The organism is Pseudoalteromonas sp. UG3-2 (assembly GCF_037120705.1).
Lineage (GTDB): Bacteria > Pseudomonadota > Gammaproteobacteria > Enterobacterales > Alteromonadaceae > Pseudoalteromonas.
Genome location: NZ_JAWLJU010000002.1, coordinates 3,122,820 through 3,180,490 on the forward strand (window position 1 = coordinate 3,122,820; position 57,671 = coordinate 3,180,490).

Genomic DNA, 57,671 nt, shown 5'->3' on the forward strand with positions numbered 1-57,671 from the left:
TAACTTGTTGAACCCAGGATTTGAAGCTGGGGGTGGATGAGTGAGGGATCAAAACCTCTCTCTTCTCTGCCTTACCGCTTCCACTTCGTGGCGAGGCGATACTCCAACGAAAATAAAATCTGTTTTAATTCTGATTTAAAAGAATATGGTGCGGAAGGAGAGACTTGAACTCTCACATCCGAAGATACTGGAACCTAAATCCAGCGCGTCTACCAATTCCGCCACTTCCGCATGGCTGGAGTACCAGGATTTGAACCTGGGAATGGCGGGATCAAAACCCGCTGCCTTACCGCTTGGCGATACTCCAACGAAAATAAAATCTGTTTTAATTCTGATTTAAAAGAATATGGTGCGGAAGGAGAGACTTGAACTCTCACATCCGAAGATACTGGAACCTAAATCCAGCGCGTCTACCAATTCCGCCACTTCCGCATGGCTGGAGTACCAGGATTTGAACCTGGGAATGGCGGGATCAAAACCCGCTGCCTTACCGCTTGGCGATACTCCAACGAAAATTTCAAATCAATAATTTGTTGAACCCAGGATTTGAATCTGGGGGTGGATGATTGAGGGATCAAAACCTCTCTCTTCTCTGCCTTACCGCTTGGCGATACTCCAACGAAAATAAAATCTGTTTTAATTCTGATTTAAAAGAATATGGTGCGGAAGGAGAGACTTGAACTCTCACATCCGAAGATACTGGAACCTAAATCCAGCGCGTCTACCAATTCCGCCACTTCCGCACAACTTTTTGCATCTGTGTAAGGGAACCTAAATCCAGCGTTTATTTCAAAACGTCTGGCCAATTCCGCCACTTCCGCATTTTTGAATCAACTAAATTGATGAGTTTTGGTAGTAATTAAAGCATGGTGGCTATGCCCTGATTTGAACAGGGGACCCCATCATTATGAGTGATGTGCTCTAACCAGCTGAGCTACATAGCCATCTCTTTAATTTCTCATCATTGCTGATGCGGGGCGTATTATGCGTATATGCCCCGAAGCCGTCAACACCTTTTTTGCAAAATTTCCGCTAACATAGTTTGTTTGCAGATAAATTAAGCGAAACGGCCTGTTTTTATATCAAACCCACATACCTACTTGCAACTATTTCACATCAGTTTAGCAAATCCAGTCTTGATTTGATGAAAACAAAAAAGGAGCTGGCGCTCCTTTTTTAATTAAATGGTGTGTTATGCTTTGCGCTTACTGCTAGCAATACTTACACATTAAATAAGAAGTTCATGACATCGCCGTCTTTAACGATGTAGTCTTTGCCTTCTTGGCGCATCTTGCCAGCATCTTTAGCGCCAGCTTCACCACGGTATTCAATGTAGTCTGCAAAGCCAATGGTTTGAGCACGAATAAAGCCACGTTCAAAATCGGTGTGGATTTTACCAGCGGCCTGTGGTGCTGTAGCACCAATTGGAATAGTCCAAGCACGTACTTCTTTTACGCCAGCCGTAAAGTAAGTTTGTAACTTAAGTAGCTCATAGCCGCCGCGAATAACAAGGTTTAAGCCAGGCTCTTCTAAGCCTAAGTCATCCATAAACTCTTTTTTGTCTTCGTCTTCAAGTTCTGAAAGCTCAGCTTCAATTGCAGCACAAACAGGAATCACCACGGCATCTTCTGCAGCCGCAATTTCACGCACTTTGTCTAGGTAAGGGTTATTTTCAAAACCATCTTCATTGACATTAGCAATGTACATGGTTGGTTTAATCGTTAAGAAGTTAATGTAGTCAATGGCTGCTTTTTCTTCTTTGCTCAGCTCTAACGAGCGTAGCGTCAACCCTTCATCTAAATGCGCTTTTACTTTATCCAATACTGTCAGTTCAAATTTGGCATCTTTGTCGCCACCTTTGGCTTTTTTGGCATTACGCTGCATAGCACGATCCGCGCTGTCCATATCCGCTAGCACTAGCTCAGTGTTAATAACATCAATGTCTTCTGCAGGGTCTATTTGACCAGCTACGTGAACAATATTTTCATTTTCAAAGCAGCGAACTACGTGGCCGATGGCGTCGGTTTCACGAATATTAGCAAGGAATTGGTTACCCAGTCCTTCACCTTTTGATGCGCCTTTTACTAAGCCTGCAATATCTACAAACTCCATAGACGTTGGAATAACGCGCTGTGGATTGACGATCTCAGCAAGCTGATCAAGACGTGCATCTGGTACAGGGACGACACCAGTGTTTGGTTCGATAGTACAAAAAGGAAAGTTTGCGGCTTCAATACCCGCCTTCGTCAATGCATTAAATAATGTAGATTTACCAACATTTGGTAAACCAACAATGCCACATTTAAAACCCATAGTGTTTATTCCTAAATTTTACCCAGCCGATATTAAGTCGTTTAACTGCCATGCAAGGCAATCGCTGGGTTAACTCAATCAATCGCAGCAGTGAACCTGTTACGGTTTAAAAGAATGTAGTCTATTTTGCGCTTTTAACACGCCATCTTTAGCCAAAATTTCCATACAACGAACTGCTTCGTCAATGGCATCTTCAATTTTCTGCTGATCTACTTGCGGTGCCTTACCTAGCACCCAACCTGTGACCTTATCGCGATGTCCTGGGTGGCCAATGCCGATCCTAAGGCGCATAAACTCTTTGTTATTAGCCATTTTAGCGATGATGTCTTTTAAGCCATTGTGGCCGCCGTGACCACCGCCTTTTTTTAGTTTAGCGATACCGGGATCTAGATCCATTTCATCATGCGCAACCAGAATATTCTCCACAGGGATCTTATAGAAGTTGGCAAGACTAGCCACTGCTTTACCACTTAAATTCATATAAGTTGTGGGGATTAATAATTTGAATTCTTGATTGTTAATAAGCACTTTGCCAGTGAGGCCGTGATGCTTAGAGTCCGGTTTGAGAAGGCAGTTGTAACGTTTGGCGAGTTCTTCGATGAACCACGCACCAGCATTATGACGGGTGTTTGCGTATTCGGGGCCTGGATTAGCCAGGCCCACAAGCATTTGAATAGTACTCAAGGTGCTAACACCTTAACTATTACTCAGCTTCGTCTTCAGCAGACTCTTCTTCAGCAGGAGCTGCTTTAGGAGGGTTTACTGTAACAACAGCTTGGTCGTGGTCTGCACCTTTAGCAAGCTCAACTGATGCAACACCAGCTGGGAATGTGATATCTGTTAGGTGAAGTGTTTGACCAACTAGTAGTGAAGACACGTCAACTTCGATGAACTCAGGAAGTCTTGCAGGAAGACAAGTGATTTCAATTTCAGTTAGTTGGTGAACAATAGTGTTACCCGCTTTAGTGATAGCTTCTTCGTTGATGAAGTGTACTGGCACCTTAGTGTGGATCTTCTGACTAGCATCAACACGTTGGAAGTCTAAGTGAGTGATCTTAGGCTTGAACGGGTGGCGTTGAATGTCTTTAAGGATAGCTTCAACAGCATCATCACCAATGTTTAGTGTAAGAATGTGAGTGTAGAAACCCTCATCTTCTTGCATCTTAAGTACTTTGTTGTGATCAAGTGTTAGAGAAACTGCATCTTTACCTGCACCGTATAGGATAGCAGGAACTTTATCAGCGCGACGTAGGCGGCGGCTCGCACCAGTACCTAGGTCATTACGTACTTCAGCGTCTAGTTTGTATACAGACATGGATTGTCTCCAAATAATTTAAGTTAATGTGTCAGAGAGTTCGCGACCAAACTCCCTGCCTAAAAAAGGCGCGCTAATATAACACTAACCCACCACTAATGAAACCTTATAAACAAAAAAAGCACCATAACAGGTGCTTTTCCACATCGGCTTACTGGTCAACGCTTAGTGTTGAAACATCGCCGAGATAGATTCTTCATTACTGATGCGACGGATTGTTTCAGCCATCATATCGGCAAGCGTTAATACTTTGATGTTATCAAGCGCTTTAAGCTCATCAGAAAGTGGAATAGAGTCAGTGACGATCACTTCGTCGATAACTGAATTGCGTAGATTCTCTGCCGCATTTCCTGATAACACTGGGTGGGTAGCATAAGCAAATACGCGTTTTGCACCATGTTCTTTCAGTGCTTCAGCTGCTTTACATAAGGTACCGCCAGTATCAATCATGTCGTCAACAATAATACAGTCACGACCGGCTACATCACCGATAATATGCATTACTTGCGAGACATTCGCTTGTGGGCGACGCTTATCAATAATTGCCAGGTCTTTGTCGTCGAGTAGCTTAGCGATTGCACGAGCGCGCACCACACCACCAATATCAGGTGATACCACCACAACGTCTTCGAACTGACGTTCTTTCATGTCTTCAATCAGCACAGGGCTGCCGAAAACATTATCAACTGGCACATCGAAGAAACCTTGGATTTGTTCAGCATGTAGGTCGACAGTTAGAACACGGTCAACGCCCACGCTAGAAAGGAAGTCCGCCACTACTTTTGCAGTAATTGGCACACGCGCAGAGCGTACACGGCGGTCTTGGCGAGCATAGCCGAAGTATGGAATAACGGCTGTAATACGGCCAGCAGATGCACGACGTAGCGCATCAACCATGACGATTAGCTCCATTAGGTTATCATTAGTCGGGGCACAGGTTGATTGGATGATAAAGACATCTGAGCCACGTACGTTTTCGTTGATTTGTACGCTAATTTCACCGTCGCTAAAACGGCCAACAACGGCATCACCTAACTCAATAAACAGACGTTTTGCAACTTTTTGAGCTAACTCGGGTGTTGCGTTACCAGCGAAGAGCTTCATGTCGGGCACGGTAGGGTTCCTCAGGCACTGAATTTTTTGGACTAACATGCAATGACAATGAACTGACAAAGTCAAAACAAGCTAACTTAAACAATCTACTTCTAGTTTTTCCAAGCGCGTAACTGTCGATGACAGATTGACTCACTTGTATTTTGGGCAACAAAGCCTCGCCAAGATGATGGTAGTAATTCGAGCACACGCAGCGCTGCCTCGCGCGTTTCAAATTCCGCGAAACAACAAGCTCCAGTACCAGTCATTTTGGTTGGTGCATATTTTAGCAACCACGAGAGGGTCTTTTCAACCTCGGGGTAAAGCTTTTTGACAAGAGTTTGACAGTCGTTACCAGTCTCCTCGAGGCGCCAAGTACTGGAAAGTTTAGGCGTATTGCGAGGAAGATCTGGGTGTGTAAACACCGCCGCGGTGCTGACATGCACCGCTGGAGCCACCACCAAATACCACTTCTGTGGTATTTCAACCGCTTCAAGTTGTTCGCCAACACCATGGGCAATGGCCGTTTTACCGGCAATGAAAACCGGCACGTCGGCACCGAGTTTAAGGCCTAACTTTGCTAGATCAGTAAGCGATAAATTACATTGCCAGAGCTGATTCAATGCTAATAACGTGGTGGCTGCATCCGAAGAGCCTCCGCCGACGCCACCTCCCATAGGCAGGTTTTTGGTCAGCTGGATGGCAACACCGGCGCTGGTTTGCTTGAAAGGCTCCAGCGTTTTAGCCGCCTTGTAAATAAGGTTATCGGCAGTGGCAATACCTGCAACATCCCCGCTTAGTTGAATATCCTCTGACGCTTCTGTGCGCGTAAAGGTGAGTTCATCGCCATAGTCTAAAAACGTAAAAAGCGTCTCCAGTTCATGGTAGCCATCAGCACGGCGACCGTTAATGTGTAAAAATAAATTCAGCTTAGCAGGGGCGTTGAGTGTTACTGTGGTCATGAAAACTGCCATGAAGTGATTAATACTTTGACCTTAATACTGGCCGATGAAAGCACCATGCGACTGGGAAGCCACATGCCGTCTTGCATTTTATATTGTTGGTATTGGATTTGCCAAATTCGACCCTGCGGACTTTGCCATTGGGCCTGTTTAAGTCGGCCTTGCTCGTCTACTTCGCTGGTTTCGCTCGCCATTAAGCCTGTTAACCATTGTGGCGCCTGGTTTACTGGTAACGATAAGCCACTTAAGCGTCTGACTAAGTCGCTGCTATCCATGCCTTTGTGGGTTTTATCTTCAAACGTCAGTTGCGAATGACTGGAAAGCTCCTTTAATTCAAAAATACGCGTGCCAACAAAACTAGTTAAAATTAAATTTTGTTTATTATCATTGAAATACCAATTAAAGTTAGTGGACTGGCGGTTGTCTGGGGCGATAAAGGCAAGTTTTCCCCTTGCTTGCCAGTTTTGCTGTTGTTGTAACTTAGTTTGCCACTGTGAGGTAGGCTTTTGCTCCGCTAAACGTTGAGCACAACCCCCTAAAACAAATAAAAATATGAGTAAAATCAAATGAAGTTGTTTCAAAGGCTTTTCCTTACTTTCCATATTCGATTGATTTTTGGTAAAATTGCCGGCTTTAAAGCAGGGCTCGAGCAACACTGGCATCTATGACCATCATCGCACTTGGTATTAATCACAAAACCGCGTCTGTAGAATTACGTGAAAAAGTCGCGTTTTCTCCAGAGCAGCTTACTGAAGCATTGCATCAACTCCAACATGCGCCGCAGTTTAACGAGTCTGTGATCGTATCGACCTGTAATCGCACCGAAATCTATTGTAGCCTTGAGACTGCAGATCCCCAAGCCTTACTAAACTGGTTATCTGAATTTCATCACGTTGCTGAGCAAGATTTGGCCGAAAACGTGTATGTACATATGAATCAAGACGCGGTCAATCATTTAATGCGGGTGGCCTGTGGCTTGGATTCTCTGGTATTAGGTGAGCCGCAAATTTTAGGGCAAATTAAGCAAGCCTTTAATACCGCTAAACAACATCATGCCATTCAGCCGACCTTTGAGCGCTTGTTTCAAAAAACCTTTTCAGTTGCCAAGCAAGTCAGAACAGAGACCGATATTGGCGCCAGTGCGGTATCGGTTGCCTATGCGGCGGTGAATTTGGCCAAGCACATTTACGGCCAGTTAGATAAAACCCAAGTATTATTGATAGGCGCCGGTGAAACCATTGAGTTGGTGGCCAAGCATTTGTCTCAGCACAACCCAAAATCGATCACGGTGGCCAACCGTACCATTGAGCGCGCACAAAATCTGGCGCAAGAGGTAGGAGGCTGCGTTATTTCGTTAGCGCAGTTACCCGATGCACTGCCCAATGCTGATATTGTCATTAGTTCTACCGCCAGTACTCTGCCCATTATCGGCAAAGGGGTGGTGGAGCAAGCACTTAAAAAACGTCGTCATAAGCCGATGTTATTTATCGATATTGCGGTGCCCCGAGATATAGAAAACCAAGTCAATGAGCTCGACGCCGCTTACTTGTACTCGGTGGACGACTTGCAAGCCATCGTTAATGAAAACCTGGCCAGCCGAGAACAAGCAGCCAAAGACGCACAGCAAATTATTGACTTACGCACCCAAGAATTTTCTCAGTGGCAGCGCTCACTGCATTCTGTTGATGTGATTAGGCAATACCGCCAAAGTGCGCAAGAAATAAAAAATGAACTCGTGGAAAAAGCCCTTAATCAGCTACAATCGGGCAAAGATGCAGAAAAAGTAATAAACGAATTAGCAAATAAGTTGAGTAATCGCTTAACTCATGCACCGACTCGCGCCATTCAAGAAGCCGCCAAAGAAGGTGATGTCGATAAGTTAGCACAACTCAAACAAACATTAGGAATTGAGCAGGAATAAATATTAGATGAAAGAGTCTATATATCGTAAGTTAGAAACCTTGGTAGAGCGCTACGAAGAAGTGCAAGCCATGCTAAGCGATCCCGAGGTGATTGGCGATCAGAACCGCTTTCGCGCCTTATCAAAAGAGTTTTCAGAGCTAGAAGATGTGGTAAAGGCCTTTACCGCGTATCAGCAAGCACAAGAAGATGTAGCTACATCGGAAGAGATGCTAAAAGACTCAGATCCTGATATGCGTGAAATGGCGCAAGAAGAATACAAAGAGGCGAAAGCGGCAATCACTGCCCTTGAAGACGACCTTCAAGTGTTGATGCTGCCAAAAGACCCTAAAGACGACAACAATGTGTTTTTAGAAGTGCGTGCTGGTACGGGTGGTGATGAAGCGGCTATTTTTGCCGGAGATTTATTCCGCATGTACAGCCGCTATGCTGAAACGCAAAAGTGGCGCGTAGAAGTTGTCAGCGCCAATGAAGGTGAACATGGCGGCTACAAAGAAGTGATTGCCCATATTAGTGGTGACGGCGTTTACGGTAAGTTGAAGTTTGAGTCTGGTGCGCACCGGGTTCAGCGTGTGCCAGAGACGGAATCGCAAGGTCGGGTTCACACCTCAGCATGTACCGTCGCGGTGATGGCGGAAATTCCAGAAGCCGAAGCCATTGATATCAATCCGTCTGATTTGAAAATTGATACCTTCCGCGCCTCGGGTGCCGGTGGTCAGCACGTTAACAAAACGGACTCTGCTATTCGTATTACCCACATTCCAACCGGTGTAGTGGTGGAGTGTCAAGATGAGCGTTCGCAGCATAAAAACAAGGCAAAGGCTTTGTCAGTGTTGGGCGCGCGATTACAGCAAGCCGAAGATGAAAAGCGCGCTGCAGCAGAGGCTTCAGAGCGTCGTAACTTGGTGGGCAGTGGTGACCGCTCAGAGCGTATCCGCACCTATAACTTCCCACAAGGGCGGATCACTGATCACCGTATTAACTTGACCTTATATCGTCTAAATGAAGTGATTGCCGGAGAGCTGGGGGCGGTCATCGATCCCTTGGTGATTGAATACCAGGCTGACTTGCTTGCGGCCATGAGTGAAGACGAGTAATGTCCGTATTAACCGTTGCTCAAGCGCTTGCTTGGGCAACTACACAGATAACCCCCCACTCAGACTCTGCCAAGCTGGATGCCGAAGTACTGCTATTAAAGGTATTAGATAAAACCCGCACTTATCTGTTTACTTGGCCTGAAGCTGAACTCACCAGCGCACAACAACAGCAATTTGAGCAAGCTGTTGCAAGGCGTATCACGGGCGAGCCGGTGGCACACATTACCGGTGAAAGAGAATTTTGGAGCCTGCCTTTAGAAGTCAATGCCAGCACCCTAATTCCAAGGCCAGACACCGAAACACTGGTTGAGCATGTACTGAGTATGACACTGCCTGATACTGCTGCAGTGTTAGACTTAGGCACCGGAACCGGCGCGATTGCGCTGGCACTGGCCAGCGAGTACCCAAGGTGGCAAGTTACCGCTGTGGACGCATCTACAGAGGCGGTGGCACTTGCCAAGCGCAACCAAGCTCGGCTGGGGTTCAGCAACGTCACCATTTTACACAGTGACTGGTTTAGTGCCGTTGGCGAGCAACAGTTTGATCTTATTGTCAGTAACCCGCCGTATATTGATCCCACTGATGAGCATCTTTCTCAGGGTGATGTAAGATTTGAACCGCAAAGCGCCTTAGTGGCAAACCAGCAAGGGTACGCTGACATCTATCATATTATTGAAAGTGCAAAGCCCTATTTGCGTTCGGGCGGTTATTTATTATTGGAGCATGGCTTTGAGCAAGCCGATAAGATCCGTCAGTTTTTTGCACAAATGGCGTATATTAATATACTTACCATAAAAGATATGGCAGGGTGTGATAGGGTAACCTTGGCAATGATGCCGTAAAAGGTATCCTCCACACACAGGTTTAGCGCTTCAATAGGATCCTAAATATGGATGATTTTTTGTTTTCAGATGAACTCACCGACGTAACTGAGCCCGATAAAATCGGGACTTGGAAAGTCATCATTGTTGACGATGAGCCTGAGGTTCATGCCGTTACTAAGTTGGCACTCAGTGATTTTGAATTTCAAAAAATGCGCTTAGAGTTCCTCAGTGCTTACTCGGGTGAAGAAGCGAAAAAAGTCATCGATGCCAATCCCGATGCCGCGGTGGTATTACTTGATGTCGTCATGGAGACCGACGACGCTGGTTTGCAAGTGGCAAAATACATTCGTGAGACGGCAAAAAATAATCACATACGTATCATCTTACGTACCGGTCAGCCTGGTCAGGCACCTGAGCGTCAAGTAATTGTTAATTATGATATTAATGATTACAAATCGAAAACGGAACTGACCGCTCAAAAGCTCTTTACTGTGGTGATGTCAAGTTTACGTTCTTATCGCGATATTTTGGCAATTGAGCAATCTCGCCAAGGTTTAGAAAAAATCATCACGGCATCACGCGACATTTTCGCCACGCACTCCATTGAAAGCTTCATCGAAGGCGTATTACAACAGCTCACATCCCTCATTGGCACCGTTGATCAAGCGATATACGCCACCTCGTTGGCTGCTGGTAAAGAGCCCGGTCAAGAAACAGACCAGCTGGTTGTGTTTGCTGGCCGGGGAGACTTCGAGAAGAGTGAGGGTAAGCCCATTTCCGAGGTCCTAGACCCGGATCAAATGTCAGCTTGCACCAAGGCATTGGAAGACAAAGACATTGTTTATAAAGACAATTACCTTTTTGCTTACTGCTCTAGCGATTACAACCACGCGTCTATGTTGTTTGTCTCGGGGATCCCGGATTTCTTAACCGACACTCAACGTCATCTGATTGATATTTTCGCTCAGAATATGCAGCTAGCTTACGAAAATGTACAGCTTCAGGCTGAAATTGAAGACACTCAGCAGGAGCTAGTGATACGGCTAAGTGAAGCACTGGAACTGCATTCGACCAACACCGGGAATCACGTCAAACGCGTTGCCCACTTGTGTCATTTATTGGCCAGAGAAATGGGGCTTTCAGAGCGCGAGGCTGAGCTTATCAAAATGGCTTCACCACTTCATGATGTCGGTAAAGTGGGGATCCCTGACGCCATTCTTAACAAGCCGAGCAAACTCGATGATGACGAGTGGCAGGTGATGCAAACCCATGCTGATAAAGGCTTTGAGTTATTAAAAGACTCACGTCGTGAAATCGTTAATGCTGGGGCGTTAATCGCTCGTGATCACCACGAAAAATGGGATGGTACAGGTTATCCTAAAGGCAAAAAAGGCCAAGAAATTCATTTATATGGTCGTATTGTCGCGTTGGCTGATGTTTATGATGCACTGCGCCACAAACGCTGTTATAAAGAAGCCTGGAGCAAAGAAGACGCGCAACAAGAAATTGTTGCCCAAAAGGGCAAGCACTTTGATCCTGAACTCGTTGATGTGTTCAACCAATGCATTGATGAATTAGAATTAATTTTACAACGTTTCCCAGACTAGATAGAGAAGTATATGGATTACATGGCTTTAAAGCACACACATTTGCTGTTTGTGGTACTTAGTATTGTTTTATTTTATACCCGTGCTGTGTCGCGCTTAAATAGTGGCAAATTGGCTAAACACAAAGGAGTTTTTATTTCCAGCCACAGTGTCGATACCTTGTTGCTGGTTACTGCGGTAATACTCGCCGTTTCGGCCGGGCTTAAGCCATCTGAGCAACCTTGGCTAATGCAAAAAATCGTCTTGGTGTTTGGCTACATTGGCTTAGGGTTTGTGATTGCTAAATCCACTGCCAAGAAAACTAAAATTGCAGCACTGGCAGTGGCCACCACGGTGCTTTTAGCAATTGGTCATTTAGCCGTGAGTAAACAAGCCTTTTTTAGTTAGACACCTCAACATTGGCACTCTTACTCTGAGTGCCACAGTCTATTTTTATCCGGTCGATTTTCGCCCTAACTTCAGCCACTTTGCCCCGAACTTGTTTTCCCCTCTTGGGAATATGACAAAAAGTGGTAAACTAGTCGTTCTATGACCGAAGCAACTCAAGAGAAATCAAGTCCTATGAATGATATCTGGTTAGATGAGAAAGACGTATCTCTCGATGACAATACAGATGCATTTTCCTATCCGCCTTTATTGAGATGCATAAAGGCAGAGCAATATTGGGATGCCCAAGCCGACACCAACAAAACCTTGTGTCAGCTTGCAGAGCTCGAGTTTGCGGTGGACGAGATTTATCACGCAAACCGTGATCGCCACGAGCGTTTAGATAAAATTCTAGACACGTTTTATACCGACTGGCTGTTCAGTGGCAGTAGCCAAGATGTCTCTGAGCACAAGCTCAATAGCGTGTGTTATGCCCTAGCAATGCGCAGCGGCACCAACACAGCGTTAGGGTTAATCTTGGTGCACTTACTTGAGCGCGCTAAACTCGATGCCAGTTTGGCGTTAAACCAAGGTGACATTGCTGTGCACGTTGCTTTTAGTGATGACGAAGGCTACTTAATTGAGCCAAGCTCAGGTCACCAAAGCTGGTACTTGATACCGGAAAATGAAACTAAAGAAGAAAGCAAAGAGGCCGAGCCGCTGGAGCTTATTTTCAATGAAGAGTCATTAAAACTGTATTTATCACAACAAAAGTGGGCCTTTATTGCGGCAGAAAAGTTTGGTCATGCACTCAGTTGTGTAGAACAGTTAATGGATATCCTAGGTGATGATCCCTACGAACGTCGCGACAGAGGGTATCTGCTAAATCAATTAAACTGCCCAAAAATGGCAAAAGACGATTTGCAGTTTTTTGTGGATGAATGTCCAGACGATCCCACCATTGAAATGATCCAGCATCAGATCAAAGAACTGGCTGACCATAACAACATATTACACTGATAATAATAATAGCGAGGACATATGGAGCAAAGTGCTGCGCTCGTTACCAATAATGCGGTAATCATGGGCCTGTTGGCCGTTATTTTGGGGTTTGTTTTTTATACCTCTAATTTGAAAACAGGGTTTTGGGCGAAATTTTACAAATACGTTCCAGCCTTGTTGATGTGTTATTTCCTACCATCCTTACTCAATACCTTCGGCATTGTTGATGGTAATAATAATGACGTATACAGCGTCGCTAAATATTTCTTACTGCCAGCATGTTTAGTCTTGCTGACCTTGAGTATCGACTTAAAATCCATCGCTGGTTTGGGTAAAAAAGCCGTGATCATGTTCCTTACTGGCACTGTTGGCGTGGTGCTCGGCGGACCCATTGCCCTGTTACTTACCGCTACCTTTATGCCGGAGCTAATTGGTGTCGCTGGACCTGAAGCCGTATGGCGAGGTATGGCAGCATTGGCTGGAAGCTGGATTGGCGGCGGCGCTAACATGGTGGCGATGAAGGAAATTTATGGTGCCGGTGGCGAGATATTTACCATTATGGTCACCGTCGATATTGTGGTCGCGAACTTGTGGATGGCTTGCCTATTGTACATGGCTGCGCGAAATAAAGAGATTGACGCCAAAACGGGCGCCGACACTTCGTCGATTAAGCGCCTAATCGACAGAGTTCAAGCATTTGAAGCCGAACATGCTCGAAAACCTGAGTTAAAAGACCTAATGATACTGGTTGGGTTTGCGTTTGGCGCAACGGGCTTGGCACACTTTGCGGCGGATTTGTTAGTGCCCTTCTTTAGTGCCAACTACCCTGAGCTGAAAAAGTTTTCTCTGCACAGTAAATTATTTTGGATTATCGTGTTAGTCACCACCATAGGCCTGGCCTTGTCTTTTACCAAGGCTCGCCAATACGAAGCCGTGGGCGCTTCTAAAATTGGTTCTAGCTTCTTGTATATCCTGGTTGCCACCATAGGTCTACACATGGACATTACCAAGATAGTCGAAGCGCCTAAATACGTCATTATTGGACTTATTTGGATGGCCGTACACGTTAGTCTGTTATTTATTATGGCAAAACTCATCAAAGCACCTGTTTTCTATGTGGCGGTAGGCAGTAAAGCCAATATTGGTGGCGCAGCCTCTGCACCTGTGGTGGCTTCCGCTTTTCACCCCGCGCTGGCACCTGTCGGCGTGCTGTTGGCCGTTTTAGGTTATGCGTTGGGGACTTATATGGCATGGTTCTGCGGACAATTACTCCGTGTGATCGGCAGTTAAAGGATACAAAATGAACACAGATATTATTACTATTGCAGGCCGTGAAGTGGCAAATGACAAGCCATTTGTGCTTTTCGGCGGCATGAACGTACTGGAGTCCCGTGATCTGGCGATGAGCATTGCCGAGCACTATGTGACCATTACGGAAAAACTCAATATACCTTATGTATTTAAGGCTTCATTCGACAAAGCCAATCGCTCATCGATCAACTCCTACCGTGGCCCAGGCATGGATGAGGGGTTAAAGATTTTTGAAGAAATTAAGCGCACTTTTAACGTGCCGGTGATCACCGATGTGCACGAACCTTTCCAAGCTGAGCCTGTGGCTGAGGTGGCTGATGTTATCCAGCTACCGGCATTTCTGGCACGACAAACGGATTTAGTCGTGGCCATGGCTAAAACGGGTGCGGTGATCAATGTTAAGAAGCCGCAATTTTTAGCCCCTCACGAAATGCGCCACATCATTAAAAAGATCAATGAAGCAGGCAACGATAAGGTGATTTTATGCGAGCGTGGCAGTAGCTTTGGTTACAACAACCTAGTGGTAGATATGCTGGGTATGGACGATATGAAGCAGATGGCCCCGGTGATTTTTGACGCCACTCATGCCTTGCAGCGCCCTGGTGGTCGCAGTGACTCGGCCGATGGTCGCCGTGCTCAAGCCGCAGAGTTGGCTCGCAGTGGTATGGCATTAGGGTTAGCTGGACTGTTTATAGAAGCACACCCAAATCCCAACGAAGCCAAATGCGATGGCCCATGTGCCTTACCATTAGCGAAACTAGAAAGTTACTTGCAGCAGATGAAAGCGGTCGATGAGCTGATAAAAAGTTTTGCACCGCTAGACACCAGCGCCGCGGACTTATAATCTTATCGAGTAACTTGATACATTCTGCCCGCATACAGCGGGCTTTTTATAGGCATGAATGAATGTCACGAAGACTACCACCATTAAATGCATTAAAAGCCTTTGAGGCAGCAGCACGACATTTGAGCTTTACCAAAGCAGCAGAAGAGTTGTATGTTACTCAGGCCGCGGTGAGTCATCAAATAAAAACCCTCGAAGAGCACTTGGGTCTAAAGCTTTTTTTACGTAAAAACCGCTCCTTGCTTCTAACCGAAGAAGGCCAGGGTTACTTTTTAGATATTAAAGACATCTTCTCGCAGTTAGTGGATGCCACTGAAAAGTTGTTAGCGCGAGGCGCGAAAGGGTCATTAACGGTAAGTCTCACACCAAGCTTCGCAATTCAATGGTTAGTGCCTAGGCTCAGTAAATTTAACGAGCTTCACCCAGAAATAGATGTCCGAATTAAAGCACAAGACTACGATGATAACTCGCTGACTGACGACGTTGATGTTGCCATTTATTATGGCCGTGGTAACTGGAATGGGGTGCAAAAACATAAGCTACATACCGAGTATCTGGTGCCTTTATGTAGTCCATTTTTGCTGACCGGTCCGAAACCGCTTAACCAACCAAGCGACCTAGCTCAGCACACGTTATTGCACGATACCACTCGGCGTGCTTGGAAAGCTTGGATGAAAACGGCGGGGGTGCGCAACGTTGCGGTCAATACCGGGCCTATATTCAGCCACTATTCGATGGTGTTACAAGCGGCCATTCATGGTCAAGGTGTGGCCTTGGGTAATAGTGTGTTAGCCAAGCCCGATATTGATGCTGGGCGCTTAGTGATCCCATTTAGTCATCATTTAGAAAGTAAAAATGCCTATTACTTGGTGTTTCGAGAAGCGCAAGCTGAGTTAGGTAAAATTGTGTCCTTTAAAGATTGGATGCTCGATATGGTAGAACAGGAACAAGAGTTAAATAGTTTATGAGCACAGTAAGTATTGAATGGCACAAGTGCACTAATCCCATCGCCCAGTTTATTTTTGCCCATGGTGCTGGCGCAGGCAGTGACAGTGATTTTATGCAAGACATGGCAAAAAAGCTGGCAGCTTGCGATATTCAGGTGGGACTGTTCGACTTTGAATATATGCAACAAGCGAAGCGCGAAGGCAAAAAGCGCCCACCTGAACGGGCACCTAAGTTGTTAGCCTATTATGATGCCGTGCTAGCGCAAGCCGACCCTAAGCTGCCTTTGTTTATTGGTGGTAAGTCGATGGGTGGGCGTATGGCTTCTATGCTAGCTTGTGACACCTCGTCACCCGTGGCCGGTGTGCTGGCCTTTGGCTACCCATTTCACCCTCCTGGAAAGCCAGATAAGCTGAGAACTGAACATTTTGCGCAATTACCTTGTCCTTTTCTTATTCTTCAAGGAGAACGAGACACTTTTGGTAACCGCACCGAAGTTGAAGCCATGACACTGCCGACAACGCTTAATATCAAGTGGCTTAAAGATGGTGACCACTCACTCAAACCACGTAAAGTCAGCGGCGTTAGCGAGGATGAGAGCCGAGCCAATGCAGCGACCATGGCGGCCAGCTTTATTAAGGAGCAAGTGCATGGCTAAGCTCTATCTTATTCTTGGTAGCCTACTGTGTTTGCTATCTGTGGTGCTAGGAGCATTTGCAGCACACGGCCTAAAAGGTCGTTTAAGTGAGTATGGCCAAGCAATATTCAATACCGCGGCGCACTATCAAATGACTCACGGCGTAGCCATTATTGTGGTCGCTCTGTTGCTAAAATGGGGTGTCAAAGTGCAATTGGCCGGGAGCTTTTTCTTTGCTGGGGTGATGCTTTTTAGTGGCAGCCTGTATTTACTCGCACTCACTTCATGGAAGTGGCTTGGCCCTGTAACGCCGATTGGCGGAGTCTGTTTTATTGTCGGCTGGGTGATCCTCATTGTGCAAATCTATAAATCCTCATTCTAAGAGAGTCTAATGTCGAGTATCGTGATTTATTGTCGCAGTGGCTTTGAAAGTGACGCCGCTGCAGAAATTAACCATTACGCCGCCCAACATGGTGTCGGTGGTTACGTAAAAGCAAAGCCCAACACGGCTTTTATTACTTTTGAATGCTTTAATGCCGACGACGCTGAAGCATTAACAAAGAAAATAGACTTCAAAAAGCTGGTGTTTGCTAGACAGTGGTTTGTTGGCCAGCTGCTTACTGATATGCCGGTGGCGGATCGCGTTAGTGTGATTAAAGAGGCAGTAACAGACTTTCCTCTGTGTGGCGAGTTACGGGTTGAAACGCCCGATACCAACCAAGGCAAAGAGCTGTCTAAGTTCTGTAAAAAGTTTTCTACACCATTGGCAAAGTCTCTGGAAAAACACAATAAGCTTACGCGCGCAATTAAAACCGCTAAGCCGGTACTGCACGTGCTCTTTTTAGCTAATAATACCGCCTACGTTGGCTATTCGTTTAGCGATAATAACTCACCATTTTTTATGGGGATCCCACGCTTAAGAATGCCCGCCGATGCCCCAAGCCGCTCAACACTCAAGTTAGACGAAGCATTCCATGTGTTTGTTAGTAAAGAGCAACAAGAGCTACGTGTGCGCCCAGGTATGCGTGCTGTCGATTTAGGGGCTTGCCCAGGCGGCTGGACTTATCAGTTGGTACGCCGTGGTATGTTTGTCGCTGCCATCGATAATGGCCCCATGAATGATGACTTGATGGAAAGCGGTCAGGTTAAACACTTTACCGAAGATGGCTTCAAATACCGCCCCGAGAAACGCAACATTGATTGGTTAGTGTGTGACATGGTGGAAAAACCAAGCCGAGTGGCCAACTTAATGATCGATTGGATTGTTAATGCTTACACCAAAGAGCTTATTTTTAACCTCAAACTGCCGATGAAAAAGCGTTTTGACAGCGTCTATGAGTGCCTGACGTTAACCCATGAAGAGTTGCAGAAGTATGGCGTAGATTATGAAATTCAAGCCAAGCACCTCTACCATGACCGTGAGGAAGTAACGGTACACATTAACGTACTAAAGGTACCGCAAAGCCTTTATAGTTAATAATCAGGGCCTTTAAAAGGCCTCATGAAGCGGCTATGCCGCTTCATCCTGATGTTTTTGTTTTAACAACCGGCTGGTTACCGTGCCTGCCGTCATCGAGCCCGACACGTTTAACGCAGTTCTCGCCATATCAATCAATGGCTCAATAGAGATAAGCAATGCCGCAATGGTCACAGGCAAGCCCATGGCTGGAAGCACCACTAAAGCCGCGAAGGTCGCACCGCCGCCAACTCCTGCGATACCAAATGAGCTAATCGCCACCATGGCCACCAAAGAGATAATAAAATCAATAGCAAAGGGATCCACACCAACGGTAGGAGCCACCATCACGGCTAACATTGCCGGGTAAATCCCTGCACACCCATTTTGACCGATGGTGGCGCCAAACGAGGCCGACAGGTTGGCTATGGCAGGGGGGACTTTGAGCTTTTCAATTTGCGCTTCCACATTTAACGGTATGGTGGCAGCAGAGCTTCTTGAAGTAAATGCAAAGGTCAGCACCGGCCATATTTTTTGGAAGAACTGCTTGGGGTTTTCACCCACTAAAGTGATCAGCATACCATGCACCACAAACATCATTAGAATGGCGACATAGGAAGCGATAATAAAGCCCAATAAGCTGATAATATCGGCCATACTAGAAGTGGCAATCACTTTGGTCATCAGTCCAGCAACGCCATACGGAGTCAGGGCAATGATCATGCGTACTAAACGTAAGACGGTGGCCTGTGCTGCCTCTACGGCGTTTCTGATGGTGCCACTGAGTGCCGACTCCTCAATGATTGCGCGACGGGCTGCAATGCCAGTTAACACGCCAAAAATAACCACTGCGATAATAGAGGTAGAACGCTCGCCAGTTAAATCGGCAAACGGATTAGTGGGAATAAAGCTCAGTAGCATCTGAGGAATAGTTAAATCGGCCACTTTGGTGGCGCGCTCTTCTAACACCGCGATGCGAGCCGTTTCTCTTGCCCCTTCCACTAAACCGGCTGCACTTAAGCCAAACGCTTGAGTAATAAAGATACCAATCAGTGCAGCAATGGCCGTGGTAATGACTAAAATAGAGATGGTGACAAAGGAGATTTTGCCCAACGAGCCTTGATTATCCAGCTTTACCACAGCGGCAATCATAGACACTAACACCAGCGGCATGATCACCATTTTTAAGAGGTTAACATAGCCACTGCCAACCACGGCAATCCAGTCTAAAATGCTTTGTTTTGTGGCAACATCGCCAGCAAAAATAAACTGTAGCCCTAAGCCAAATAAGCTACCCCCCACCAAGCCTAATAAAACGGTCTTGGATAACGTCTCCGTGCGTCTTTGAACTCGATACAAACCAAACAATAAAAGCGCAAATACCACAAGCGCGGCAACAACAGCAAAAAACATTCACATACCCGTTGAGTAACTGGAAAATAACGCGCAACTATAGTGCTTTTTAGACCGAGAAAAAAATACTCTTCGGTCATGCGTTAGAACAAAAGGTTATGAATAAAAGTGTAAGTAAATAGGGCTGCTACCGGTCGGCGCAGCGAATACAGTCTGAGTATAAATGCTAAAAAGGCACAGGGGCTGTAAAAGTCATGCTAGCACCGCTGGTTGGATGGGTTATTTGAAGCCACTCGGCGTGGAGCTGCAACCTTGAAGCAGCGGCCAAAGCGGAGCCTGTGGCGTAAAGCCTATCACCTAAAATAGCATGGCCTAAAGACAACATATGGACACGCAGCTGATGTGAGCGCCCAGTGATAGGCGTGAGTTTTACTCGAGTTGCCGCATCTTCGTAGGCAATGACTTCATAATGGGTCAGTGATGGTTTACCGGTTTCATGACACACCATTTGTTTCGGGCGGTTAGGCCAGTCGCAAATAAGCGGTAAATCAACAGATCCTGTGGCTGGTGCTAAACGGCCCGCTACTCGAGCCACGTAGCCCTTTTTAGTTAAGCGGTCTTGAAACTGAATACTCAAGTCGCGGTGTGCCTGTTTGTGCATGGCCAGGCAAAGTACTCCTGACGTGGCCATATCTAAGCGATGTACTATTTTAGCATTAGGATAGACGTAATTGACGCGTGCAATGGCGCTGTCCCAATGCTTGGGGTCTTTACCGGGGACGGTTAATAAGCCACTGGGCTTGTTGAGCACTAAGATGTCCTCATCTTGGTAAAGAATATCAAGGTAAGGGTCGCTTGGGGGGGCGTAATTCAGTAACACAACGGGCCTCGTCAAAATAGAACCACGGCATTGTAACTCAATGCCGTGTTACAGGGTAGGCAATCAACAATGGCAGCATTGACTGCTGCCGCGGTTTTAATTATTGGTTTGATACCACAATCAAACGTATGGCATCCAACTTCAACTGCGCTTTTTCAATGTGTGTGGTGAGTTGCTCGCGCTGTTTATCAAACACCTGAATTTCTTCATCACGAATATTCGGGTTGATTGCTTTTAATGCTTGTAAACGCACTTGCTCATCGCCAAGCTGTTTTTGCATGTTGCTTAAGGCTTGGTTTTTGATGTCTTCAAGGGTTGCTTGTGCCAACTCATCGGCGCTGCTGATCAATGGATGAATGGCAGTTTGTAAGGCATTAACAAGTTTACTTGCTGTTTGCCTACCCACAGCTGATAGCTGCTGGTTGAAAGCATCAAACGCGACGTTGTCGGCCAAGTTATTACCGCCTTTATCCATGAGCACACGAATTGGCGTTGGTGGTAAAAAGCGACCCATTTGCAACGCTTTCGGCGCCGAGGTTTCAGCAACAAAAATAAGCTCAACAAAGAAGGTACCCACTGGCAACTTATTGTTTTTTAATAATGCCACCGAGGCACAACCAAAATCATCGTTGCAGATCATATCGAACACCCCACTGACCATAGGATGATCCCAACTAATAAATTGGGCATCTTCTTGTGATAACGCAGTATGGCGGTCGAAGGTCACTGTGATCCCTTCGTCTTTTAAACCTGGGAAAGAGGGATTGAGCATGTGCTCTGTGGGTTTGAGAATAATGGTATTCTCGCCCTTGTCTTCTTGATTGACACCAAAGATATCAAAGACATTGATCATGTAACCCGGTAACACCACATCGTTATCAAGGGCTTCTATTTCAGCGGCAATATGCTCTGACTTGCCGTGGCCACTGGAGTGCAGCTCTAGTAGGCGGTCACGACCTTGTTCCATTTTCTGACGCAGCCGTTTATTCTCTACCGCAGCTTGCTGTAATAAAGGCTCTAACGCTTCTTCATCACAATTATGCTGGGCGATCAGCTCCAATAGTTCATCAGCAAAAGATTGATACAATAACTGACCTGTGGTGCTGGTATTTTCAAACGCATCTAGGCCCTCGTGGTACCAACGTAATAACACTTCCTGAGCCGTACTTTCAAAGTAAGGAACATGAATATTAATATCATGTTGTTGCCCGATGCGGTCTAAACGACCAATACGTTGTTCTAATAAATCCGGATTAAGCGGTAAATCAAACAACACTAAGTGATGAGAAAACTGAAAGTTACGGCCCTCTGAGCCGATTTCAGAACACAGCAATACTTGCGCGCTGTCAAACTCATCGGCAAAGAAGGCGGCGGCACGGTCGCGCTCAATAATAGACATGCCTTCGTGGAATACAGCCGCTTTTATTGCCTCTCGCTCCCTCAGAGTTTGCTCCAAGCTAATAGCGGTTTCTGCTTTGGCACAGATGAGTAACACTTTTTCTTGCTTTAACTCTTTGAGTTTTGCGATGAGCCACTCAACTCGTGGGTCAAACTGAGTCCAGCCACTGCCTTCGCCTTCAAACTCTTGGAAGATTTTTTCAGGGAATAGGGCCCTTACTGCACTGTACTCTGGGCTTTGGATGCCACCAATATTGCCCATTACCGACATCGCCGTTTTGTATTGCTTAGGCAAGGCCACAGGGTATGAATGTAGATGACGGCTAGGGTAACCGCTAATGCCACTGCGGCTGTTTCTAAATAAAATGCGCCCAGTACCATGGCGGTCCAGTAGCATCGACAAAATTTCCTGCTTGGCTTGCTCGTTGCCAGCTTGTGCCGCGGCCAAAATGGCACTGATGTCAGTTTCTTTTAATAGCTCAATTAAGGTTTGCTCAGCCTCAGCATCAAGTTTTTTATCTTGTAATAAGTGATTGGCGGCTTCCGCGACTTCTTTATAGTGGCTTTCCTCTTCGACAAAGACATCGTAGTCATAAAAGCGGTCGGGGTCGAGTAACTGTAAGCGCGCAAAATGGCTACGGTGTCCTAACTGATCTGGTGTTGCGGTCAGTAGGATCAAACCAGGAATATCCTGAGAAAGCTCAGCAATGCGCTGATACTCAGTACTCGCTTGCGTCTCGGTTACCGTTAGGTGGTGGGCTTCATCGACAATCAACAAGTCCCAATCAGCTAAGGTGGCTTGTTCAAACCAGCGTCGCTTCTTAGTTATAAACTCCAAGCTAACTAATACCAGTTGCTCGGTTTCAAAGACATTTTCGGCATCGGCGTAGGCTTCACTGCAGCGCTCTTCATCAAAAATAGAAAAGGCCAAGTTAAAGCGTCGCAACATTTCTACCAGCCACTGGTGTTGCAAGCTTTCTGGCACCACAATTAGCACACGGTTAGCACGACCAGATAACACTTGCTGGTGCAGGATCATGCCTGCTTCAATGGTTTTACCTAAGCCCACTTCGTCAGAAAGCAGCACTCTCGGTGCAAAGCGTTTACCTACTTCATCGGCAATATAAAGTTGGTGTGGGATTAAGCTGGCGCGCTGACCCACTAACCCTTTAAGGTGTGATTGCTCTTTAGCAAATTGATGCTGCCAAGTTTGGTAACGCAGCGTGTAACGATCAAAGCGGTCAACTTGACCGGCGAACAAGCGGTCTTGTGGCTTGTTGAATTTAATAAAGTGGTCCAAGAACGTTTCTTTAAATGACGCTGGCTCACCAGTGTCGACGCGAGTGCCGTGGTAGCAAAACAGGCCATTTTGCTCTTCGATGTCAGCCACCTCTAGCTCCCATTCCTCAACGTGGCGAATGGTATCTCCTGGGTTGAACACAACCCGAGTAACAGGTGCCTCTTGAGCTGAATAAACACGGTTTTCTCCGCTTGCGGGGAATAAAATAGTGACCTGACGCCCTTCAAGCGCCACGATGGTTCCCAATCCTAAATCTGATTCCGTATCGCTGATCCAGCGTTGGCCTAAGGAAAAGTTCATGGTTGTCTCGTCTAAGCAGAAAAAAGGCGGCTATGTTACCTATTCACGTGGCTTTGTTCAACTTAAAACCGTGCGCTGTTAATACCTCTATTAGGGTGCTGCAATTGGTTTTAAGCCTTTTGGCATGAAGCAGAGCAACTAGTTGTTTTTTATGGAATTGCAAGTCAATTTTTCTACTGTCATAAAAGCGACTTTTGTGACAAATAGACTAAACTTAGACTGTATCCACGAGCAACAAAGTAACCGCGTTGTTCATTGGGTATAGCATAATAATCTGTAAACAACAGGAATGCGCTATGGTAAAACAAGACCAAGACCATAAAGTGTACGTGCTAGATACCAACGTACTGCTCCATGAACCACTCGCTTATCTCTCCTTCCAAGAACATGATGTTGTCGTCCCCATGACCGTCCTTGAAGAGCTTGATCACATTAAAGACCGTAAGCGTGATGTTAGTCGAGATGCCAGAGTGGCCATTCGCGGACTTGATGATGTGCTGCGAGATGCCACACCAGAACAAATGCTAGAGGGGGTAGCGCTACCGACGTTAAAGTTAGAGAGCCATCGTACACCCAGTTCGGGTAAGTTGATCATCGTCAATGATCACCTCTTTCCAGATTCCATTTCGGGGTTGCCTGGGGACGAAAATGATCATCGTATCATTAATAGTGCGGTTCATTTGCAAACTCAATATAGTGATAAAAAGGTGGTGTTGGTCACCAAAGACATTAATATGCGCCTTAAGGCCAAAGGGGCGGGGTTGAAGTATGTAGAAGACTATCGCACCGATCAGTTAATCGATGACATTGCTCTTCTCACCAGTGGTTTTAAGAAAGTCCCCGGTGATTTTTGGCAGCACGTTGGCGAATGTCAGTCGCAACAAGAAGGCCGCTATACCATTCATGATGTACCTAAGTCCCTAGTGCCAGATGTTTTTAGTAACGAATATTTGATTGATGATACCGAACATTTTGCCGCTCGAGTGGTAGGCTACGACGACCAGCATATTCGTTTAAAAGACCTCGGTGTTGAGCGCTTAATGCATCGTCAGGCGTGGGGGGTTAAGCCAAAGAACATCAACCAAGGCATGGCATTAGATGCGCTGTTAGATACCGACATTGAGCTGGTGATCCTGACCGGTCCGGCAGGGTGTGGTAAAACCCTATTAGCACTGGCCAGTGCCCTTGAAATGATCATTGAAAAGGGAATTTATGACAAGGTCATTGTCACCCGCAATACCCCTGAAATTGCTGAGAGCATCGGTTTTTTACCGGGGACAGAGGAAGAGAAAATGGCCCCTTGGTTGGCGGCCATTACCGATACCCTCGAAGTGCTGCATAAACACGATGAAAGTCCTGTTACCAGTCGCAATTACATCATGGAAAAGGCCAACGTCCAGTTTAAGTCGGTGAATTTTATGCGCGGCCGCAGTATTCAAAATGCCGTGGTGATTTTAGATGAAAGCCAAAACTTAACCGCATCGCAACTGAAGACCATTATTACCCGCTGTGGTGAAGGCACTAAGTTAATTTGTACCGGTAACTTGGCGCAAATAGACAGTAACTATTTAACCCCAGTGACCTCTGGTTTAACTTATATTGTTGAACGTTTTAAACATTTTGAAGGCAGTGCCACGATTAACTTAAATGGAGTCGTCAGAAGTAGGCTGGCAAGTTTTGCTGAAGAGAATTTATAACTTGCCTTGAATGAGTTGGCTCGTTACCCTTTATTTACAAATAGTAAAAAATGGGAACGAGCCACTTCATGGATGCGACAAAAGAGTTTTTACCGCTAAAAAGTTACCGCAAGGGCATTTTAGTCGCTGTTGTTATTCCTATTCTGTTGGTTCTTATACTCGCTTACCATCTCTATCAAATTAAATTAGAACAGCAATACAACATTCGCTTTGGTCAGTATGAGTACGTTAGTCAGCAACTTAAACAAGAGTTTTATGCTGCACATACGGTGCTAGATAGCATTGCTGTTAACCTAGCCAGACCCATTTCATTTCAACGGCCGCCCCATTGGCTGGACGATATTGAGCAGCACCCGCAACATTTTTATCACCAACTTCCGAGTAACGGGGGAGAGATTGTCGGTCAAGGTCAAGTCTCGGAAGCACTCTTCGCCACTAAGCAGTGGCAAACGGTACTTTCACTGAATACGGCTTTTGATGCCGCTTTAGCGCTGCAAGGTGGCTTGTATGCCATCGCTTATGTGAACGATCAGGGCTTTACCTTTGTTAAACGTCGCGATACCACCAGTAGTCATTTTATTTCCCAGCTAATACAGGGGCGCTTTAAGCCCGATTTTAGTCGTGGCGATATTGTGGTTGGCTCACCTGTAGAACTATTTGACCAGCAACTGTTTGCTCTAGGAAAGAAAATATCGTCTTTGGATGACAGTCATATTTTGATGATTTACAGCAGTAATATCATTGATTTATGGCTACAAAACATTGGCTCATTAGATGGTGTCATGGAGCTTAGAAACCAAAGTGGTGAACTGATCGCCGGCCAGGATTACCAGCACAATAACGACAATACTTTAAGTTCAGCAGTGCCATGGCAGCATGGCTTGCACTTTTTCGCCAAACCGGCAAAAGAACCCATCAGTTTGAACTACCATGAAAGCTACGCCCAGTTCGCTGCGCCCATTCAACGGGAAGTGTTGCTAGAGTTGGGGCTGTTGTTATTTTTTATTCTATTTACTTTTACCATGATAGTTTGGCTTAGTGGGCAAATTTTTGTGCGACCACTGAAGCATTTCGTCAATTACCTGTCGTTGCAAGAGCATGCACCGAAAAAGACTTTGGAATATCCCATTCCACAAGATTGGCAACCCTGGTTTGTGCAAGTGAAGCAAGTGGTGGAGCAAAAGTCGCGGTTGATGCAAGCGCTGAAAAAACACAATCAAGAATTAGATGACGAAGTAAAACGCAAACAACAAGCACTGAAGCAAAGCTATGAGGCAAAAGAGCGGCAGGCGGCCTTGCTAAATGCCGTACTCGATACCGTTCCTGATATCATTTATTTCAAAAACATTGATGGCTCATTTATTGGTTGTAATTTGGCTTTTGAGCAATTTATGGGGGTAAAAAAGGCCGAGCTTGTCGCCCGTACGCAACCTGAAGTCACCTCTGGGCTCAGCGTATTTTTGCAACAAGAGGCATTAATGGCAGAGCGTCAAGAACAAGTTGCGACTAACTTTGAGCTTGGCGCTCGAGCCTTTTATTTAACCACAACGCCACTAAAATCAGAAAATAATAAGCTGTTAGGGTGCTTGGGAGTGGCACGTGATGTCACAGCGGCACAAGACGCATACAATGCTTTGCGAGACTCGGAGGAGAACTTTAGAGCTGCGACAGAGTTTGCGCCGAATGGTGTTATTTTGGCTGCAATTGACGGCAAAATCTTGGAAATGAACAAGGCTGCTAAACGCTTTTTGTCACTGACTAAAGACTGCGGAGAGCGCCGACTAGATAGACTGTTTGATGAGCAAAACTGGCATGCTTTGCAAGCGATATTAACCGACTTACTGGGTGAGAAGAAAAAGGTAGCTAATTATACGGTGGCGCAATCGGGAGAGTATAACTGGCTACAGCTGAGTATTTCTTTGGTTTGGGATAACGACCAGCAGCCTAAATACTACGTTATGCATATCCAAAACATCACCAGTTTACTGTTGGCTAAGCAAGAGGCGGAGCGTGCGACACTGGCAAAAAGCCGCTTTATTGCCAATATTAGTCATGAAATTCGCACCCCCATTAACGCTATTTTGGGATTGGCGGATATGATCCAGAGTGACTCGCTGAGTAAGCTGCAGCAACAAAAGCTCACTCAGCTTTCTGGTGCCGCCACCGAGTTGCTGACCATGCTCAATAGTATTTTAGAATTTGCCAAGGTAGAGAGCCACCAGGGCACCATTGTCCATGAAACCTTTCAAACCAGCCAAGCACTCAATGCCATAGAGTCACTGATCAAACCCTTGTGTTTACAAAAAGGCTTAACCTTTGCAATGACAGTGGACCCTGAAGTTTGGCCTTACCTTTATAGTGATGAGGATAAAATTAAACAGATCTTAGTTAACTTACTGAGTAATGCCGTGAAATACACAGGCAAGGGGACCGTTGGTTTAACGATTACTCAGGTTAATGATGAAACGGCCAAGCAGACCCTTAAGTTTGCCGTATGGGACACCGGAGTGGGGATCAAAGCCGAGCAAATAGAGCACTTATTTGATGCCTTTACTCAGGGGGATGAAAGCTTTACTCGAAAACATGAAGGGATCGGCTTAGGGCTGGCCATTGTGAAACAAGAAGTGGCACTACTTGGCGGTGAAATTCAAGTAGACTCCACCCCAGAGCAGGGCAGCTGTTTCTATTTTGAGCTGCAACTGGATAAGGGCGCATGCCCATTAGTGGAGCCGAAAAAAGACGTGTTTTGTTTGCTCAGTGATGAGCCGCTTCCGAGCTATTTTACCGGTATTGCTGCCACTGTCTCGTTATCAGAGTGGCAACAACGACCGCGAAAATTAGAAAAGCCCATTTTGGTGGTGCCGCCATCATTGACTGAGCAAGTCGCCAACGCCAATTTAGCCAGCTCAGCCATTGTGCTTCATGGTGATAACGAGCTGCTTGAGCAGAGCAATAACATTGTGCTAAATCAAGCCGTGTTTTACCAAGCCGCTTATACTTGGTTAGCTGAATATGGTCATATGACGCAAGCGGCTGAGCAAGGGTGTGCTCAGGTTGCAGGGATTTTATGTTTAATTGTTGATGATAACCGACTTAATTTAGATATTAGTGAAAACATGCTGGCGCATAACGGCATTACTACGGTGGGGCTGTCTTCTGCCGAGCAACTGAATTCAGTGTGCGAGACACTGCAGCCCGATATTGTGTTAATGGATATTCACATGCCAGACATTGATGGCTATCAAGCGACACAGTTGTTACGTCAGCGCTGGACAGCACAGCAGCTCCCTATCATTGCTCTGACGGCCAATGTCAGCAAAGAAGAAAAAAATAAAGCCATGGAAGTGGGCATGAATGACTACTTAGTCAAACCCATTAATGGTGAACAGACATGCAAAGCGTTAGCAGCAGAATTAAGCGAAGAAGTCATCAACCTGGAGCCTTTTTTTGATTATGAATTTGCTTTGTCACAAATGATGCAAAATGAGCGCTTCTTACAAACAATGCTAGATAAGTTTGCTAAGCTTTGCCGAGAGTATCTAGATAAACTCGCTGCTGTGGAGCAGGGGGAAGCGCTATTCGAGTTGGCTCATGGCATTAAAGGAGCCGCAGCCGGGCTTGGCTTTAAACGCCTCGCAAAAGCCGCCAAAGACTTAGAATCACGCAGTAAAACACTAACAATAATAACGAGTCGCACAGAGCTTGCTGAACTAGAAAAGGCATTATCTCAAGTTATGTGCTTCATCGAGCTAAAAAAGGTAGCCGTTGAAGATGCAGCCAGTTGAAAATATCTTAATTATCGATGATGACCCAATCAACACTATGGTGTTAAAAAACACCTTAGGAGAAGACTATCAGCTTTGCTTTTCTACTGCTCAAGAGCTTGATCTTAGTATATTGCAGCAGCACAGTATTGATCTGGTGATATTAGGTGTGCTTATTACCGAGGGGGGTGGTTTTACTGTTCTTGAAACACTCAAAAAAGACCCGGTAACTTACAGTATTCCAGTGATTGTGATCTCCTCCAGTGTGAGTTTTAAAGATGAGGCTCGAGGCTTACAACTGGGTGCGGTTGATTATATTACGAAGCCATTTAACCCCTTAGTGATTAAAGCGCGAATTAAAAACCATCTGGCTATAAAAAAGAAAAATGACTTATTAGAAAAGCTCGCTGCCGTTGACGGTCTCACCGAACTGCCGAATCGCCGTTATCTTGATGAGCAGATGCACCTGGTTTTGCAACAGGCTAAAGCACAGCACCGTAGTTTTGCGGTGATGCTGGTGGAGGTGGATTATTTTAAGAAATACAATGAGCACTATGGCTATATGCAAGGTGATGAGTGCTTATTTAAAGTGGCTAGAGCTTTAGAGTATGAAGCGAAACAGTGGGATGTAACCATAGGCCGCTTTGATGGCACGCGGTTTGCGCTGGTGTTGTCTCATGTCGACGTCACAAAGTTAAAAGGCTTGGCGCAAGCGCTACAAGCTGCGGTAGCTGAGTTAGCGGTGCCACACCAAACTTCGCCGATTTGTGCCCATGTGAGTGTCAGTATTGGGGTTGTGCATGTAAATGAGCATGCGGGTCATACGCTGGAAAAGCTAGTTGCTACGGCGGACAGCGCGCTGGCAAAAGCACAAGCTCAACAGCTGCCATTGTTTATTGCTGCCCTTGAGCAAAATAGCGGGATGCTAAGTTAACTGGCACCCCGCAGCAGAGTGAGCTCTGTTATTTAATTTGAGCGAGGGCATTGTCGCCGTAGCCAATCAGTTTTTGGTTTTTAAATACTAGCGGCGTACATTCGTCTTTGGTTACTTTGCCATCTGAGTGCTTGCTATTTGTGGCGTAGTATAAAACCTGGTAACTGTCACCGTCTTTGCTTACCAGCTCAGTAAAGTTTGGTGTCTTAAACAGCTCTTTCACTGTTTTAAAGTCAGCGCCCACTTCAAGTTCAGAAATTTTCTCACGGTTTTGTTTTTGTTGATGCTGCCAGCTCGATGAGTTGTAGTCTGATGCCCAGCCATGATCAACCTCGCCATCAGACACAGCCACGATGCAACCTGATAGAAGTGTAGAGCTAAGCGCAGCGATGAGTAATACTTTTTTCATTGTTATTTCCTTTGTAAATGACCCACCCCATGAGTGGGGAAATGATTTCGTTAATGAGTTTACAGCAAATAGTTTGCCAAAAATTTAAATATTTTAAAAACAATGTGTTAGCCGTTTTGTTTGCTGGTTGAATTTATTTTCCCACTAACTATTAGCGAAATTCATCAACAAGTTGAGGAGTTTCGCTAATGTACTTTAGGCAACTCGGTTACGCTGCTCGCCTTGCTTAAACGCCCGAATATTAGCGGCAATTTCATTGACCAAGCGGATAATGGCTTCTTGGCTTGCCCAGGCGGTGTGCGGTGTTAATAGTAAATTGTCACCTTGATACTGCAGCAATGGATTGTCTGGCTGTGCCGGCTCTTGCGAAAGCACATCGACGGCGGCACCAGCGATTTGGCCTTGTTGTAATGCTTGTGCCAGATCGTATTCATTAATGATGCCACCGCGAGCGGTATTTATGATCACGGCGGACTCTGGAATAAGTGCTAAGGTGTCGGCTGCAATTAGGTCGTTGGTTTCACTGGTCAATGGACAGTGCACTGAAACAATATCAGCTTTAGCTAATGCTTGTGTAAACGCTTGGCGTCCAGAACGCACTTCAGTGGCCCCTTTGCGCTCTGCGATAATGACATTGGCACCAAAGGCGTCGGCAACGCGAGCAACGGCTTGACCCAGCGCACCATAGCCAACAATAACAAAATTTTTGTTATGTATTTCGGCAATGGGGTAATCTAAACGACAAAAGATATCGCTTTGCTGCCAGCGTCCCGCTTGGCAGTCTTGCTGGTAGCGGTGAATATTAGTAAGTAGGTTACCCAACATAGTAAAAGTATGCTGAACCACCGATGGCGTTGAGTACCCAGCAACATTGGTAACGGCAACTTGTTGCGCTTTGGCGGCATCCAAATCGACGTTATTGACGCCTGTCGCGGCCACACAAATTAGCTTAAGCTTGGCAAGTTGTGCTAATGACGTGGCATCTAGCTTAACCTTATTGGTAACAATCACTTCTGCGTGCTGACATCGTTCCAGCAGTTGCTCGCTGTTAGTCGTTTGATACACAGTGATCTCTCCAAGCTGAGAAAGTGCGCTAAGATCTGTGCCTGCTAGGGTTTTGGCATCGAGTACCACAATTTGCATTATACCTGTCCTTTACTTGACTTTAGAGTTAACTCTAAGGTTTATACTATCATCGTTGACTAAGATATTCTTGCCAAACCGGAGGTGTAAAGTGATTAAAATAGGTGAGTTGGCAAAACGCTTAGGCGTGTCTACCGATACTTTGCGGTATTATGAGGCCAATCAGTTATTACAGCCGCAAAGTCGAAGCGCTTCCGGTTATCGCTTGTATGACGAACAAAGTGAAAAACAGATGCGCTTTATTCTACGCGCTAAAGAGGTTGGCTTTAGCCTCAAAGAAATACAAGATTTACTTAAAATTCAATTTCAAAAACAACAGCACAGCTGTGAGGAAGTGAAAGCGTTGACAATTGCCAAGCGTGATCAAGTGAGAGCGCGGATTGCTGAGCTGACAAAGTTTGAACAATCACTGTCAACTCTGGCACAGCAATGCTGTGGTGGCGAAGAACCGGCGGTCAGCTGTTCCATTTTAACTGCCTTGGAGGCCCTTGATGAGTGAGTTATTGCTAAACTTCTGGCAACTTTTTTTAGTATCAGCACCTTGGTTATTACTGGGGTTAATATTGGCAGGGTTGCTCAATGTCTTTATTCCCAAAGATCTACTTCAGCGACACTTAGGACAAGAGGGGTTTTGGACCACAGTCAAGGCTGCCTTGATCGGCGCACCTATGCCATTGTGCTCTTGTGGAGTAATACCTGCCGCCGTTGGACTTAGGCGAGCTGGTGGCTCAAAAAGTGCCACTACGGCCTTTTTAGTCTCTACTCCTGAAACGGGAGTCGACTCGATATCGGTTTCTTATGTTCTGCTGGGACCATTTATGGCGGTTATCCGGCCCATCGCTGCAATATGCAGCGCAATTACCGCTGGGGTATTAGTCGGTAGAGAAAAGCAGCCTACACCGCCTTCAGCAGCTGTGGAGCCGCAAGTAAGTTGCTGCGCTGGTGGCGCTGCTGTACCACAAGCCAGCTCGTGTTGCGATACCAAGACCACAGCGCAGGCGGCGTCCAGTGGTATTGAGGCAACGGCGAGTGACACCGCCTCATGCTGTGCAACGCAAAGCCAAGCAGCGGTGTCCTGTGGCAGCAGTAGTGATACAGCGAGCCAAAGCAGCTGCTGCGAAAGTAAAAGCCCCAGTGAAGCCAACGGCCTCATTACGAAACTCACTGCGGCGATTAAGTTTAGCTGTAATAAGCTGCTATCCGACACGGCGGTGTGGTTGTTAATCGGTTTATTCTTTGCCGCTTTGGTGCAAACCTTTGTACCCGAGTCATTTTTATCGCAATGGGGCAGTGGCATTCTGGCGATGACCGCGATGATCCTCATTAGTATTCCGATGTACATCTGCGCTACGGCCTCAACTCCCATCGCGGCAGGCTTGTTGCTAGCAGGGGTATCCCCTGGCGCCGTGCTGGTATTTATGTTGGCAGGACCAGCTACCAATATTGCAACCATTGGCGTTGTTGGTAAAGAGTTGGGACAACGAGCAGTGTTGGCTTACTTAACCGGTGTGATTGCCGTCGCAGTGCTGTTTGGTTTTATCACCGACTTCCTAGTGGAACGCTTTGGTTTTGTGGTGACGCCCATGATTGGGGAAGAGCATCAACTCTTGCCTGCGTGGTTGACGTTAGTCATGGGGCTGTTACTGGCGGCATTGCTATTGCGCTTGGCTATACTCAATTTAGGTAAAGTTGTTAGAAGATAATGAATTATGGTACTTTCTTGGTACCATCAACAGGCTTCTGCTAAGCATTTTATATTCCAAGATTGTCGCTCATTTAGGTGGTCAGAGCTGAAATGCTTAGCGCGACGTTATTTTGCGCGATAGAATGCCTGCCAGTATTCAATAATCCGACAATTTGAGAAGTAAGAGTGGATAAGTACGCTGATATAAGACCCTATAATGATGATGAAGTTGCACCGGCATTAGCTCGCTTAATGGCTGATAATCAGTTTATTGATGTCATTGCCAAATACAATCTCCCAAAGTGGTTGAGTACTTGGCCTGCCATTGCACGTCCGCTGGTGAGAATGAAGCTCAAGAAGAAGTGGGGTGAGGTATCAACTATCGAGCAAGTACAACAGGAAGTTGCCCACTACTTACAGATCCTGATTGATAAAACCACCAGCAAAGTGACTTATTCTGGTTTAGAGACGCTCGACTCGGACACTTCTTATTTGTTTATCTCAAACCACCGCGATATTGTCCTTGACCCTGCTTTAGTAAATTGGGGACTGCACCAGCAGGATATGCGCACGGTACGTATCGCCATTGGTGATAACTTGTTACAAGTGCCCTATATCACAGAGCTAATGCGTCTCAATAAAAGCTTTATTGTGAAGCGCTCGGCAAAGGCACCGAAAGAAATGTTAAAAGCCCTTAGCCAGCTCTCTGCATATATTTATGATTCGCTATCTGAAGGGAATTCAATTTGGATTGCGCAAAAAGAAGGGCGTGCCAAAGACGGTGTAGACCAAACCGATCCTGCACTATTAAAAATGTTGCAACTGCATGGCCGCAAACAGAAGCTGGATTTTGCTCAGTACATTAAGCAGTTGAAGATAGTGCCAGTGGCCATTTCGTATCAATACGAACCCTGTGCCATCTCTAAAGCGAAAGAGCTTTACCATAAAAAACAGTTTGGTGAATACGTTAAGGCCGAAGGTGAAGACATTGCCAGTATTGTTGAGGGCTTTAGCAGTGACAAGGGCCATGTCCATGTGGCTTTTGGCGATCCCATTAGCGCTGATGTAGCCAATCCTGACGAGTTGGCCGAAGTGATCGATAAACAAATTTTAGCACTGTACTATTTGCACTCCACCAACCACCTTGCTGCAGGAGATGACGAGCAAGTTAGCCCTAAAGATAAAGCCGACTTTATCTCTAAGTTGGAGTCAGTGCCAGAAGAGCTGCAACAGCTGGTTCTTAGTATGTATGCTGAACCACTTCGTCGTAAAGGAACATCATAACCCCCCCCTTTGCTGGCCTAGTTGCAAGTGTGTGATGTACAAAGTTAAAAGCAGGCGGTAATAACCTTACTTAACTTGCAAGGTGTAGTACACCACATCCAAATCACCTAAGGGGTCGTGATGCACCCCTTGTTTAACAAACTCCATGTCGAGTTTAGTCATCACTTTAATTGAGGCTTTATTGTTTGGCATAGCGATGGCGCTGAACTGCTCAATTTTTGGGTTATGAGCGCGCAAATGGGCCATGATATGAGCCGCGGCCTCAGTGGCTAACCCTTTGCCCCATGTTTGCTTTTTAAAGCGCCAACCCAGCTCAATATCTTGGTCATTACGCGTAGTGTCGAAAAAGCCCATAGGCCTGACCAGCAGCCACCCTAGAAATGCTGTACTACTAATATCAAAGCAGCCCCACAGGCCCCAACCTTTCTCGGGGTTCACATAAGATGTAAGGCGCGGAATAAATGTCTGCTTAATATCTGCCACTGAGTGGGGGTGACCGCCATTAATGAATTTCATCACTTCGGGATCACTGTCTAAATCAGCCAGCAATGACAGGTCCGCAGCATTTAAAAGCCGATAGCGTAATCTTGGTGAGGGAGTAATATTCATATTTTCTAATTGTGCTTCAATAACTAAGCTAAAGTGTATCTTAGTTGATACCGGCAACAAGCGATAAAGTATAAAAGTTTACGTAGACGCTTGATTAGCACTTGATTAGAATACGCCGGCATTTTTAGGCGGGGATCACAGTGAAAAACGCAGTATTAGCACTTCGGCAGCGGCAAATTGCGGCTGCACAGCGAGAATATAAAGCCAGAGGCTCGAAGTTGGCCAGATGTGAGCAATGTTTATTAGCCTCGCACTTGTGCATTTGCGACCGTGTAGAGGTAGCTAATACAGAGTGTGCTGTTTGCCTGCTGATGTATCATAACGAAAGCTTTAAACCTTCAAATACTGGGCGTTTAATTGCGGATGTTATTCCTGATAACCACGCCTTTAGGTGGGACAGAACTGAGCCCGATCCTGAACTACTCGCGCTGCTTAATGACCCACAATATAATCCCATCGTGGTATTTCCTGAGCAAGGCGTGGCACCACAGCGAGTGGTTAAAACCGTTCCTGCACAGAATGGGAAAAAGCCACTGTATATCTTTTTAGATGGCACTTGGCGCGAAGCGAAAAAGATGTTTCGCAAAAGCCCATATTTAGACAGCTTTCCTGTGCTTTCCATTGCACCGCAAAAATTATCCGACTATAAGCTCAGAATTGCCCCGCATGAGCATCAACTTGGTACCGCCGAGGTGGCGTGCGTGCTATTTGATGAAGCTGGGGAATATGACGCCGCCGAAAAGCTAACGGCTCATTTTATTGATTTTAGAGACGCCTATTTAAAGGGCAAGCGAAGTAAGCTGTAAGCCATAAGAAGAGCGCGACCCACCAGGTGAGTCGCGCTAACGGAATCTTCTAACTGCATCCTGCAAAGTTGAGGGTATCAACGTCCTGAATCTGTCCTCATCCATGGCATCGCTTGGTGTTGTGTTTCTGCGAATAAGAGCCGATAGCTCTGTGTCCATTAGCTTGTAACGTCCGCTGTGTTGTCCATTTGGCTTCCTTTACCGGTTGAGCTCATCCAAGCTCACTTTTCCTTTCATGTGACTTCCTAAGTCACTGTGTCAGTACTAAGTGCACCTTAGTATTCCATTGACACCTGAGCCGCTTTAGTTGGCTGTTATAGCAACCAAACTCATGCGGCAAGTGAACATCCATGTACCTAAAGTTTGCCAGTACTTCCTATATACCGTCCGTTTTCATCCTTAACTGACTGTATTTCCATTACAGTAACGCTTACCTTTAGCGTATTGGCTTCTCCCCTTGAAGCATTCCTAGGCTCTGCTTGAGCCGACCTTTTACCCTGTAATGCCATCACACCCTGTAATGTGCGCCTTCGCTCTGATAAACCGCCAATCCATTACGGTAACCATTCCGCTGGTTTTCCTACCCTGAGCAAATTCCAATCGTCCAATCGCGCTCTTCATGAGACAAATACAGTATATGCCGGAGAGAGAAAAATGCGGGGTACAAAAAGTAACCTATCTTTGTTTCTGAGTTAGAGAAAAAATAAAAAAATCTAAATTTCAATGGGTTAAATGGTTTTGGTTAGTTATTTACACTACTTTTTACTCAATAACTGTCAACTAAGTGAGAGATATCTCACAGCGAACTTGCCGCTTAACGATAGCACCTACCTTTTTCAAACAATACTGACTGAGATTGAGGGTGTAAAAATGTCAGAATATAGGTAGAATTAGTTGATAATAATTATTGTTTCTCTATGGAGTTTACATGAAAAAAGCACTTGTCACTTTACTGGCCACGCTTACGTGTTTGCCTGCTGTTGCTGCAGACGAAGTAAATATTTACTCTTTTCGCCAGCCATTCTTAATTCAACCTATTTTGGATGACTTTACTAAACAAACGGGCATTCAAACCAATGTGGTTTTTGCCAAAAAAGGCCTAATTGAGCGGGTTAAGCGGGAAGGAAAGCACAGTCGTGCAGACTTGGTGTTAACTTCTAACTTCAGCGCTCTGATCCAACTTGAAGATGAAGGGCTAACACAAGAGATTGACAGTGATGTTGTCGACAACAACGTACCTGCAAAGTTTCGCGATCCGCAGGGGCAGTGGGTTGCGCTAACTAAGCGTGTACGTAGCGTCTATTCATCAAAAGAGCGCTTAGGTGAAATGGACTCGCTGACTTATGAAGCGCTCGCGGATGAGCAATATCGAGGCAAAATCTGCACTCGCTCTGGTAAGCATCCATACAACTTGGGTCTGGTCGCTTCCATGATTGCGCATCACGGTGAAGCCAAAACCAAAACTTGGCTTGAAGGTGTTAAGGCAAACCTGGCACGTAAACCACAAGGTAATGACCGCGCTCAAGTGAAAGCGGTTAAAGAAGGGCTGTGCGATCTAGCCATTGGTAACAGCTACTACTACGGCAAAATGATGCAAGACGAGCAGCAAAAAGCCTGGGCTGAAGCGGTGAATATTAACTTCCCTAACCAGCAAAATCGTGGCGCTCATGTTAATGTATCTGGCGTGGTCTTGACCAAGCACGCTAAAAATACTGAAAATGCCTTGAAACTGATAGAGTTTATGACGGACAATAAGGCGCAGAACATGTATGCGTCGACGAATATGGAGTACCCAGTAAAACCTGGCGTCGAGTTATCGGAACTTGTGGCATCTTGGGGTGAGTTTAAGGAAGACAGCCTACCATTGTCAGAGATCAGTAAATACCGTCCATTAGCACTCAAGCTAATCGATGAGGTAAAATTTGACCTTTAATGCAACTATCATTACCGCTGTCTAAATGGCAGAGTTTTGCGTGGCTGATAGGTTTAGGCCTGTCAGTCCCGCTGATGTTTCTTATTGTTGAGTCATTACAACCCGACTCAGAAGTATTTTCTCACCTTTGGGACACCGTCCTGTGGGATTATGTCGCCAATACCGTCATCTTAATCTTTGGCGTCTGTGTGCTGTGCGCGCTGATTGCTCTGCCACTGGGGTGGTTAACCGCTTATTGCGACTTTCCAGGACGGCGTTTCTTTGAATGGTCATTGATGCTGCCATTGGCCATGCCTACTTACCTTATTGCTTATGTTTATACCGACTTACTGGATTATGCTGGGCCGGTGCAAATTGCCTTGCGTGATTGGTTTGGTTGGCAGTCTCCCGATGACTATTGGTTTTTCGATATACGAACCCTTGCCGGCGCCATTACCATGATTGCCTTGGTGCTCTATCCCTATTTGTTTTTAATTTTTAGAACCGCCCTAAGAGAGCAGTCGTTTAAATTAGTGCAAGCGTCTCAGTTAATGGGTAAATCACCGGTAGCGAGCTTTTTTAAGGTTAGTTTGCCCTTATCCCGTGGCGCCATTGTGGCTGGATTGGCGTTAATTAGCATGGAAAGCATGGCGGATTTTGCCACGGTGCATTACTTTGCGGTAAGCACCCTGACAACCGCGGTCTATGACACTTGGCTGGGGTATTACTCGCTTACTGCCGCGGCAAAAATCTCAGGGATCATGCTGCTGTTTTTATTTTTAGCGCTGACCTTAGAGCGTCTCAGCCGTCCAACTCAAGTGGTGCACGAGCGCCAAAACAGCGTTAACAGCACCACCTTATATTATTTAAAAGGCTCCTCTGCTTGGCTTGCCACCGGCTTTTGTGGTCTGGTGTTAACGGTAGCGTTTATTATTCCAACTTGGGTGTTGGCAGACTATGCGGTAAATTATTTTGATCAAGCCTGGAATGATGCGTTCTTCCTTTATGCTTGGCAAAGTTTAAAAATTGCCAGTTGGGTCAGTGTAGTCTTAATTATTTTGAGCATGTTGGTGGTGTTTAACCAGCGTATTAGCAGCGGTAAGCGCACCACCATGCCAGGAAAGCTTGCCAGTACCGGGTATGCCTTGCCTGGCACCGTATTGGCCATTGCGGTGTTAATTCCACTGACGCTACTTGACGATAAGCTCAATAGCTGGCTGGAAGGCACGGCCTTTGAGCCGGGCTTATTGTTCAGCGGCACCTTGTTTGCATTGGTGTTTGCTTACATCGTGCGATTTTATGCCATCGCTCAAGGGGCGGTGGAGTCCAGTTATCAGCGTATTAGTCCAAGTTTAGACATGGCCAGCTTTTCCCTTGGTCGTAGCCGCTTTAAAACCATGCTAGGGGTGCATTTGCCCTTACTTAGGCGCGGTATCCTCACCGCTGCATTGCTGGTTTTTATTGAGTGTATGAAAGAGCTCCCTGCGGCCTTATTATTGCGCCCATTTAATTACGAAACTCTGGCGACACACGTGTTTCAGTATGTCAGTGACGAGCAGTTAGAATTGGCATCGGTGTCGGCTTTGTTTATTGTGGTGGTGGGCCTCATCCCTCTGTATGTAGTCAATCGTTCTATGGAGCAGCGTAGTTAAATGCATAGTTTAGTGCTTGAAAATCTCTCATATCGTTACGATGGTGAGCCTGTGGTTGACGGCTTAAACCTCAATGTCGAGCAAAACGAGATTGTCTGCTTACTAGGAGCCAGTGGCTGTGGTAAAACCACCACCCTTAAGGCAATAGCGGGACTGATTGAACCTCATCAAGGCTCTGTGACGATTCTTGGTAAAGCAATGAATGGCGAAAGGGGCTTTGTGCCGCCACAAAAGCGCAACATTGGCATGATGTTTCAAGACTATGCGCTGTTTCCACACCTGACTGTGGCACAAAACATTGCCTTTGGGTTAACGCAAAAAAATAAGCAAGAGCGCCGTCAGCGAGTCAACGAAATGCTCGAACTGGTTAGGCTAGAGCAGTTTGGTTCGCGCTATCCTCATGAGTTGTCAGGGGGCCAGCAACAACGCGTTGCCATAGCTCGAGCGTTAGCCTATCGGCCTAATTTACTGCTGCTCGATGAGCCTTTTTCTAATATTGATGCGCAAGTACGTTTTCAGCTGATCAATGAAATTCGTGAAATTATTAAAAACCAAGCAGTGTCGGCCATTTTTGTCAGTCACTCCAAAGAAGAGGCGTTTGCCTTTGCCGATCGCTTAGCGATTATGGACAAAGGGAAAATTGCTCAGGTTGGAGAGCCGCGCACCTTGTTTCAAAGGCCAAACACCAAAATGGTGGCAGAGTTTCTCGGGCAGGGGATTTATATCCCAGCGCAGCGGGTCAATGGCGCGGCGGTAGAAACCCAGTTTGGTGCGGTGCAATCGTTGATAGAGCTGGGAAATGATAATGCTAAAGGGGAAATGTATTTACGCCCACAGCACGTCACGTTAGAAAACAGCCCTCAAGGCGGTGTCGATATTTTGCAGCAGCGCTTTATGGGGACTGAGTATATTTATCGTGTTGCTCTTCAGGGACAGGAGCTGGAAGTGGCACACCCTGCCAGCGATCCACTGGACTTAAATCAACCTGTCTCTTTAAAAATTAAGGCACATGCTGTAAATTTCTTTTCTTAACATTAAATGAATAGAACAGGGAGTAGAGCATGGCGCTTGCCCAATCCGGTGTATGTGCTGAAGCAAACCTACACGGCTTGCATTTGTTCTTCAACGTGCTCGAAGGGCAAGATGAAGCGTTGCGCGCGGCGTTAGCCAATTGTGGACGCTTACAAGAAGAGCTGGAAGATCGCTTTTCGGAATCCATGCTGTCGAGCTTTGTTGCCGTTGGTGCGCAATATTGGCCGCACATTTACCCTGAGTTTATTCCTAAGGGCTTGCACAGTTTCCCCCACTTCCCTCAAGCAGAGCATGCGGTGCATAGCCAGCCGTTCGACTTACTGTATGTTATTCGTTCCGATCGCGAAGACGTGAATCATATTTTTGCGCAAAGCGTACTACACATGCTTAATGGCATGGTGGAGCTGGTGGCCCATGTGCGAGCCTTTCGTTTTTTAGATGGCCGTGACTTTAATGGTTTTATTTATGGCGCCGATACTCCCCGTGGACGTACTAAAAGAGAAGTCGCTTTGGTGCACAACCCCAATGCCGCAGATCACCTCGGTAGCTACATTCACGTTCAACGAGTTAAGTTTGATTTAATGCGCTGGCAAGCGCTGTCGCTCGCTGAGCAAGAGCAACTGATGGGCCGAACTCGCCTCGATAATGACTTACTGTCCGAGCCGAGCGAGTTTAACCATGCGCAAGCAACAGAACTGAAAGATCAGCAGGGTAAACCTCTATTACTGAATCAAAGCATGCCCTTTGGCGATGTCTTTGAACAAGGCAGCCTGTATATGAGCTGCAGTGCCCGAGGCGATGCCTTTGCAGAGGTATTACAAAGTCGCCTAGGGGAGGGCCAGCGCTACGATCCTATTTTGGATTACAGCAGTGCTGACATGGGCTCCGCGTTTTTCGCGCCATCCTTGGAGTTTTTAACCGTGATGGCAAAAATGCCAGAGTGATCCCAATCCGTATTGGCTTAGGATCAGACGTTATCAAACAGTGTTTTGACTTTGTCGAGGGTAACGTCAATTTCCGAAATTTTCGCAGGTGCGATAAAAATCGTGTCATCACCAGCAATGGTTCCTAACACCCCATCTGCTGTGCCTAATGAGTCTAATAAACGAGCAATTAGTTGCGCGGCCCCTGGGCTGGTGCGAATAATGATCATCATTTCATTGTGCATGATGTCAACCACAAGCTGGCGCAGTGGGCTTTTTGCCGTGGGTACACTCATTTCTGCAGGCAGGCAATAAACCATTTCTTGTTTGGCGTTGCGGGTACGAACTGCGCCAAATTTGCTGAGCATACGAGATACTTTACTTTGACTGACATTGTCGAAACCTTGCTCTTTAAGTGCTTCAACAATTTCCCCTTGCGAGCCAGAATTTTCTTCTTTTAAAATGGCTTTAAAGGCTTTGATAAGGGCTTCTTGTTTTTCTTGCGCTTGCATAACTTGTCTTCTTCTACGGCTAATCTTTAAATTCTACACAAAAGCGCCGAAATACCCAACACCGTATATATGCTTAAGATGCTTGTTGTAGCCGCAAATAAATAGGATCACCCTAGGTATTGGATGTACAGAGCAACCACAAAGACAATATTTAACGTGTTTAAGACGGAAAGTGCATAAAACTCCAGCTTACTATTTTTTTCGTCGTAGGAAGTGGCAAAATAAAACGAAAGACAAAGCCAAGAAAAATCTAACGAAGCAACGTTAAACTTGTTTTCACTTAAAAGTACCAGGTAAGTTAGAAATGCGCCCCAGCAAATCAAACTGAAATATTTGATAAGTTTAAATTTATTCATTTAATACCCGATAAAACTAATGGCCAACTAAAAGCCAGGTTCTACAGCTAAACGTGGTTTATAGCGTTTTCATTACACACCATTTATGCAGTGGGTATGCAGCGGTTGGTTTAGTAACCATTCAGCGCCACCGTTCCCAGTTTATCGCCGTAAAGCGCGAAGTGTCACGATCTTTACACTTTTGCTTAAGACATTAGTCAAAAAATCTCGAAAATAAGCGCGATTAATTTGTGTTTACTAGCGCTTTTCATTATCTTTACTGCACACTCAATTCCACCTTCAAATTATGGAGAATTCACATGAAAGTTGCTGTATTAGGTGCCGCTGGCGGTATCGGTCAAGCTCTATCTTTATTGCTAAAAAACGGTCTTCCAGCTGGCTCTGAGTTAGCGCTTTATGACGTTGCACCGGTTGTACCGGGTGTTGCAGTTGACTTATCTCACATCCCAACTGCAGTGAAAGTAGCAGGTTACGGTAAAGATGACCTAGACCCTGCGCTTGCTGGTGCTGATGTGGTACTTATTCCTGCAGGTATGCCGCGTAAGCCGGGTATGGACCGTGCAGACCTATTTAATGTCAATGCGGGCATCATCAAAACGTTGGCAGAAGGCATTGTTAAAAACTGTCCGAAGGCCCTTGTTGGTGTTATCACTAACCCAGTAAACGGCACGGTTCCAATCGTTGCTGAAGTATTCAAAAAAGCAGGTACTTATGACCCAGCCCGCGTATTCGGTGTAACGACACTTGACGTTATCCGTGCAGAAACTTTCATCGCTGAGTTAAAAGGCCTAGACGTGTCTGAAGTGAAGATCCCTGTTATTGGTGGTCACTCAGGTACAACGATCCTTCCTCTGCTTTCGCAAGTTGAAGGCGTTGAGTTTACTGATGAAGAAGTTGCGGCACTCACAACGCGTATCCAAAACGCTGGTACTGAAGTGGTTGAAGCAAAAGCCGGTGGCGGCTCTGCGACGCTTTCTATGGGTGCAGCAGCAGCGCGTTTCTGCTTCTCTCTCGTGAAAGGCCTACAGGGTGAAGAAGTACTAGAGTACGCTTATGTACAAGGTAACACTGGCGACGCTGAGTTCTTCGCACAACCCGTTGTACTTGGTAAAAATGGCGTAGAAAAGCTTCTACCTTACGGTGAGCTAAGCGCGTTTGAGCAAAAAGCAAAAGACGACATGCTAGCGACACTAGAAAAAGACATCAAAGAAGGTGTTGATTTCATGGCATAATTGCCAAATCGACACAAAAAACCAGTCATTTCATATGAAGTGACTGGTTTTTTTATGTCTTGAGCTCGAGCGGCTATTGCCACTCGAGTATTAATGCGGATTGGTATTAGTGCAGAATACGGGCTCGAATAGTACCTTCAACGGCACTGAGTTCTTTCAATGCCACCTCTGAGTGGTCACTGTCGACATCAATAACCACATAACCAATGGCATCGTCGGTTTGCAGGTACTGCGCCGCAATGTTGATACCATGCTGGGCAAACGCTTGGTTAATTTGCGTTAATACGCCTGGGCGGTTTTCGTGCACGTGCAACAAACGGCTACGATTAAGTAGCTCTGGTAGCGACACTTCTGGGAAGTTAACCGCAGTAACGGTTGAGCCGTTATCAGAGTACTTAGCCAGCTTACCGGCCACTTCAATACCGATGTTTTCTTGTGCTTCTTGGGTTGAGCCGCCTACGTGTGGGGTTAAGATGACATTGTCAAACTCACGAAGCGGTGAGATAAATTCTTCACTGTTTGATTTCGGTTCCACCGGGAATACGTCAATGGCGGCGCCAGAGAGCTTTTTATTGGCTAAGGCGTCGGCCAAAGCATCAATGTCTACCACAGTACCACGAGAGGCATTAATTAAAATGGCGCCTTGCTTCATGACTTCAATTTCCGCCATGCCAATGAGGTTTTTGGTCTGTGGCGTTTCTGGCACATGAAGACTGATAATGTCGGCGCGTTGCAGTAGCTGAGTCAAGGTTGCTACTTGCGTAGCATTGCCCAGGGTTAGCTTGTCTTCAATATCGTAAAACTCCACCTTCATACCGGTGTGCTCAGCCATGATCCCAAGCTGGGTGCCAATGTGGCCATAACCGATAATGCCTAGGGTTTTACCACGGGCTTCATACGAGCCCTCTGCGGATTTGTCCCACTCACCACGGTGCGCTTTGGCATTGCGCTCAGGGATACGGCGTAACAGCAGTAAAATCTCACCTAACACCAGTTCAGCCACCGAGCGAGTGTTTGAAAAAGGCGCATTAAATACGGCAATACCACGGCGCTTAGCGGCTTCCAAGTCGACTTGGTTGGTGCCAATACAAAAACACCCCACCGCAACCAGCTTTTCGGCATGGGCCAAGATGCTTTCACTCAGGTGGGTACGAGAGCGAATACCAACAAAGTGAGCGTCTTTAATGCGTTCGATGAGCTCAGCCTCGGGCAATGAGGTTTTCACGTATTCAATGTTGCTATAGCCATTACGCTTAAGTGTTTCTACGGCACTTTGGTGCACACCCTCTAACAACAAAATGCGAATTTTATCCTTTGCTAACGAAACCTTGCTCATCTGTACTCTCACTAGTTAATTTTTGGCCCCTCTGGGGTACCTGTTATGACAATATCGGCGCCACGCTCGGCAAATAGGCCATTGGTGACAACTCCAACGATTTGGTTAATCTGTTTTTCCAGCGACTTGGCAGCGTCAATACGTAAGCCATGGACATCTAAAATGACGTTACCATTGTCGGTTACCACCCCTTGGCGATAAACCGGATCGCCACCGAGCTTCAGTAACTCGCGCGCGACGTAGCTGCGTGCCATTGGGATCACTTCCACTGGCAGTGGAAATGCTCCTAAATGGTTAACGTGCTTGCTATCGTCGACGATACAAACGAATTTCTTTGCTACAGCGGCAACAATTTTCTCGCGAGTCAGGGCGGCGCCACCGCCTTTAATCATTTCGTTGTTGGCGTTAATTTCATCAGCACCATCAACATAAACGGCCAGCTCAGACACGTCATTTAATTCAAATACCTCAACACCTAATTGTTTTAGTTTTTCGGTTGAGGCTTCAGAGCTTGATACCGCGCCTTTAATTTTGTCTTTAATGCTGCCTAAGGCATCAATAAAGTGATTTACCGTAGAGCCAGTGCCCACACCGACAATGGTATTTTCTTCGACATAATTAAGCGCCGCCCAGGCCGCGGCTTTTTTCATTTCATCTTGAGTCATAACGCCACACATTGGTTGTCTAAAAGTGATGGTCAGTATAACGCAATCCGAATGGCAGCGGCAGAGAAAAACGCGCTATTTGTCACCGCGCTGAGCTTGCAGTCTTTACTGGCTACCAGCGATACAGCTGGCTAGGCGTCAGTATCTGCGGTAGAGGCACATCCCACGCCGCAGCGGGCAGATGTGCGACCTTCTGACAATCATGGGCTAAGCCAATTAACTGCGGCTTGCTGCGCTGTTGCTGGTAGTGTTGTGCCAGCGTTCTATCGTAGTAGCCGCCACCCATTCCAAGGCGGTTGCCTTGCTGATCAAATGCCACTAACGGCATTAGCAAAAAATCTAAGCTGTTAAGTGGTGCTACGCCTGTGCAATCCAACTTAGGTTCCAAGATAGCATAGCGATTTAGCTTCATGGGTGAGTTTTTTTCATACTTTTGAAAGAGCAAATTTTGCCGATTAAAGGGGTGTATTATGGGCAGGAAAAGCTGGTGGTTTTTGTCCCAAAGCTCTTGAATTAAAAGGGATGTGTCTAGCTCGCCATCGTTTTGCAGATAGAGCCCAACACGGGCATGTTTTGGGAGTTTGATGTGTTGAAAAAAATTAATACTTAATTGCGCGGCAGCCTGTTGTTGTTGTTCGGGAGTCAGTGAATTTCTTGACTCCCTGATGGCTTTTCGGATTTGACTGCGTTGATTATGAATTTTATTAATATGGGTATTACTTTTACTCATTACATGCCGAGCCACTCAGGGAAAAACAAGCCGACGCCTAAAATAATAAATAAGATCACCAGCACTGCCAGTAAGTAATACAGCCAGGCTTTGGATTTTGTTGGCGGAGTCGGTTCAAAGTCAAACTCATCAAATAGCTCTTTCGATTCCCACTCGTCCTCTGGCTCTTCGGTCACTTCATCATGACCTTGATAGCCGATGCGAGACTCTATGTCTTCAAGACGCTCTTCAATTCTGATCAGGCTGCTGGTGATGTAGTCAAGCGCCTCAAAAACGCGCTCTTGTTCAGCACTTTGCGGCTGTGCAGTGGCTGATTGAGCTTGCAGCTTAGCACCAATACCAACACTGGCAAGTAACTTAACCTGCTTTAATGCTTTGCTTTTATCAGCGGGGGCAAATAACGGTTTGCCCTTGTAGAATTGCTCGATTTTGCTGACCGAGGTTTTTAGCTTTTCTGCCAGTGTGGTGGCGGCGGCTTGTGGATCACGGCCTTGTGCCATACCGGCAAAAACCACTTTAAATTGCTCACTCATAGCAACTACCTAGCTCAATTATGATTATTAATGAGTATATCTAGATTATACCTAACTGTAGAGTGATTAAAGGGATTTCTTGTTTTGGCTGGGCTGAAGTAGCGGGGAAGCGGTTACTCGCCTCCCCAAATATCACTTAATAAAGGGCTGACTGACCTTTATCTGGAATGGTATTTAAGATGAATTCCCGCAGGTCATCGTTTGATTTGCGTAGATCTTCATGACGTAAATACATCATATGACCAGAGCGATAGCCTTTAAAGCTAAGGCGGTCACGCATTTTGCCACTGGGGTCGAGTTGCCACATATTGTATTTAGCATCAAAGTAGTTAGTGGCGCCATCATAATAGCCAGATTGGATCATCACATTTAGGTAAGGGTTTTGTGCCATAGCCAAACGTAGCTGCTCGCCTACGTTGTTATTACTACGATCCCAAGGATGAACTGGGCCAAACATATTGTACTTAACGTCTGTTTTATAGTTTAACTCGGCGTTAAAGTAGTGATTGATAGCTGGTGTGAATGAATGTAGCCATGAAGTGAGCTCTGGCCAGTAATCAGGACGGTTACCAGCATCGCGTTTATCAATTCCCAAATAGCGCGAATCCAAGCGTCCTAGGGTATAACCACGATCACGCAGTAATTCTTTCCAAAATGCAGAAGTTGGAATGTCGAGATTATTTTGCGCGACAAATTGCTCGCTCAAGCCGCTGTATTTAGCCACCGCCTTAGTAACTGCTTGCTTTTCTTGCTCGCTGATAAAGGCGCCTTTAGCTAACGCAGGTAAATAGCTGTCGATAGTGTAACTTTCGACTTCCTCAAGCACCTCTAATAGGTCTTTGCTTTGTAACTCGTTGGGCAGGGCTTTATGGTACCAGGCCGCAGCGGCATAGTAAGGTAAGCGGTTGGCAGCTTTTACCGGACCCTCTCGTTTAATGCCAATGTCCGTAGGTGATACAAGAACCACACCATTTAAATACAGCCATTGATTGTTTTGCATGGCATGAGCTAAGCCAGATACTCGGGTCGTACCATAGCTTTCGCCAATCAGGTATTTTGGCGATAGCATGCGTTGGTTACGGTGAATAAAGGTATTCAGCCATTCAGCCAAATACTTGATATCTGCATTGACGCCAAAAAACATGTCTTTTTGTTGTGCTTTACTGGGATACTCGCCATCTTCGTTTTTCAGCACCCGTGAATAACCCGTATTGACTGGGTTGACGAAAACGATGTCAGCCACGTCTAGCACAGAGTATGGGTTATCTTTTAGCCCATAAGGTTGTAATGGGTAGCCTTCGTCATCAATTTTTAATACCCGTGGTCCAGTATAAGCAATGTGCATCCATACTGAAGCTGAGCCTGGGCCACCATTGAAAGAGATCAGCAGTGGGCGTTTGCTCATGTCTTTGACTTTGCTGCGCTTGTAGTAGGTGTAGTGCAGGGTCGCCACGGCATCGCCGTCATCATTCCACACTGGTTGAGTACCGGTAGTGGCGGTGTAATTGATCCGTTCGCCGTTAATTTCAGTACGATGTTCAGTTGTTACTTTGTGATCTATCTCAATCGCTCGCTGATGTTCGTTTGCTAAACTAGGTACAGATAGCAAAGAGCAGCTGACGAGTAATAATGGCAGAAGTTTTTTCATTATTCCCTCGGTGTTTGTTTTGTTATTTACGCATTAAAGAGGGATTTTGCCTGAATTTCAAAGTCATTGAGATAAAACCAACAAAACAGACGGTAGGAATGGCGTTAATAAGGTGACATGTTTCCTTAAATTGCAACGCAATTGGTTTTTTTTAGCGCAGATTTCGCGTATATTTAATACTTATGTTCGTAGTAATAAAGTATTTAGCCTCGTTAAATTCTTGTTTCACTGCTTTATCGTAGTATAGGTAATCGATCCCATTTATTAGCACCTGTTGGTAAGCACACATAACAAACTGTGTTCACACATCAATTAAAGCCATACGTTAACCCTTGGCTTTGCTTATGGTGTATTTGCTCCCGCCAAACCTGCTGATTAGATGACATGATCGATAAAAGAGATTTCACTCCATGCAAAGAGTTTTAATTGTTGAAGACAGCAAAGTGGTGCAACAGGTGTTGCGGCACCTCACCGCACTGCACCTAGATGTCGAAATTGATTTTGCTTGGTCCCTCAAGGAAAGTAAGGCCTTTTTAGCCCAGCACCAATATACTTTAGCGCTGGTGGATTTAACCCTGCCCGATGCCATGGATGCCGAAGTGGTGCAGCTCACCCTCAGTCATGATATTCCCACGGTAGTATTGACCTCAAAAATCGACGAGTACAGCCGCCAGCAAATGCTGGAGATGGGGGTGGTCGACTATGTCATTAAAGATAACCGCGATTCTTATTTGTACGCCGTCAAACTGGCCTCACGCTTATTGCGTAACCAGGGATGCAAAGCTTTGATTGCAGATGATTCGGTCATCAGTCGTGCGGTGATGCGACAAATGCTAGAAAAGCAGCTATTTACGGTATTGGAGGCAGAGGATGGTGAGCAAGCGTTAGAGATGCTCAGCGCAGATCACGATATCAAACTGTTACTGACCGATTTTGCTATGCCCACCATGGATGGCTTTGAGCTGGTGAAGTCGATCCGTAATAGTCGTGGTCGTGACGAACTCGCTATTATCGGTTTATCTGGTGCAGGAAGCCACGGTTTATCCGCTAAATTTATCAAATATGGGGCCAATGACTTTTTAGCTAAGCCCTTTATGAATGAAGAGTTCCATTGCCGAATCATGCAAACCATGGAACAGCTGAATCTGATTGCAGAAATAAAAGAGTATGCGCACCGTGATTACCTAACTGGGCTCTATAACCGCCGCTATTTTTGTCAACAGGCAGAGCGGCTAATAAAAGCCAAGCCAAGCCAGTATATTCTCGCACTGCTTGATCTTGACCACTTTAAAGCAATCAACGACCGCTTTGGTCACGAAAGTGGCGATGAAGTGTTAAAGCAAGTTGCCGATTTATTGCGCAGTGCGTTTGGGCACTACGTGGTTGCCCGTATTGGCGGCGAAGAGTTTGCTTTGCTCATTCCTAGTTCCGATATGGCAGTGGCGACACAGATGCTAGAGGATTTTCGCAAGCGACTGGCTGAGCAACCCTTTAAGCTGGTCGAGGACAATCACCATTGCACCATCAGTATTGGTCTGGCTGCTTGCCAAACTAAGAGCTTGAGTGAAGTGATGCGTAAAGCCGACAAAGCCCTATATCAAGCCAAAGAGCGACAAAGAAACTGTGTGATGGTGCATTAATCATTTGCCGTTATTGCGACGCACCAAAGCAGTTCAGCGCTCGGAACAATGCACCTATATGGTGCATTTTTTATGCGTTTTATTCTTTCGATATTTATAACCCTCTGTAAATAAACAAGTAAAAAGGTTGGCACAAAGGTTGGATTACTGCTCTTAACAGGATCAACTGTCCTAAGGGGACTCAGCATGAAAATGATAAGTGCAATAATAAAACCATTTAAGCTTGATGAGGTACGTGAGGCGCTCGCCGATCTCGGGATCGAAGGGATGACGGTGGTAGATGTTAAAGGGTTTGGTCGTCAACGCGGCCATACCGAGCTCTATCGCGGCGCCGAATACCAAGTTGACTTTATTCCAAAAATAAAAATCGAGATAGCCACCTTAAGTGAAAACGCCGAGCGCGTGGTAGAAACACTGACCAAGGCAGCGTATACCGGCAAAATTGGGGACGGCAAAATCTTTGTATACGACCTAGATCAAATCGTTCGGATCCGCACTGGCGAATTCGACGAAGCGGCAATTTAAGGGGTGACCGAACGATGGAAAACACAATAATAGAACTACAATTTTCGTTAAACACGTTTTACTTTCTTATTTCTGGGGTGCTAGTGATGTGGATGGCAGCGGGTTTTGCCATGTTAGAAGCAGGCTTAGTGCGCTCTAAGAACACCACTGAAATCCTTACTAAAAACGTCGCTCTGTACGCCATTGCTTGTACTATGTATTTGCTGATTGGCTACAACATTATGTATGTAGATAACGCTGAAGGAGGTGTCTTACCAAGCCTTGGCGCGTTAATTGGTAGCCCGTCAGCCGATGCCGATCATGCATTGCAATCGGACTTTTTCTTCCAAGTGGTGTTTGTGGCCACTGCGATGTCGATTGTCTCAGGGGCCGTGGCGGAGCGCATGAAGCTATGGGCCTTTTTGGTTTTTTGTGTGGTATTAACCGGCTTTATTTACCCGCTTGAGGGCTATTGGACGTGGGGCGGTGGCTTCCTTGCTGAACTGGGCTTTGTTGACTTTGCTGGCTCTGCAATTGTGCACGGTGCGGGTGCTGCTGCGGCGCTTGCCGGGGTGCTGCTGCTAGGCGCTCGCAAAGGAAAGTATGGCAAAAATGGTGAAATCTACCCAATCCCAGGTTCTAACATGCCACTTGCCACATTAGGTACATTTATCTTGTGGATGGGCTGGTTTGGTTTTAATGGCGGCTCGCAACTGTTTTTAGCAGATAAAGAAAACGCCATAGCGGTAAGTCAAATTATGTTGAATACCAATGCTGCTGCAGCAGCAGGCGCTATCGCTGCATTACTGGTATGCAAATTAATGTGGGGCAAAGCGGATTTAACCATGGTATTAAACGGTGCTTTGGCCGGGCTGGTCACTATTACGGCTGAGCCGGCTTCACCAACACCAATGCTGGCCTGTATTTTAGGTGCTTTAGGTGGTGCATTAGTGGTATTTAGCATTGTCGCTCTGGATAAAGCAAAAGTAGATGACCCGGTAGGGGCTATTTCGGTGCACGGTGTGTGTGGTGCTCTTGGGGTGATGATGGTGCCATTTTCTAATGCCGATGCCACCTTCCAAGGTCAAGCCGTTGGCTTAGTAACGATTTTAGGCTTTGTTTTCGTCGCTTCCTACGTTGTTTGGAGTGTATTGAAAGCCACTATGGGGATCCGTGTGGGTGAGGAAGAAGAGCTCAGTGGTATGGATCAACATGATTGTGGCGTCGATGCCTATCCCGAGTTCGTGACAGTTCGCGGACAGTAGTAACTGCATTACAGCAATTGGCTCTCGGTCAATATTGTAAAATTCTCGTTGTCTAAACCAAGTGGGCGCTCAGGTGCCCACTTTTTTGTGCTTTCAGCAGTTGTTAATTTACGATACCCTACCATCTGGCAATGTTTGACGTAGTTTTACTTGGACCATGACGGATAAAAATAATCGCAACAGCAAAAAAAAGCCAAGCAACAAAGCTAAAACCCCACGAAAAAAGACCACCAAAGCAACCACTCCGTCGCGGTTACAACGAGCTAAAAGCCGAGTTTTAAGTGCCATCTGGTCGTTTTGTTGGAAGGGCAGCATTGCCGCACTGTTTTTAGTCGCCATTTATGTCATTTACCTCGACGCTAAAATCAGCCGTCAATTTGAAGGCAATAAATGGGAGCTGCCAGTTCAGGTCTATGCCCGGGCAATGGCATTTTCGCCGGATCAGTTTCTTAATGAAGATGAAGTGCTGTGGGAGCTGGAGCGTTTAAACTACTCCTTAGTAAACCGCATTAGCCGCACCGGTCAGTATACTGTGCAAGGCCGTACCATTACCATTTATCGTCGTGCCTTTGAGTTTTACGATGGCCCTGAAACGGCACAAATATTTACCCTTAATTTTGCTGGCAAAAAGCTAGCAAGTATCGTTGCTGCCGATGGTAGGCGCATTAACCGTGCCCGATTAGAGCCCGTGCAGATCGCCCGTATTGGCAATGAAACCCGCCAAGACAGAGAATTTGTGCCGCTGGAAAAGTTTCCGACCATTTTTAAAGAAACCTTATTGGTGGTGGAAGACCGCGGCTTCTACGAACACCACGGTGTCTCACTATGGTCCATCATGCGCGCCTTATATGCCAACATCAAAGCGGGTAGGACGGTACAAGGGGGGAGTACTTTAACGCAACAACTGGCTAAAAACTTCTACCTCACCCGCGAGCGCTCATTGATACGGAAAATAAACGAAGCCTTTATCGCCTTAATTTTAGATTTTCGTTACAGCAAAGATGAGATTTTAGAAGCCTATTTAAATGAGGTCTTTGTAGGGCAAGCCTATAACCAAGGCGTCCATGGTATGGGGTTGGCGGCAGAGTTTTACTTTGGTAAACCGGTCGATGAGCTTGAGTTTGATCAAATTGCCATGTTGGTCGCCATGGTCAAAGGGCCCTCGTATTACAACCCCAGAAGATACCCAGAAAGAGTGATGGAGCGTCGTGACCTGGTATTACGTCTGATGGTGGAAAATGGCTTAATTTCAACCCCTGAATACCGTGCTGCGCTGGAAAGACCGATTGCTGTAAAACCGCTGAAAGCCAGCCGATTGCAGTCCTTTCCTGGCTACCTTGAGCTGGTGAATCGCGAACTTGACACCATTATCCACGATGATGAAGTCGTCGATTCCGGGCTGAGAATATTTACCTATCTTGATTTGCAAAAGCAAGCGGCCATGGAAGATGCCGTGAAAAAGGGCTTACCTTATCTGGAGCGCCGATTCCAAACCGAAGAGCTGGAAACGGCGATGTTATCGGTTAATGTGAAAAAGGCTGGGGTTTCAGCGCTGGTGGCAGGGCGGCAGTTAAAGTTTTCAGGCTTTAATCGCGTATTAGACACCAAACGAAATATTGGTTCTTTGGTTAAGCCTGCGATTTACTTATCGGCTTTGAGCAATCCTAATTTTCATCTAGGTATGCTGCTAAACGATAACCCTATCCAAGTCACTGATAGCTCAGGGCAAGTGTGGTCACCAAGCAATTTTGATAATCAGTATCGCGGACAAATTCCGATGTATGAGGCATTTAGCCGCAGTATTAACATTCCGGCGGTGAACTTAGGTTTAGAGCTGGGAGTAAGTCGTGTGGCAAATACCCTTAATAACCTTGGGGTTTCAGACTCTACTCCACTCTATCCATCACTACTGTTAGGGGCGCTTGAGCTCTCCAGCTTGGAAATGGCTGAAGTATATACCACCTTGGCAGACAATGGCCGTCATAGCGAGTTGACCAGCGTTATGGCCATTACCGACTCTGTGGGTAAAGTAGTCTATGAACATCAGGTAAGTAAACGGCAACAGCTAGACAGTGAAGCGGTTTATATGACCAAATACGGCATGAAAAGAGTCACTAAAAAAGGCACGGCAAAGCGCTTAAACTTACATTTCCCCTCAGTGCAACTGGCGGGGAAAACTGGCACCAGCAATGACTTACGTGACAGTTGGTTTGCTGGGTTTGACCAAAATACCGTGACTGTAGCTTGGATTGGTCGTGACGACAATAAGCCCACCGGCTTAACCGGCAGCACCGGTGCCTTAGAGCTGTATATCCGTTACCTTAAGCCGCTTAATCCTCAGGCCATCGTAGATGAGCGACCCGAGTCTATTCGTTGGGCGTTTTTCAACCCGCAAACTGGCAAACAAGCCGCGCCCAGTTGTGGCCCGGTGATCCAGCTGCCTATTCGAGCCAGCTTGTTTGAACCTAGGCCGCGTTGTAATTAATCTTTGTAGCAGTGGAGTATTCTTCACGGCAATAAAAAAGACCCATAACGGGTCTTTTTTAGCGTATAAGCGAGAAAAAAGCTTATAGTTTAGCGAAGGCGTTTTTAGCCGCTTCGATGGTCTTCGCTATTTCCTCATCACTGTGCATGGTGCTAATAAAGCCGGCTTCAAATGCTGAAGGTGCTAGATAAACGCCTTCATCTAGCATCAAGTGGAAGAACTTTTTAAAGCGCTCTAAATCACACTCTGTCGCTTGCTTGTAGCTGGTGACTTTTTCAGCATCGGTAAAGAAGAAACCAAACATGCCACCGGCGTAGTTGGTGGTTAAAGGAATGTCAGCGGCATCCGCTGCGGCTTGGAAGCCCTCACACAGCGCTTTACTCTTGGCTTCTAGCTCTGCATGAAGGCCTTCTTCAGATAATAACTCCAGTGCCGTCAGACCTGCTGCCATGGCAATGGGGTTACCCGATAGTGTACCGGCTTGATACACCGGGCCTGTAGGGGCAATGTGATCCATGATCTCGTTTTTACCACCGAAAGCGCCTACCGGCATGCCGCCGCCAATGACTTTACCTAAACAGGTAAGATCCGGAGTGATATTGTAGTATTGCTGTGCACCACCTAAGTCAACGCGGAAACCCGTCATCACCTCATCGAAGATCAGCACGCTTTGGTTGTCAGTACAGATCTGACGTAAGCCTTCTAAAAAGCCTGGAACGGGTGGAATACAGTTCATGTTGCCAGCAACCGGTTCGATGATGACACAGGCAATTTCATCTTTATATTGTTCGAAAATGGCTTTTACTTCATCCAGATCATTAAATGATACGGTTAAGGTGTGCTTAGCAAAGTCAGCTGGAATGCCCGGTGAGTTAGGAACCCCCATGGTGAGTGCCCCTGAGCCTGCTTTAACTAGCAGGGCGTCGGCATGGCCATGGTAACAGCCTTCAAATTTCAAGATTTTATCACGGCCAGTGTAGCCACGTGCCAGGCGAATGGCGCTCATGGTGGCTTCTGTGCCGGAGCTTACCATGCGGACTTTTTCAATGGATGGCACCAAGGCTTTGACTTTTTCGGCCATTAAAATTTCGGTCTCAGTGGGCGCACCATACGAAAGGCCATTTTCAACGGCCTCGAGAACGGCTTGTTTAATTTTAGGGTGGTTATGACCTAAGATCATCGGGCCCCACGAGCCAACATAGTCAATATAGGCTTTGCCGTCAGCGTCATAAGTATGTACGCCCTCGGCTTTAGTGATAAACAGTGGCGTGCCACCAACGCCATTAAAAGCGCGGACAGGTGAGTTAACACCACCAGGAATAGAGTCTTGAGCTCGTTTGAATAGGTCTTGACTGATAGTCATTGTTGGTCCTTTTTAGCTGTCACGTTTGCGGCTAAACCAAGGTACATCGACCTCGTATTTTTCCACTTGGTTTTCAACACCTAGCGTTAAGGCAAATAATGCCATACGGATCAGAACGCCATTTTGCACTTGGCGGAAAATCGCTAGGTTGTCATTGTTATTAAGATCGTTATCCAGTTCATTGGCATCACTACGGCTGTCGCGAGGTAGCGGGTGCATCAGCACTGAGCTAGGCTTGCAGTGGGCGTCATAAATCGCTTGGCTGATACGAAAGCCACCACGATAGCGGTTTGCTTCTTCTTGCGATGGAAAGCGCTCTTCTTGGATCCGAGTTTGATAGACAATGTCGGCAGCAAGATTGCCTTCCATTTTTGACACCACCTCGATTTGGTGCCCTGCGTTGGCCACCACATCAAGAATGGATTGTGGCATTTGTAGGCCGTCTGGCGCCACCATGGTAAAACGGATGTTGTTGTAGTGACTGAGTAACTTCGACAAAGAGTGCACAGTGCGGCCATACTTTAAGTCGCCGACTAAGGCAATGTGCATGCCGTCGATGCCAGAGCCATAGCGGCCAAGCTCTCTATCAATGGTAAGCAAGTCGAGCAATGCTTGAGTGGGGTGCTCGTTGGGGCCGTCACCTCCATTGATAACCGGCACATCTGAACCGGTTGCAAACTCAGCGACGGAGCCGGCATCTGGGTGGCGCATGGCAACGGCATCAGCATAGGCTGAAATCACGCGAGCGGTATCATAAAGCGACTCGCCCTTGGCCAGTGCCGAACTTTGCATGCCGGTGGTTTCACGCACTAGGCCGCCCAATAAATTAAAAGCGGTGCCAAAACTTACCCGTGTTCTGGTGCTGGGTTCAAAAAATAAATTGGCTAAAATCGCCCCCTCTAATACGCGAGTGCGCTTTTGCTTCTTGGCGTAGGGTTCCATTTTTTTAGCGATGGAGAAGATGTGTTCAATGGAATCTCTGTCGAGTTGGTTAACAGAGAGAATGTTTTCACCTTGGAAACTGAACATGTGGCGATTCCTAAAGACAAATTGATAACCGGGTTGCGCAGTCGCTCACCCAACCAGATAACACGCAGATAGTGAGCGGTTATTGGAGCGACATTATAGCACGGTTACAGCGCAGGTTTTAAGACTGCAAGAAAGACTATTGCTAAAAGAATCAGCACCGGGAATTCATTAAAAAAGCGGTAGAACTTATCACTACGATGGTTGCGGTCATGCTTAAAGTCGGCCAGTAACTTGAAGCAATAGCCGTGGTAGAGGTAGAGCAAGATCACTAACACCAATTTATAGTGAAGCCACATGCTATGGCGAAACCATTCGCGACCATACTCGGCAATCATTAACACGCCAAACACCGCCGTTAAAATGGCGAACGGCGTAACAAAGAAAAGTAAGCGCCGTTCCATGATTTTCAGCATGGAACTACACGACTTTTCTTCCGTCATGGCATGGTAAACAAATAATCGTGGTAGATAAAAAATGCCGGCAAACCAGGCAATCATAAAAAATAAATGTAAGGCTTTATAGGTCAGCAAAAGACTCATGATGTTTTCCAATGGTTATTAGGGTGCACACACCGGGCACCTTGTTATATATGGTTCTTGGTTACAGTAAACTATTACGAATGGTGAGAATATGACGGATCTGATCCCACCGTAACAATCCTAAAATTTGTTGCTCGTCTTTTTGATTGTAAATGTACACCGCCCCAGAGCGTTTATCTTTTAAGATATCAAAGGCATCGGCTAAAGTGGCCTGAGTACTCAACCCTTGCAGCTCAATGTAAGAGACAGAAACACTGCCTTCAGAGACCAAGTTTAGGTCATATTCTGCCAGTCGATAGCCCTGTTGTTCATCAAATACGATGAGTGGCGTTTGACTGTCGACGGCGGCCAGGGTTTCTTTGATTTGCTCTTTGTCATCGGAGTAGAGCAGTTTAAAGTGCTCATCCATTTCATCCATGATGCCGACTTTTTGTAACGCTTCTTTGGCTGGCGAGACTTGGTAGGGCAGGCCTTGAAAATCGAGCTGCTGCAAAAAGATAGAGCGGTTACCGAATACCTGCAATGCGGTGACATAGGCACTGGTGATCACCAACATGGCCGGAACAATAATAGTGGGGTTAGAGGTTAATTCCATTACCGCGGTTAACGCCGCCAAGGGGGCGTGCAGGGTGGCTGCCAGCAAGCCGGCCATACCCAAAACACCATAGGTTCCGGCAACGTCGGTTGCAGGCGTAATATAGTGAGCAAAAAAAGACATTAACGTCCCCATGATAACCCCAAGGCCGATAACCGGACCAATTAGCCCGCCTGGAATACCGAGCCCAATAGCAAAAATGGTCGCCAGCAATTTGGCAATTAAAATGGTGGTGAGCAATTGAATGTCATCGGGAGATTCCACCGCTTGGGTAATGGCACTCATGCCCGAGCCCATGGCTTCTGGCGCGGCATAACCAATTAAGCCGGCGATAAGTCCGGCTAACAGTAAGCGTGGAAACATGCTGATGGGTTTAAATGTTTTGATGATCATCATCAAGTTTTGATTAAAAGCAAATGCCACCGCTCCCAGCGCTGCGCCACACACGATTAAATAAGGGTAGTGCCA

General features: G+C 46.2%; 50 protein-coding genes and 6 tRNA genes (1 of these 56 only partly in view). 28 read left to right on the forward strand and 28 right to left on the reverse strand.

Annotated elements, in window-relative coordinates:
• Positions 1–146: 146 nt before the first annotated feature.
• From R3P39_RS17190 to lolB, 12 genes are all read right to left on the reverse strand, one after another.
• A tRNA-Leu gene (locus R3P39_RS17190) sits at positions 147–231 on the reverse strand.
• 1 nt (position 232) lies between these two features.
• Positions 233–307, reverse strand: a tRNA-Gln gene (locus R3P39_RS17195).
• Positions 308–347: 40 nt separating this feature from the next.
• A tRNA-Leu gene (locus tag R3P39_RS17200) sits at positions 348–432 on the reverse strand.
• Between the two features lies 1 nt (position 433).
• A tRNA-Gln gene (locus tag R3P39_RS17205) sits at positions 434–508 on the reverse strand.
• 150 nt (positions 509–658) lie between these two features.
• Positions 659–743, reverse strand: a tRNA-Leu gene (locus R3P39_RS17210).
• 124 nt (positions 744–867) lie between these two features.
• A tRNA-Met gene (locus R3P39_RS17215) sits at positions 868–944 on the reverse strand.
• Positions 945–1,221: 277 nt separating this feature from the next.
• Entirely contained in the window at positions 1,222–2,313 is a 1,092-nt protein-coding gene (gene ychF, locus R3P39_RS17220) for a redox-regulated ATPase YchF (protein ID WP_336568993.1), read from the reverse strand.
• Positions 2,314–2,412: 99 nt separating this feature from the next.
• The gene (pth, locus tag R3P39_RS17225) at positions 2,413–2,997 is read right to left on the reverse strand and encodes an aminoacyl-tRNA hydrolase (protein ID WP_336568994.1); all 585 of its coding nucleotides are present in this window, start codon (positions 2,995–2,997) and stop codon (positions 2,413–2,415) included.
• 19 nt (positions 2,998–3,016) lie between these two features.
• Positions 3,017–3,628, reverse strand: coding sequence for a 50S ribosomal protein L25/general stress protein Ctc (locus R3P39_RS17230; protein WP_336568995.1), 612 nt, complete (start codon positions 3,626–3,628; stop codon positions 3,017–3,019).
• A gap of 165 nt (positions 3,629–3,793) precedes the next feature.
• Positions 3,794–4,741: a ribose-phosphate pyrophosphokinase gene (locus R3P39_RS17235; RefSeq protein WP_336568996.1), complete on the reverse strand. Its 948-nt coding sequence runs from the start codon at positions 4,739–4,741 to the stop codon at positions 3,794–3,796.
• A 92-nt stretch (positions 4,742–4,833) separates the two neighbouring features.
• Positions 4,834–5,682, reverse strand: coding sequence for a 4-(cytidine 5'-diphospho)-2-C-methyl-D-erythritol kinase (gene ispE / locus R3P39_RS17240; RefSeq protein WP_336568997.1), 849 nt, complete (start codon positions 5,680–5,682; stop codon positions 4,834–4,836).
• Complete coding sequence (gene lolB, locus R3P39_RS17245; protein WP_336568998.1) at positions 5,679–6,263, reverse strand: lipoprotein insertase outer membrane protein LolB; 585 nt, start codon at positions 6,261–6,263, stop codon at positions 5,679–5,681. Before lolB ends, ispE begins: the two co-directional genes overlap by 4 nt.
• An 83-nt stretch (positions 6,264–6,346) precedes the next feature.
• Here lolB and hemA point away from each other — a divergent pair, with 83 nt between their 5' ends.
• From hemA to rlmM, 12 genes are all read left to right on the forward strand, one after another.
• A complete protein-coding gene (hemA, locus tag R3P39_RS17250) occupies positions 6,347–7,603 on the forward strand; it encodes a glutamyl-tRNA reductase (protein WP_336568999.1) in 1,257 nt (418 codons plus the stop codon).
• Positions 7,604–7,610: 7 nt separating this feature from the next.
• Positions 7,611–8,699, forward strand: coding sequence for a peptide chain release factor 1 (prfA, locus tag R3P39_RS17255; RefSeq protein WP_336569000.1), 1,089 nt, complete (start codon positions 7,611–7,613; stop codon positions 8,697–8,699).
• Positions 8,699–9,541, forward strand: a complete 843-nt coding sequence (gene prmC, locus R3P39_RS17260; protein ID WP_336569002.1) for a peptide chain release factor N(5)-glutamine methyltransferase — start codon at positions 8,699–8,701, stop codon at positions 9,539–9,541. The genes prfA and prmC overlap by 1 nt, the downstream gene beginning before the upstream one ends.
• A gap of 47 nt (positions 9,542–9,588) precedes the next feature.
• Positions 9,589–11,130: a DUF3369 domain-containing protein gene (locus R3P39_RS17265; RefSeq protein WP_336569003.1), complete on the forward strand. Its 1,542-nt coding sequence runs from the start codon at positions 9,589–9,591 to the stop codon at positions 11,128–11,130.
• A 12-nt stretch (positions 11,131–11,142) separates the two neighbouring features.
• Positions 11,143–11,517 (forward strand): SirB2 family protein, encoded by a 375-nt coding sequence (locus R3P39_RS17270; RefSeq protein WP_336569004.1) that lies wholly within the window; start codon positions 11,143–11,145, stop codon positions 11,515–11,517.
• Positions 11,518–11,691: 174 nt separating this feature from the next.
• Entirely contained in the window at positions 11,692–12,516 is an 825-nt protein-coding gene (locus R3P39_RS17275) for a tetratricopeptide repeat protein (protein ID WP_336569005.1), read from the forward strand.
• Positions 12,517–12,537: 21 nt separating this feature from the next.
• Positions 12,538–13,788, forward strand: a complete 1,251-nt coding sequence (locus R3P39_RS17280; protein ID WP_336569006.1) for a DUF819 family protein — start codon at positions 12,538–12,540, stop codon at positions 13,786–13,788.
• Positions 13,789–13,798: 10 nt separating this feature from the next.
• Entirely contained in the window at positions 13,799–14,653 is an 855-nt protein-coding gene (gene kdsA / locus R3P39_RS17285; RefSeq protein ID WP_336569007.1) for a 3-deoxy-8-phosphooctulonate synthase, read from the forward strand.
• A 62-nt stretch (positions 14,654–14,715) separates the two neighbouring features.
• Complete coding sequence (locus R3P39_RS17290) at positions 14,716–15,621, forward strand: transcriptional regulator GcvA (protein ID WP_336569008.1); 906 nt, start codon at positions 14,716–14,718, stop codon at positions 15,619–15,621.
• Complete coding sequence (locus R3P39_RS17295; protein WP_336569009.1) at positions 15,618–16,256, forward strand: alpha/beta family hydrolase; 639 nt, start codon at positions 15,618–15,620, stop codon at positions 16,254–16,256. The genes R3P39_RS17290 and R3P39_RS17295 overlap by 4 nt, the downstream gene beginning before the upstream one ends.
• Positions 16,249–16,617, forward strand: coding sequence for a DUF423 domain-containing protein (locus R3P39_RS17300; protein ID WP_336569010.1), 369 nt, complete (start codon positions 16,249–16,251; stop codon positions 16,615–16,617). The genes R3P39_RS17295 and R3P39_RS17300 overlap by 8 nt, the downstream gene beginning before the upstream one ends.
• 9 nt (positions 16,618–16,626) lie before the next feature.
• A complete protein-coding gene (gene rlmM, locus R3P39_RS17305) occupies positions 16,627–17,712 on the forward strand; it encodes a 23S rRNA (cytidine(2498)-2'-O)-methyltransferase RlmM (protein ID WP_336569012.1) in 1,086 nt (361 codons plus the stop codon).
• Between the two features lie 33 nt (positions 17,713–17,745).
• On the opposite strand, the gene R3P39_RS17310 is transcribed toward rlmM, so the two are convergent.
• The 3 genes from R3P39_RS17310 to rapA all read right to left on the reverse strand — a co-directional run bounded on the left by R3P39_RS17310 (position 17,746) and on the right by rapA (position 22,922).
• Positions 17,746–19,104: an L-cystine transporter gene (locus tag R3P39_RS17310; RefSeq protein WP_336569013.1), complete on the reverse strand. Its 1,359-nt coding sequence runs from the start codon at positions 19,102–19,104 to the stop codon at positions 17,746–17,748.
• 166 nt (positions 19,105–19,270) lie between these two features.
• Entirely contained in the window at positions 19,271–19,924 is a 654-nt protein-coding gene (gene rluA / locus R3P39_RS17315) for a bifunctional tRNA pseudouridine(32) synthase/23S rRNA pseudouridine(746) synthase RluA (protein ID WP_336569349.1), read from the reverse strand.
• Positions 19,925–20,024: 100 nt separating this feature from the next.
• On the reverse strand, positions 20,025–22,922 hold the full coding sequence (gene rapA, locus R3P39_RS17320; RefSeq protein ID WP_336569014.1) for an RNA polymerase-associated protein RapA: 2,898 nt from the start codon (positions 22,920–22,922) through the stop codon (positions 20,025–20,027).
• A gap of 296 nt (positions 22,923–23,218) precedes the next feature.
• On the opposite strand from rapA, the gene R3P39_RS17325 reads away from it, so the two are divergent.
• The 3 genes from R3P39_RS17325 to R3P39_RS17335 all read left to right on the forward strand — a co-directional run bounded on the left by R3P39_RS17325 (position 23,219) and on the right by R3P39_RS17335 (position 29,317).
• On the forward strand, positions 23,219–24,619 hold the full coding sequence (locus tag R3P39_RS17325) for a PhoH family protein (RefSeq protein ID WP_336569016.1): 1,401 nt from the start codon (positions 23,219–23,221) through the stop codon (positions 24,617–24,619).
• A gap of 68 nt (positions 24,620–24,687) precedes the next feature.
• Positions 24,688–28,404: a PAS domain-containing sensor histidine kinase gene (locus R3P39_RS17330; protein ID WP_336569017.1), complete on the forward strand. Its 3,717-nt coding sequence runs from the start codon at positions 24,688–24,690 to the stop codon at positions 28,402–28,404.
• Complete coding sequence (locus R3P39_RS17335; RefSeq protein WP_336569018.1) at positions 28,391–29,317, forward strand: diguanylate cyclase domain-containing protein; 927 nt, start codon at positions 28,391–28,393, stop codon at positions 29,315–29,317. Before R3P39_RS17330 ends, R3P39_RS17335 begins: the two co-directional genes overlap by 14 nt.
• A gap of 28 nt (positions 29,318–29,345) precedes the next feature.
• On the opposite strand, the gene R3P39_RS17340 is transcribed toward R3P39_RS17335, so the two are convergent.
• Complete coding sequence (locus R3P39_RS17340; RefSeq protein WP_336569020.1) at positions 29,346–29,726, reverse strand: DUF3192 domain-containing protein; 381 nt, start codon at positions 29,724–29,726, stop codon at positions 29,346–29,348.
• Positions 29,727–29,921: 195 nt separating this feature from the next.
• The gene (locus tag R3P39_RS17345) at positions 29,922–30,869 is read right to left on the reverse strand and encodes a D-2-hydroxyacid dehydrogenase (RefSeq protein WP_336569022.1); all 948 of its coding nucleotides are present in this window, start codon (positions 30,867–30,869) and stop codon (positions 29,922–29,924) included.
• Positions 30,870–30,960: 91 nt separating this feature from the next.
• Between R3P39_RS17345 and zntR the strand changes: the two genes are divergently transcribed.
• The 3 genes from zntR (at position 30,961) to R3P39_RS17360 (ending at position 33,837) form a co-directional block, all read left to right on the forward strand.
• Positions 30,961–31,368, forward strand: coding sequence for a Zn(2+)-responsive transcriptional regulator (gene zntR / locus R3P39_RS17350; protein WP_336569024.1), 408 nt, complete (start codon positions 30,961–30,963; stop codon positions 31,366–31,368).
• Positions 31,361–32,572, forward strand: a complete 1,212-nt coding sequence (locus R3P39_RS17355) for an SO_0444 family Cu/Zn efflux transporter (protein WP_336569025.1) — start codon at positions 31,361–31,363, stop codon at positions 32,570–32,572. The genes zntR and R3P39_RS17355 overlap by 8 nt, the downstream gene beginning before the upstream one ends.
• 167 nt (positions 32,573–32,739) lie before the next feature.
• On the forward strand, positions 32,740–33,837 hold the full coding sequence (locus R3P39_RS17360; RefSeq protein WP_336569026.1) for a lysophospholipid acyltransferase family protein: 1,098 nt from the start codon (positions 32,740–32,742) through the stop codon (positions 33,835–33,837).
• A gap of 66 nt (positions 33,838–33,903) precedes the next feature.
• Here R3P39_RS17360 and R3P39_RS17365 read toward each other — a convergent pair whose 3' ends face one another.
• The gene (locus tag R3P39_RS17365; protein ID WP_336569027.1) at positions 33,904–34,446 is read right to left on the reverse strand and encodes a GNAT family N-acetyltransferase; all 543 of its coding nucleotides are present in this window, start codon (positions 34,444–34,446) and stop codon (positions 33,904–33,906) included.
• 140 nt (positions 34,447–34,586) lie between these two features.
• Between R3P39_RS17365 and R3P39_RS17370 the strand changes: the two genes are divergently transcribed.
• The 5 genes from R3P39_RS17370 to R3P39_RS17390 all read left to right on the forward strand — a co-directional run bounded on the left by R3P39_RS17370 (position 34,587) and on the right by R3P39_RS17390 (position 40,792).
• On the forward strand, positions 34,587–35,252 hold the full coding sequence (locus tag R3P39_RS17370; protein WP_336569028.1) for a tRNA-uridine aminocarboxypropyltransferase: 666 nt from the start codon (positions 34,587–34,589) through the stop codon (positions 35,250–35,252).
• Between the two features lie 928 nt (positions 35,253–36,180).
• Positions 36,181–37,185 carry a Fe(3+) ABC transporter substrate-binding protein gene (locus tag R3P39_RS17375; RefSeq protein WP_336569029.1) on the forward strand — a complete coding sequence of 335 codons (1,005 nt, stop codon included), beginning with the start codon at positions 36,181–36,183 and terminating at the stop codon, positions 37,183–37,185.
• On the forward strand, positions 37,185–38,816 hold the full coding sequence (locus R3P39_RS17380; protein ID WP_336569030.1) for an ABC transporter permease: 1,632 nt from the start codon (positions 37,185–37,187) through the stop codon (positions 38,814–38,816). The genes R3P39_RS17375 and R3P39_RS17380 overlap by 1 nt, the downstream gene beginning before the upstream one ends.
• The gene (locus tag R3P39_RS17385; RefSeq protein WP_336569032.1) at positions 38,817–39,848 is read left to right on the forward strand and encodes an ABC transporter ATP-binding protein; all 1,032 of its coding nucleotides are present in this window, start codon (positions 38,817–38,819) and stop codon (positions 39,846–39,848) included.
• 29 nt (positions 39,849–39,877) lie between these two features.
• Complete coding sequence (locus R3P39_RS17390; protein WP_336569033.1) at positions 39,878–40,792, forward strand: Dyp-type peroxidase; 915 nt, start codon at positions 39,878–39,880, stop codon at positions 40,790–40,792.
• A gap of 23 nt (positions 40,793–40,815) precedes the next feature.
• Here R3P39_RS17390 and argR read toward each other — a convergent pair whose 3' ends face one another.
• Positions 40,816–41,283, reverse strand: coding sequence for a transcriptional regulator ArgR (argR, locus tag R3P39_RS17395; RefSeq protein WP_336569035.1), 468 nt, complete (start codon positions 41,281–41,283; stop codon positions 40,816–40,818).
• 655 nt (positions 41,284–41,938) lie between these two features.
• Here argR and mdh point away from each other — a divergent pair.
• Positions 41,939–42,871, forward strand: a complete 933-nt coding sequence (gene mdh / locus R3P39_RS17400; RefSeq protein WP_336569036.1) for a malate dehydrogenase — start codon at positions 41,939–41,941, stop codon at positions 42,869–42,871.
• A gap of 106 nt (positions 42,872–42,977) precedes the next feature.
• Here mdh and serA read toward each other — a convergent pair whose 3' ends face one another.
• The 5 genes from serA to R3P39_RS17425 all read right to left on the reverse strand — a co-directional run bounded on the left by serA (position 42,978) and on the right by R3P39_RS17425 (position 47,783).
• The gene (gene serA, locus R3P39_RS17405; protein ID WP_336569037.1) at positions 42,978–44,207 is read right to left on the reverse strand and encodes a phosphoglycerate dehydrogenase; all 1,230 of its coding nucleotides are present in this window, start codon (positions 44,205–44,207) and stop codon (positions 42,978–42,980) included.
• Between the two features lie 11 nt (positions 44,208–44,218).
• Positions 44,219–44,872 (reverse strand): ribose-5-phosphate isomerase RpiA, encoded by a 654-nt coding sequence (rpiA, locus tag R3P39_RS17410; protein ID WP_336569038.1) that lies wholly within the window; start codon positions 44,870–44,872, stop codon positions 44,219–44,221.
• Positions 44,873–44,984: 112 nt separating this feature from the next.
• Complete coding sequence (locus R3P39_RS17415; protein WP_336569039.1) at positions 44,985–45,602, reverse strand: 5-formyltetrahydrofolate cyclo-ligase; 618 nt, start codon at positions 45,600–45,602, stop codon at positions 44,985–44,987.
• The gene (locus tag R3P39_RS17420) at positions 45,602–46,135 is read right to left on the reverse strand and encodes a hypothetical protein (RefSeq protein ID WP_336569041.1); all 534 of its coding nucleotides are present in this window, start codon (positions 46,133–46,135) and stop codon (positions 45,602–45,604) included. Before R3P39_RS17420 ends, R3P39_RS17415 begins: the two co-directional genes overlap by 1 nt.
• Before the next feature lie 136 nt (positions 46,136–46,271).
• Positions 46,272–47,783 carry a S10 family peptidase gene (locus R3P39_RS17425; protein WP_336569042.1) on the reverse strand — a complete coding sequence of 504 codons (1,512 nt, stop codon included), beginning with the start codon at positions 47,781–47,783 and terminating at the stop codon, positions 46,272–46,274.
• A gap of 410 nt (positions 47,784–48,193) precedes the next feature.
• Between R3P39_RS17425 and R3P39_RS17430 the strand changes: the two genes are divergently transcribed.
• The 4 genes from R3P39_RS17430 to mrcB all read left to right on the forward strand — a co-directional run bounded on the left by R3P39_RS17430 (position 48,194) and on the right by mrcB (position 53,677).
• The gene (locus tag R3P39_RS17430; protein ID WP_336569043.1) at positions 48,194–49,423 is read left to right on the forward strand and encodes a diguanylate cyclase; all 1,230 of its coding nucleotides are present in this window, start codon (positions 48,194–48,196) and stop codon (positions 49,421–49,423) included.
• Between the two features lie 186 nt (positions 49,424–49,609).
• Positions 49,610–49,948 carry a P-II family nitrogen regulator gene (locus tag R3P39_RS17435; RefSeq protein ID WP_336569044.1) on the forward strand — a complete coding sequence of 113 codons (339 nt, stop codon included), beginning with the start codon at positions 49,610–49,612 and terminating at the stop codon, positions 49,946–49,948.
• Between the two features lie 14 nt (positions 49,949–49,962).
• Positions 49,963–51,192: an ammonium transporter gene (locus tag R3P39_RS17440; protein ID WP_336569046.1), complete on the forward strand. Its 1,230-nt coding sequence runs from the start codon at positions 49,963–49,965 to the stop codon at positions 51,190–51,192.
• Between the two features lie 157 nt (positions 51,193–51,349).
• Positions 51,350–53,677, forward strand: a complete 2,328-nt coding sequence (gene mrcB, locus R3P39_RS17445) for a penicillin-binding protein 1B (RefSeq protein ID WP_336569048.1) — start codon at positions 51,350–51,352, stop codon at positions 53,675–53,677.
• Between the two features lie 82 nt (positions 53,678–53,759).
• Here mrcB and hemL read toward each other — a convergent pair whose 3' ends face one another.
• The 4 genes from hemL to R3P39_RS17465 all read right to left on the reverse strand — a co-directional run.
• Entirely contained in the window at positions 53,760–55,040 is a 1,281-nt protein-coding gene (hemL, locus tag R3P39_RS17450; RefSeq protein ID WP_336569050.1) for a glutamate-1-semialdehyde 2,1-aminomutase, read from the reverse strand.
• Positions 55,041–55,052: 12 nt separating this feature from the next.
• The gene (locus R3P39_RS17455; protein WP_336569051.1) at positions 55,053–56,069 is read right to left on the reverse strand and encodes an aspartate carbamoyltransferase; all 1,017 of its coding nucleotides are present in this window, start codon (positions 56,067–56,069) and stop codon (positions 55,053–55,055) included.
• A 104-nt stretch (positions 56,070–56,173) separates the two neighbouring features.
• Positions 56,174–56,608: a CopD family protein gene (locus tag R3P39_RS17460; protein ID WP_336569053.1), complete on the reverse strand. Its 435-nt coding sequence runs from the start codon at positions 56,606–56,608 to the stop codon at positions 56,174–56,176.
• Between the two features lie 61 nt (positions 56,609–56,669).
• Positions 56,670–57,671, reverse strand: partial view of a chloride channel protein gene (locus R3P39_RS17465; RefSeq protein WP_336569054.1) — the 3' portion only. 681 nt of this gene lie beyond the right edge of the window; the window shows 1,002 of its 1,683 coding nt (coding positions 682–1,683); the start codon falls outside the window, past its right edge; its stop codon occupies positions 56,670–56,672.

Coding starts and splice junctions, on each gene's coding strand:
- ychF (WP_336568993.1), bottom strand. CDS start 2,313: ATGGGTTTTAAATGTGGCATTGTTGGTTTACCAAATGTTGGTAAATCT.
- R3P39_RS17230 (WP_336568995.1), bottom strand. CDS start 3,628: ATGTCTGTATACAAACTAGACGCTGAAGTACGTAATGACCTAGGTACT.
- ispE (WP_336568997.1), bottom strand. CDS start 5,682: ATGACCACAGTAACACTCAACGCCCCTGCTAAGCTGAATTTATTTTTA.
- hemA (WP_336568999.1), top strand. CDS start 6,347: ATGACCATCATCGCACTTGGTATTAATCACAAAACCGCGTCTGTAGAA.
- prfA (WP_336569000.1), top strand. CDS start 7,611: ATGAAAGAGTCTATATATCGTAAGTTAGAAACCTTGGTAGAGCGCTAC.
- prmC (WP_336569002.1), top strand. CDS start 8,699: ATGTCCGTATTAACCGTTGCTCAAGCGCTTGCTTGGGCAACTACACAG.
- R3P39_RS17265 (WP_336569003.1), top strand. CDS start 9,589: ATGGATGATTTTTTGTTTTCAGATGAACTCACCGACGTAACTGAGCCC.
- R3P39_RS17270 (WP_336569004.1), top strand. CDS start 11,143: ATGGATTACATGGCTTTAAAGCACACACATTTGCTGTTTGTGGTACTT.
- R3P39_RS17275 (WP_336569005.1), top strand. CDS start 11,692: ATGAATGATATCTGGTTAGATGAGAAAGACGTATCTCTCGATGACAAT.
- R3P39_RS17280 (WP_336569006.1), top strand. CDS start 12,538: ATGGAGCAAAGTGCTGCGCTCGTTACCAATAATGCGGTAATCATGGGC.
- kdsA (WP_336569007.1), top strand. CDS start 13,799: ATGAACACAGATATTATTACTATTGCAGGCCGTGAAGTGGCAAATGAC.
- R3P39_RS17290 (WP_336569008.1), top strand. CDS start 14,716: ATGTCACGAAGACTACCACCATTAAATGCATTAAAAGCCTTTGAGGCA.
- R3P39_RS17295 (WP_336569009.1), top strand. CDS start 15,618: ATGAGCACAGTAAGTATTGAATGGCACAAGTGCACTAATCCCATCGCC.
- R3P39_RS17300 (WP_336569010.1), top strand. CDS start 16,249: ATGGCTAAGCTCTATCTTATTCTTGGTAGCCTACTGTGTTTGCTATCT.
- rlmM (WP_336569012.1), top strand. CDS start 16,627: ATGTCGAGTATCGTGATTTATTGTCGCAGTGGCTTTGAAAGTGACGCC.
- R3P39_RS17310 (WP_336569013.1), bottom strand. CDS start 19,104: ATGTTTTTTGCTGTTGTTGCCGCGCTTGTGGTATTTGCGCTTTTATTG.
- rapA (WP_336569014.1), bottom strand. CDS start 22,922: ATGAACTTTTCCTTAGGCCAACGCTGGATCAGCGATACGGAATCAGAT.
- R3P39_RS17325 (WP_336569016.1), top strand. CDS start 23,219: ATGGTAAAACAAGACCAAGACCATAAAGTGTACGTGCTAGATACCAAC.
- R3P39_RS17330 (WP_336569017.1), top strand. CDS start 24,688: ATGGATGCGACAAAAGAGTTTTTACCGCTAAAAAGTTACCGCAAGGGC.
- R3P39_RS17335 (WP_336569018.1), top strand. CDS start 28,391: ATGCAGCCAGTTGAAAATATCTTAATTATCGATGATGACCCAATCAAC.
- R3P39_RS17340 (WP_336569020.1), bottom strand. CDS start 29,726: ATGAAAAAAGTATTACTCATCGCTGCGCTTAGCTCTACACTTCTATCA.
- R3P39_RS17345 (WP_336569022.1), bottom strand. CDS start 30,869: ATGCAAATTGTGGTACTCGATGCCAAAACCCTAGCAGGCACAGATCTT.
- R3P39_RS17355 (WP_336569025.1), top strand. CDS start 31,361: ATGAGTGAGTTATTGCTAAACTTCTGGCAACTTTTTTTAGTATCAGCA.
- R3P39_RS17365 (WP_336569027.1), bottom strand. CDS start 34,446: ATGAATATTACTCCCTCACCAAGATTACGCTATCGGCTTTTAAATGCT.
- R3P39_RS17375 (WP_336569029.1), top strand. CDS start 36,181: ATGAAAAAAGCACTTGTCACTTTACTGGCCACGCTTACGTGTTTGCCT.
- R3P39_RS17380 (WP_336569030.1), top strand. CDS start 37,185: ATGCAACTATCATTACCGCTGTCTAAATGGCAGAGTTTTGCGTGGCTG.
- R3P39_RS17385 (WP_336569032.1), top strand. CDS start 38,817: ATGCATAGTTTAGTGCTTGAAAATCTCTCATATCGTTACGATGGTGAG.
- R3P39_RS17390 (WP_336569033.1), top strand. CDS start 39,878: ATGGCGCTTGCCCAATCCGGTGTATGTGCTGAAGCAAACCTACACGGC.
- argR (WP_336569035.1), bottom strand. CDS start 41,283: ATGCAAGCGCAAGAAAAACAAGAAGCCCTTATCAAAGCCTTTAAAGCC.
- mdh (WP_336569036.1), top strand. CDS start 41,939: ATGAAAGTTGCTGTATTAGGTGCCGCTGGCGGTATCGGTCAAGCTCTA.
- serA (WP_336569037.1), bottom strand. CDS start 44,207: ATGAGCAAGGTTTCGTTAGCAAAGGATAAAATTCGCATTTTGTTGTTA.
- rpiA (WP_336569038.1), bottom strand. CDS start 44,872: ATGACTCAAGATGAAATGAAAAAAGCCGCGGCCTGGGCGGCGCTTAAT.
- R3P39_RS17415 (WP_336569039.1), bottom strand. CDS start 45,602: ATGAGTAAAAGTAATACCCATATTAATAAAATTCATAATCAACGCAGT.
- R3P39_RS17420 (WP_336569041.1), bottom strand. CDS start 46,135: ATGAGTGAGCAATTTAAAGTGGTTTTTGCCGGTATGGCACAAGGCCGT.
- R3P39_RS17425 (WP_336569042.1), bottom strand. CDS start 47,783: ATGAAAAAACTTCTGCCATTATTACTCGTCAGCTGCTCTTTGCTATCT.
- R3P39_RS17430 (WP_336569043.1), top strand. CDS start 48,194: ATGCAAAGAGTTTTAATTGTTGAAGACAGCAAAGTGGTGCAACAGGTG.
- R3P39_RS17435 (WP_336569044.1), top strand. CDS start 49,610: ATGAAAATGATAAGTGCAATAATAAAACCATTTAAGCTTGATGAGGTA.
- R3P39_RS17440 (WP_336569046.1), top strand. CDS start 49,963: ATGGAAAACACAATAATAGAACTACAATTTTCGTTAAACACGTTTTAC.
- mrcB (WP_336569048.1), top strand. CDS start 51,350: ATGACGGATAAAAATAATCGCAACAGCAAAAAAAAGCCAAGCAACAAA.
- hemL (WP_336569050.1), bottom strand. CDS start 55,040: ATGACTATCAGTCAAGACCTATTCAAACGAGCTCAAGACTCTATTCCT.
- R3P39_RS17455 (WP_336569051.1), bottom strand. CDS start 56,069: ATGTTCAGTTTCCAAGGTGAAAACATTCTCTCTGTTAACCAACTCGAC.
- R3P39_RS17460 (WP_336569053.1), bottom strand. CDS start 56,608: ATGAGTCTTTTGCTGACCTATAAAGCCTTACATTTATTTTTTATGATT.